A 57,671-nucleotide genomic window follows, 5' to 3' on the forward strand; every position below is an offset into this window, starting at 1 on the left:
CGCCGCGCCGACCGCTTCCTGCTGCTGGTGGCGCTTGGCCGTCGTGCCGATCGGGACGACGGCAGTTTTTCCGGCCAAGCTCATGCGCTGCGCGTGAGCTTCGCCGGAGCGAACTGACCGTTTGCCCGCTCACCGAAACCGCCACAAGCCGGATGACAACATGAACAGCCCCTGCACCCAACGCGAAACCGAGATCCGCGCACGCATCGAAGCCTTGCGCGCCGCCCTGCGCCGCCATGGCGTGGATGCCTGCCTTGTGCCATCCGCCGACCCGCATCTGTCGGAATACCTGCCCGAGTACTGGCAGGCGCGGCAGTGGTTGTCGGGCTTCACCGGCTCGATGGGTACGCTGATTGTCACCACCGAGTTTGCCGGCGTGTGGGCGGACAGTCGTTACTGGGTGCAGGCGGAAGCCGAGCTGGCAGGGACCGGCATCTCGCTGATGCGCATTCCAACCGGCAACAGCAGCCAGCATGTCGACTGGCTCGCGGCCAATCTGCCGGAAGGCGGATCGCTGGCGGTGGATGGCAGCTCGCTCGGCCTTGCGGCCGCACAGCAACTGCGTGCTGCATTTGGCCCGCGCGCGATCACGCTGCGCGCGGATCTGGATCTGGTCGCCGAGGTCTGGGCCGATCGCGCGGCGCTGCCGGCCGCCGCGGTCTACGAGCATCTGCCGCCGCATGCGGCCACTTCGCGCGCCGACAAGCTGGCTGGCGTACGCAGCGTGATGCGCACGCACGGCGCGAACTGGCATTTCCTTTCCACGCTGGACGACATCGCGTGGCTGTTCAATCTGCGCGGTTCCGACGTCAGCTACAACCCGGTGTTCATCGCCCATGCGCTGATTGGCGCGGATGCCGCAACACTGTTTGTTGGCGCCGGCAAGGTACCTGCCGCGCTGGCTGAGCGGCTTGCCGTCGACGGCGTGCGCGTGGCCGATTACAACGCCGCACCGGCCGCCCTGGCCGCCCTGCCTGCCGACGCACAACTGCTGCTTGACCCGCGTCGTGTGACGCTGGGCCTGCGCGAGAAGGTGGCGGCCGGCGTGCGGGTGATCGAGGCGATCAACCCGAGCACGCTCGCCAAGTCGCGCAAGACGGCCGCCGAAGCGGCGCATGTGCGCGAGGCGATGGCGCAGGACGGCGCAGCACTGGCCGAGTTCTTCGCGTGGTTTGAGTCGGCGATCGGGCGCGAGACGATCACCGAACTGACGGTGGATGAAAAGCTCACCGCCGCACGTGCGCGTCGCCCCGGTTTCGTCAGTGCCAGCTTTGGCACCATCGCGGCCTGGAACGCCAACGGCGCGATGCCGCACTACCATGCCACTGAGGCGTCGCATGCCACGATCGCCGGCGACGGCCTGCTGCTGATTGATTCGGGCGGCCAATACCTCGGCGGCACGACCGACATCACCCGCGTCGTTGCGGTGGGCACACCGTCGGCAGCGCAGAAGCGGGACTTCACGCTGGTGCTCAAAGGCATGATCAACCTGTCGCGCGTGAAGTACCCGCGTGGCACCTTGTCGCCCGCGCTGGACGCACTGGCGCGCGCGCCGATCTGGGCTGAGGGCATCGAGTATGGCCACGGCACGGGCCATGGCGTCGGCTACTTCATGAATGTGCATGAGGGCCCGCAGTCGATTTCCAAGGCGATTCCGAATGCCGACATGGCGATGGAGCCGGGCATGATCACGTCCAACGAGCCGGGCATTTATCGCCCCGGGCAGTGGGGGGTGCGGATCGAGAATCTGCTGCTCAACGTCGAAGCCGGCACGACCGAGTTCGGTGAGTTCCTGGCGTTCGAGACGCTCACGCTGTGCCCGATCGATGCCCGCTGTATCGACCGCAGCCTGCTGCGCGACGACGAAGTGGCGTGGCTCAACGACTATCACGCCACGGTGCGCGAGCGCGTTGCGCCGCTGCTCGCCGGCGATGCGCTCGCCTGGCTTGAGGCAAATACGCGGCCGATCTGATCCGCATGAGCAGACGCGCGAGATGGGCGGGGCTGGCGGTGGTCGTTACGGCTGCCGCATTGCTGTGCGGGCTGTCGGCGTGTTCGGTATCGCCGGGTTACTACTTGCAGGCGGCTGGCGGGCAGATCGCGCTGCTCAGCCACAGCCGCCCGATCGACGACGTGGTGGCGGAAAGCGAAACGCCGCAGTCCTTGCGCGCGAATCTCGAACGTGCGCGCCAGATCCGCCGCTTTGCTTCCGATTCGCTGGGCCTGCCGGATAACGACAGCTACGCGCGCTATACGGCGCTGGATCGCCCCTATGTGTCGTGGAATGTCTTCGCCGCCGACCCGCTGTCAGTGCGGCTGAAGGAATGGTGCGTGCCGGTGGCCGGCTGCATCGGCTATCTCGGCTACTTCAACAAGGCGGATGCCGATGCGCGAGCCGCCGAACTGCGCGCGCAGGGCTACGACGTGTATGTGGGCGGCGTGCCGGCCTACTCGACGCTCGGCTGGTTTTCCGACCCTCTGCTGTCGACCTTCATCGCATGGCCGGAAACGGAATTCGCGCGCCTGCTGTTCCACGAGCTGACGCATCAGATCGCCTACGTGAAGGACGACACCGAGTTCAACGAATCCTTCGCCACCGCGGTGGAAGAGGCCGGCGTCGAGCGCTGGATGGCGCAGCCGGGGAAGGCGCCGCTGCGTGAGGGCTTCGCCCGTGCACAGATGATGCGCGAAGACTTTCGCGCACTGGTGCTGGATTTCCGCAGCCAGTTGCAGGCGCTCTATGCGAGCGATCTGCCTGCTTCGGACAAGCTCGCGCGCAAGTCGGCCCTGATCGCCGCAATGGGCGAACGTTACCGCCAGATCAAGGCTGAGCGTTGGGGCGGATACGCGGGTTACGACCGCTGGTTCGCGCAGCCGATCAACAACGCGCTGCTGGCTTCGGTGGGCGTCTACACCGGCAAGGTGCCGGCTTTTCGCCAGATGCTGGCAGCCTGCGGCGACGCGCTGCCGCGCTTCTACAAGGGCGTCAAGCAGATCGCCTCGCAGTCGCGTGATGCACGCGACCGCGCACTTGCCAGCGGGGTCTGCCCGGACTGACGGCGGTCGTCAGCTCGGGCACAATCGCGCCTCGCTTTTTCTTTGCCGGACGCTGCACCGATGAACACCCCGTTTGATGCCCTCGAAACCACGGTGGCCCGCGACGCCCAGGAACAGGCTGCCCGCCTGGTCCAGGATGCCTTCGTTCAGATCTTTCGCCACACACTCGAATCGGCGCAGCAGGAGCGGGCCGCTGCGGTCGTGACGATCTGCGCTCAGCTCACGGAGTGGGCGGCTATGGCCGACGCCGAGGGCGCCGCTGCGCGCAAGGCGCTGCTGCTCGCCGGGCTGGATCAGTGGGGCTTGGCATGGAGCCAGGCCTTCGGGCCCGCCTGCATGCTCGGCATTACCGCGCTGGTCGGCGCACTGCGCGACACGATGGATGTGGCGCAGGAAGGCCGTTGCCAGCACTGGTTTGCGCGCCTTAACGACGAGGAAGGCTGCGGCTTCGCGTTCAAGGTTGCATTGCGGCGCGGCATCCACCTCGCGCTGTGGCACGCGATGATCGCCTCGGGCGAGCGCGACGAAGCTTTTGCAGTGCTGCGCACGTTGGGTGGCCTGATGGTTGCGCTGACGCGGCAGATGCCCGCCGACGGCTGGCGCCTGGTGGCGGATGCGCTCGCGCACATCCAGTTGCGCTGCCTCTCGCACGGGCTTGCGACGGAAGGCATCGCGCAGGAAACAACGCAGGCGCTGTTCTCGGCCCTGTCGCAGGAACTGCCGAAAGATGAGCGCGATCGCATCATGGCGCATGCGACACAGGCCGTGATTGCCTGGCAACGCGCTGCGCGCAATCCGCAGTAGTCGTCGCGGCGCTACGCGCCAACACTTCGCCAAAGCCTACGGAAAGCGCGCAAGCTGCCGTAATTGCCAGAAGCGGCAAGGATCGGGCACAGCGCATGCGGGATACCTGGCAACGACTATTCGGGGGGGAATCGACCGGGCCGGCGTTCGGGCTGAGCGATCAGCTCGTGCCGGTGCTGCGCGATCTGCTGGTGGTCGTCGGCCTGCTGGTGTTCGCATTCGCCAGTTTCATGCTGCTGACTGGCTGGCATTCCAGTCATGCCGCGATGTATTCCCTGCTCGGCGCGCTGCTGTTCTGGCCGCTCTTCTTTGTGCTGATCCGGCGCCGCGTGGTGCGGCCGGTGGTCGTGATCCTGATGTTGCTGTGTTGCGCGATCGCGGTGTCGATCGCGCTGCGGCTCGGCACGATCCGCACGCTGCAGATGTCCGGCGTGTTCGTTGCGGTGGTGGTTGGCACACTCGTGCTGGGCCGCCGTGCGGGTGGCATTGCGTTGCTGATGGTGCTCGCGCTTGTGTGGGGCGGTGGCCTGCTGCAGCTCGCGCACGGGAGTGCCAGCGATTCGCGCGCACTGGTCTTCAATCAGGCCGCGACCTTCAGTTTCTTCGCGATCATGCTCTACGCGATCCTCGTGATCGTGCGGCAGCACTACATCGAGGCGCTCAGCGAGCGCGACCGAAGTGCCGAAGCGCAGCAACTGGCGAGCGAGGCGCTGGCCGAATCCGAAGACAAGTTCGCCACGCTGTTCCGCGAGGGGCCGCTCGCGACCTTGATCCTGTCACCGGACGATGGACTGATCCGCGAGGTGAACGAGGCCTTCGTGCGCCTCACCGGCATGAACGCAGCGGACGCCCAGGGCGCCCGGCTCGATGCGCTGGGCCTGCTGCCTGAGGGCGAGCTGCAGGTGCCGGCGTGCCAGGCGCTGGCCGCAGGTGCGCCCCCGATCGAGGGGCGGCCGCTGATACTGAACACACGGGATCAGCGTCGCTTGGTGTGCGAACTCAGCGCCCGCGCAGTGAGCGTGCGTGGTCGGCCGGTCGTGATCGCACAGTTCGTCGACGTCACTGCGCGTCAGGAAGCCGAGCAGCGCGTGCGCGAAAGTGAGAGCCGCATGGCGGCGGCGTTTGAGGTGTCGCCCGACGCCTGGACGCTTAACGATCTGGCGACGGGCCGCTACCTGGCCGTGAACCGCATCTGGGAGACCTGGTCCGGCTACGCGCGCGCCGAGGCAATTGGGCATACCGCGCTGGAGCTAGGTATCGTGCGCAGCGAGCAGGATATCCTGCGCATTCGCGCTGCGCTGCAGGCCGGCGGGGGCGCGGTCGATCAGCTCGATATCGTGCTGCAACGGCGCAACGGCGAGACCCGGCGCTGTTCGATGTCGGCGCGGGTCTTCGCGGTGGGCGAAATGCGCTACCTGATCACCAGCTCGCGCGACACCACCGACGAGTGGGCCACGCGCGAGGCGCTTGCCGAACTCAACCACAGCCTGGAGGAGAAGGTTGCCGAGCGCACCGCAGAGCTGGAGCAGGTGAACCGCGAGTTGATCCGAACGGTCGCCGAGCTGGGCAGTGCGCAGGATGAGCTCGTGCGGCAGGAGAAGCTTGCCTCGCTCGGCGCGATGGTCGCCGGCGTGGCTCACGAACTGAACACGCCGATCGGCAACAGTGTGACGCTGGCGACCACCGTTTCGCATGAAGCTGCCGTGATCCTGCGTGCGGCGCAGAGTGGCGGGCTGCGTCGCAGTGAACTGCTCAACGCACTGCGCACCTGCGACGAAGCGGCTTACCTGCTGACACGTAACCTTGCCGCCGCGCATGAGCTGATCTCCAGCTTCAAGCAGGTGGCCGTGGACCAGACGAGTGAAGCACGCCGCGTGTTTGGCTTTGCGCACTCGCTCGAAGAGATCGTCGCGACGCTGCGGCCGTCCTTGCGCGCCACCGCGATTGCCCTGGAGCTGGAGCTCGATGGCGATCTGCGGCTCGACTCCTACCCCGGTGCGCTGGCGCGGGTGGTGACCAACCTGGTCGACAACGCGCGCGTGCACGCCTTCGTGCCGGGCGCGGGCGGTCGCATCGTTGTGAGCGGCCGCGTCATCAGCGACGACACCGTGGAGCTGATGGTGGCCGACAACGGCTGCGGCATCCCGCCCGAGAACCAGCGCAAGGTGTTCGATCCCTTCTTCACGACGCGGCTGGGGCAGGGTGGCAGCGGGCTCGGCCTGCATATCGTATTCACGCTGGTGACAAGAGTGTTGGGCGGGCGGATCGTGCTCGAGAGTGCCGGGGCGGAGGGCACCCGGGTGCGCATTAGCCTGCCTCGCGTGGCCCCCAATGGTGGTGAATCGGTCGAGCAGCCGCTTCACGCGGCGGCGCAATGAGGAAGAGGGTGCGGCAATGAGAGTCCTGTTCAAGCTGTCGGCGATCGCCGCGGCCCTGGTCTACGTAGCGGCAGCCCACGCGGCCGACCCGCCACGTCGGCTCGATGTGATGGGCGTGTCGGTGTCTTCCCTCGCCAACCCTTACTTCAGCGCCTTGGCCAGGGCTGCACAGGCGCGCGCCGAAGAGATCAATCCGCGTGTTCGCGTGATGGTGACCTCATCCGAATACGATGTGCCGGCGCAGGTCCGCGAGATCGAGCGCTTCATTACCGAGCACGCCGACCTGATTCTGGTGGCCGCGTCACATTCAAGCGCGCTTGCGCCGGTGTTGCGCCGTGCGCGTGAAGCGGGCATCCCCGTTGTCGCTGTGGACGTGGATACCGAGGGCGCAGAGGTGATGATCCAGTCCGATAACCGCGGCGCGGGCGAGTCGGTGTGTCGTTACCTCGCGGCGCGCCTGAACGGCAAGGGCAACTTCATCATCCAGAATGGGCCGCAGGTCTCATCGGTTACGGATCGTGTTGCGGGCTGCCATGCGGCGCTGAAAGACTACCCGGGCATTCGCCTGCTGACCGACAAAGGCGATGGCCTTGCTTCGCCCTGGGGCGGCAGCCAGTTGATGGAAGAGCATGTGCAGCGCTATCCGCAGATCGATGCGATCTTCGCGATCAACGACCGCCAGGCGCTCGGTGCTGAGACGATCGCGTTGCGGCGCGGCATGCGCAAGCTGTTGATTGGCGGCGTCGATGGTTCGCCGGAGGTGGAGGTCGCGCTCAAGCGGCCGGGGCTGATCGTGGCCAGTGCCGCGCAGTCGCCCGCCGAGATTGGCCGCCGTGGTGTCGACACCGGCTTGGCGCTGCGCGAGGGACGCACGTCCGAGCGTGGCCGCGTGCTGTTGCAGACGGCGCTGGTGACCCGCGACAGCGTCGCGAAGTATCAGGGCTGGAACGCGCGCTGAGGGCGGCGATCCGCCCGATCATTCAGACGAAGCGTGCGATGAAGGCGCCTTCGCAGCCGGCGGGCAGCTTCACGCGGACATGGTGGCCGCTGCCCGGCGCAACCGCGGTCGGCGTGCCATCGGCCTTGAACATCGCCTCGATCGCGACTTCGCGATTGCCGGCCGGGTGGATCACTTCGACGCGGTCGCCAACCGAGAACTTGTTCTTCACCACCACTTCCGCCAGCCCGTCGATGCCGTAGCCGGTAAGGTCGCCCACATACTGGCTGCGGTCCGATTCCGAGTGCCCGCGCAGGTAGTTCTGATATTCCTGGGTGTGGTGGCGTTCGTAGAAACCGTCGGTGTAGCCGCGGCTTGCGAGGCCATCGAGTTCGGCGAGCAGGCGCATGTCCAGCGGGCGGCCGGCCAGCGCATCGTCGATCGCGCGGCTGTAGCTCTGGCAGGTGCGCGCGACGTAGTAGGGCGACTTGGTGCGGCCTTCGATCTTGAGCGAATGCACGCCAATCTCGACCAGCTTGGCCACATGCTCGATCGCGCGCAGATCCTTCGAATTCATCACGTAGGTGCCGTGCTCGTCTTCCTCGATCGGCATCAGCTGGCCGGGGCGTGTCTCCTCTTCGATCAGGTAGACCTTCGAGGCCGGGTTTTCGGCAGCCGGCGTCGGCGTGTTGCAGCAGGCGTCGCTGCGGGTGGCGTCGCCGGTCGCGTCGATCTCCGCCGGCTTCACATCGTATTTCCAGCGGCAGGAGTTGGTGCAGGTGCCTTGGTTCGGGTCGCGGTGGTTGAAATAGCCCGACAGCAGGCAGCGGCCGGAGTAGGCAATGCACAACGCGCCATGCACGAAGACCTCGATCTCCATTTCCGGGCAGGCTTCGCGGATCTCGCGGATCTCGTCGAGAGAGAGCTCGCGCGACAGGATGATGCGGCGCACGCCCATCTTTCCCCAGAAGCGCACGGTGGCGTAGTTCACCGTATTGGCCTGCACCGAGAGGTGCACCGGCATCTCGGGCCACGCCTCGCGCACCATGTCGATCAGGCCGGGGTCGGCCATGATCAGCGCGTCCGGCTTCAATGCCACCACCGGCGCCATGTCGGCCAGGTAGGTGCGCACCTTGGCGTTGTGGGGGAAAACGTTGCTGACGAGGTAGAACTGCTTGCCCAGCGCATGCGCGCGGTCGATACCCAGTTGCAGGTTCTCAAGGCTGCCGAACTCGTTGTTGCGCGCGCGCAGGCTGTAGCGCGGCTGGCCGGCATACACCGCGTCGGCGCCGTAGGCGAAGGCGGTGTCGAGCATGGCCAGCGAACCGGCGGGGGCGAGGAGTTCAGGGCGTTGCATGGGGACCACCTGGGCGCTGCGTGTTGCGAAGGGCGCAGATGGTACCGCAGTGGCCGCCCGCCAACGGGCGCTGTGTGCCCTGCGGGTGGCAGGCGGTTGTGTACAGCCGGATCAGCGCGCGAGCGCTACCATGGTTAAAGAAGGAAAACTGAGAAGTTATCCCTGTCACGTCAACAAAATAGTTAAGTCGGACGATTATCATGCACCGCACAATTTCCCCCCGGCCTACCGGAGGGGCTGCTGACCACAAGCGGAGCTCCCCCATGCGTACGTATTTTGTTGCGCCGACGCGACCCAATGTCGGCCTTACCTCGGTTTCCCTTGGCCTGGTGCGGGCCTTGCAGCGTCGCGGCCTGAAGGTCGCGTTCGTCAAACCTGTTACCAAGCGCACACCCGACACCGAACCTTCGGTGTTGTTCGCCCGCAGCATCTGTCACGTCGAGAACACGCCCGACCCGCTGCCGATGAGCCTGGTCACCCAGCGCATCACCAGCGGCAAGACCGATGACCTGCTGGAAGACATCGTCAGCCTCTCGATGTCGGCGACCGAAGGCGCTGATGTGCTGGTGGTCGAGGGCATCCACGCCGATCCGAGCCGTGCCTTCATTCCGCGCCTGTCGGGCGACATCGCGCGCAGCCTGCAGGCCGACGTGGTGCTGGTCGCCAGTGCGGCCGACGCCGAAGGCATCGCCGAAACGAATTACCTGATTGCGCAGGTGCGCAATGCCGGGCGCCGCGTGGTCGGGGTGATCTTCAACCGCGCGGTGGAAGGCTTCGACGAAGCTGCCGCGGCGGCGCAATTGGGCGGTGTGCCGGTGTGGGGCGTGATCAAGAGCGATCCGGCGCTGTCGGCACCGCGCACCATCGATGTGGCGCATCACCTCGGCGCCGAAATCATGATTGAAGGCGATATCCGTTCCCGCCGCGTGCTCGAAACCGTGGTTGCCGCGCGTTCGGTGTCGGAAGTGATTCCGCGTCTGAAGCCGGGCGCGCTGGTGGTCAGCGCGGGCGACCGCGACGACGTGATGCTGGCCACCGCGCTGGCTGCCAGCAACGGCATCCAGCTCGCAGGCCTGCTGCTGACGCATCACAGCTTCATCAGCCCGCGCATTGAAAAGTTCGGCACGCTGGCGTTCCACGGCGGCCTGCCGGTGCTGCGCACCGATGGCGACAGCTACGAAACCGCCGCGCGCATCAGCCGCCTGCCCAACGCCGTGCCGCAGGACGACGGCGATCGCATGAACACCGTGATCGAGAGCGTCGCCGAACAGATCGACGGCGAAGCGATCTGCGCCGGGCTGGAGCTTGCCGTGTCCACCCGTATGTCGCCGCCGGCCTTCCGCTACCAGCTGATCCAGAAGGCGCGTGCCGCGAACAAACGCATCGTGCTGCCGGAAGGCGACGAGCCGCGCACCGTGCGCGCTGCAGTGATCTGTACCGAGAAGGGCATCGCGCGCTGCGTGCTGCTGGGCAAGCGGGCAGCGATCCAGGCCGTGGCGGATGCGCAGGGCATCGTGCTGCCGCCGGAACTCGAAATCCTGGAGCCGGATGCGATTGCCGAGCGCTACGTTGCGCCGATGGTTGAACTGCGCAAGAGCAAGGGCCTCACGCCGGGGCAGGCGCGCGCCGGGCTGGAAGATACCGTCGTGCTCGGCACGATGATGCTGGCGGTGGATGAAGTCGATGGTCTGGTCAGCGGCGCGGTGCACACCACCGCCAACACCGTGCGGCCGGCGCTGCAGCTGATCAAGACGGCGCCCGGTTCGTCGATCGTGTCGTCCTGCTTCTTCATGCTGATGCCGGAACAGGTGTTGGTCTACGCCGACTGCGCGATCAACCCCGACCCCACCGCGGAAGAGCTGGCCGATATCGCGAAGCAGAGTGCCGACAGCGCAGCCGCCTTCGGCATCGACCCGAAGGTGGCGATGATCAGCTACAGCACGGGCGCCTCGGGCAGCGGTGACGATGTCGAGAAAGTGCGCAAGGCGACCGAGCTGGCCAAGGCGAGCTTCCCGGAACTGGTGCTCGATGGCCCGATGCAGTACGACGCCGCTACGGTGAAGGACGTTGCCGCCCAGAAGGCGCCGGGCAGCCCGGTTGCCGGCCAGGCGACGGTGTTCGTGTTCCCCGATCTGAACACCGGCAACACCACCTACAAGGCGGTGCAGCGTTCCGCCAACGTGGTGTCGGTGGGCCCGATGCTGCAAGGCCTGCGCAAGCCGGTGAACGACTTGTCGCGCGGCGCGCTGGTGGACGACATCGTGTTCACGATCGCGCTGACTGCGATCCAGGCCGACGCGAAGCCGGCCGCCTGATCGTCCGCGCGAAAGCATGACGGCACACCCCCGGGTGTGCCGTTTTCATTTGTGGCAGCGGGTGAGCGCTGATCTACGATGCAGGAAGCGGGTATCGCCCGCCCCAACCCCGGAGATTATCGATGCAAACAAGAAACATCGCCCTGCTTGGCGCTGCCGCACTGCTTGCGGCATGCGCCAGCACGCCACCGGCGCCGCTACGCGCCGTTGCCCAGATCCGCCCGACCGCTTCCGCAGAAGCCGCGGGGCTCAGCCCGAGCGGCGCCGTGTCCTTCGTCGAACTGCCCAACGGCAAGGTGCAGGTCGATGCGCGGGTGTCGGGCCTGAAGCCCAATGCGGAGCACGGCTTCCATGTGCATGACGTTGCCGACTGCTCCGGCGACGGCACCAAGACGGCCGGCCACCTGAATCCGGACCAGCATGCGCACGGACACCCGGGCACGCCGGCACGCCACGCTGGCGCGATGTTCAACCTGAAGACCGACGCGAGCGGGGTCGGCGTGCTGTCGCAGGATGTGGACACGATCACGCTGACGCCGGGCAAGTACGGCATCGTCGGCAAACCCTTGATCATCCACCGCGATGCCGACGACTACACCTCACAACCGCTCGGCAACGCCGGCCCGCGGGTCGGCTGCGGCATTATCACAGCGGGTTGATACCGAAAGCGGGGTCCTGCACTGATGCGGCCCCGCCTTGCATCGGACCGGATCTTCCTCGGGGAACTCTGACTGCGCCGGGCTCACAAGCGGGCGCCGGCGTGTGACGGATTGCGCGCCGCAACAAGAATCAACAAATACGACAGCTCTATTGGAAATATCATTCGGGTGTCGATGGTCAGCATAAGAGGGCAAACAACTGCCTCACGCAGCCCTCGCCATATGACCCGAACATTTCCCCTGGGAGCACCCATGACGAAGTCCCCCCTGCGTCTCGCGTTTGCCGCGCTGGCCGCCTGCGCATCGATCGGTTCTGCGAACGCGGCGACCAACCTGATCACCAACGGCAGCTTCGAAAGTGTGAGCCAGCGTGCAGGTACCTGGTCCATTTACAGCAGCCTTGCGGGCTGGCAAGTGGACACCAACGGTGTCGAGGTGCGCAACAACGTTTATGGCGAGGCTTTTGACGGCGCCAACTTCGTCGAGCTGGATACCAAGAAGAACTCCGCCATCTCGCAGACTTTCGCGACCGTGGCTGGGCAGAGCTACAGCGTGTCGTTCTACTACTCGCCGCGCATGCAGGTGCCGCTGAACTCGAACGACATCATCGTGTCGCTCAACGGAGCGACTCAGTTGACGGCAACCGGCAGCGGCCAGCACCAGAGCGGCAACGTGTGGAAGGAATACAGCTTTGACTTCATCGCCACCGGCGCGTCGTCCACGCTCAAGTTCGCCGCTGGCGGCGTCAGCAACAGCTTCGGCGGCTCGCTCGACAAGGTCAGCGTGAGTGCAGTGCCCGAGCCCGCTTCGTGGGCGACGATGCTGGTCGGCCTCGTGGGGCTGGGGGCGATCACCCGCCGCCGTCTGCGCTGAGATCGGTCCGCGCGCATCAACGAAAGCGCTCCTGCGGGGGCGTTTGTTGTTTGTCGCGCGCCCTGTAAGCGCTGGCCGCTCGTACGCGGTGTCACGCGCGTGACAGATTGCGCGGCGCAGCAGGAATCAACAAATACATATTGTTTGAAGGAAATATCATTGCCATGCCCGCGATCTGTAAAAGACGGCGTGAAGCTGCTGCGGCAGATTGCAGGCAATCCGACCCGAACCGAACCAAAACCCCTGGGAGTACCAATGACGCTAACCCCCATGCAAGTTGTCCGCGGCGTGCTCGCCGGCGTGGCGGCCTCTGCCCTGATCGGCTCGGCCGCTGCAGCGCCGATCAACCTGATCGAGAACGGCAGTTTCGAGGACGTCACGCAAGCCAACGGCACCTGGAACATCTACACGAAGAACTTCGCCGGCTGGCAGGTCAACAAGACCTACGGCGTTGAGCTGCGCAACAACGTGGCCGGCGCAGCGTTCGACGGCGTGAACTTCGTCGAACTCGATACCACCGGTAACTCGTGGATTTCGCAGACCTTCGACACCACGATCGGCCAGACCTACAAAGTGTCGTTCTACTTCTCGCCGCGCGCTGGTGTTGCGGCGGATTCGAACGACATCACTGCGCTGATCAACGGCGCCACCGCGCTGACTGCGTCCGGCAGCGGCGTTGGCGCGTCCGGCAATGTGTGGAAGGAATACAGCTTCAACTTCGTCGCAGCCGGTGACTTGTCCACGCTGGGCTTCAAGGCGGGTGGCCTGAGCAACAGCTACGGCGGTTCGCTCGACAACGTCAGCGTCAGCGCGGTGCCGGAACCCTCGTCCTGGGCGACGCTGCTGGTGGGCCTCGTCGGCCTTGGCACCATCACCCGCCGCCGCATGCGCTGAAACGCACAAATCGGCACGCAAAGGGCGCTCCTGACCGGGCGCCCTTTTTCTTTGTGCGCTGGATTTGTGCAGGCGCTGCGCCGGCAGACACGAACCGGATACGTGAGGCCCTTAGAATGATGGCCTCAGCCGCCGCGCTCACACGGCGCGACTGGCCCCTTCCTGCCCCCGGACACCCCGATGAGCCTCGCAGCCCTCGTAGCCGCCTTCGTGCGCCGCCACTGGCGTGCCTATTCCGCTTCCGCCGTGATGCTTGCGGGCATCGCGATCCTGACCGTGTCGGTACCGCGTCGCGTTGCGGCGATCATCGATCGCCTGGTGCATGGTCAGGTCACCCCCAGCGCCTTGTTCGGCGAATTCGCGATCCTCGTCGCGATGGGGCTGACGATCTACGTGCTGCGCGTGGGCTGGCGGTTGGCGCTGTTCTCGGCGGCCTACCAGCTCGGCTTGGAGCTGCGTACGCGGCTTTACCGCCAGTTCACGCTGCAGGGCGCGCGCTTCTTCCAGGGCAGCCGCACCGGCGACCTGATGGCACGGGCGACCAACGACATCGACGCGGTGGAGCTCACGGTTGGCGAGGCGCTGCTCGCCGGTTTCGACGGCACGATGACGCTGGTCCTGGTCGTTGCAATGATGACGCTGGGCATCGACTGGCGGCTTGGCCTTGCCGCGCTATTGCCATTCCCCTTCATGGCCTTCGCGTTCTGGCGCATCTCGCGCCATGTGCACCATGCATGGCGCGATTCGCTCGCCCGTTTCGGCAAGCTCAACGACCATGTGCAGGAAACGCTGGCCGGGGTGCGCACGGTGCGCGCGCTGGGTCTGGAGGCGCGCAGCAGCGCGCATTTCGCGGAACTCACCGCCGCTGCCGCAAAGGCCGGCGACACCGCGCAGCGCTGGGAAGCGGCTTATGAGCCGGCGGTCGGCCTCGCCTTGTCAGCCGCCAGCGCGCTGACGCTGTCGCTGGGCGGCTGGCTGGTGTGGCAGGGCGAGCTGACGATCGGCCTGCTGACCGGGTTTTCGATGTATCTCGGGCAACTGATCTGGCCGATGTTCGCGGCGGGCCATGTGCTGTCGTTGATCGAGCGTGGCCGTGCCGCCTGGGAGCGCCTGCAGCCGGTGCTCGAAGCCGCGCCGGAGATGCCGGACCACGGCACGCTGGCAGCGCCCGCCGGTGATGCGGCGCTGGAACTGGCCGCGGTGACCTACCGCTTCCCGGGGCAGGCGGCGCCTGCGCTCGATGCGGTGGATCTGCGGCTCGAAGCCGGCCATACGCTCGGTCTCGTAGGCGCCACTGGCGCCGGCAAATCCACGCTGATCCGCTTGCTGCTGCGACAGGACGTGGCCGAATCGGGCGAGTTGCGCTGGGGCGGCCGGCCGCTCGCCGACTATTCGCTCGATGCGCTGCGTGCCGCGATGGCCTGGGTGCCGCAGGAGCCCTTCCTGTTCTCGGCGTCGATTGCTGACAACATCGCACTCGCCAAACCGGATGCGAGTCGCACCGAGATCGAGCAGGCCGCGCGGCTGGCGGCGATCCACGACGATATCCTGCGCCTGCCCAAGGGCTACGAAACACCGGTCGGCGAGCGTGGCGTGTCGCTCTCCGGCGGGCAGCGCCAGCGGGTGGCGATTGCGCGCGCGCTGCTGTCGGACGCGCCGATCCTGCTGCTCGATGACGCGCTCTCGGCGGTCGACACCGAAACCGAGACGCGCATCCTGAGCCATCTGCGCGATGCGCGCCGCGGCCGCACGGTGATCATCGTCAGCCACCGGCTCTCGGCCGTGATGGATGCCGAGCACACGCTGGTGCTGCGCCAGGGGCGCGTCATCGAAGCCGGCACGCATGCCGAACTGCTCGAACGCAACGGCTGGTACGCCAGCCAGTGGCGCTACCAGCAACTGGAGGCCAGCCTCGATGCAGCCTGAGCACAACAAGCGTGGCGATCTTTCCCGCGCGGCCGCGCTGTTGGCCCATGCTGCGCGCCCGGAATCACGCAGGCTGCTGATTGCGCTGATCGGGCTCGCCTGCGCCGCCGGGCTGGAAGTGCTGGGGCCGATGCTGGGCAAGGCCTTCATCGATGGCTACCTGATTCCACGCCGCGCCGATATCGGCGGCATCGCGCTGCTGATCGGCGGCAGTCTGCTCGCCGTGTGGTGCGCCAACGGCCTGCGCTACCTGCAGCTATTGAGCCTATCCGGCGTCGCGGCGCGCTCTGTGCAGCGGCTGCGCGAGCGGGTCTATGGTCATGTGCTGCGCCTGCCGGTCGCCTACTTCGACCGCGCGATCACCGGCCAGCTTGTCAGCCGGGTGACGAATGACACCGAGGCGGTGAAGGCGCTGTATGTGCAGGTGCTGTTCGTGATGCTCGACAGCGTGATCGTGCTGTGCGGATCGCTCGCCGCGATGGCCTGGCTGGATCTGCGCCTGATGGGCGTGGTGACGCTGCTGATTCCCGCCGTCATCGCAATCGTGTGGTTCTACAAGCGCCTCTCGGCGCCGGCGGTTGCGCGCGCGCGCGAACTGCGCAGCGAGATCAACGCGCAGATCGCCGAATCGATCGCCGGCATGCCGGTGCTGCAGGCGACCGGCGCTGCCGGGCGCTTTGCCGCGCGCTTTGAGCAGGCCAACCGCGCGCACTACGACGCCCGCCGCGCCGAGTTGCGTGCCAACGCCTGGCTGCTGCGCCCCGCACTCGATCTGCTCAATGTGCTGTTGCTGGTCGGTGTACTGGCGAGCTTCGCCGGTCGCGGCAGCGTGGCTGAGGTCGGCGTGCTGTATGCCTTCGTCGGCCTGATGGCGCGCGTGATCGAACCGCTGATCCAGATCACGCTGCAGTTCTCGCAACTGCAGCAATCGCTGATCGCCGCGTCGCGCGTCGGTACCTTGCTCGCTGAACCGCTGGCCGCGCCGGCGGGCGAAAGCGGCCGCATCGGCGCCGGCGAAGTCGCGCTGCGTGAGCTCGCGTTCGGCTACGACCCGGCACACCCGGTGATCCACGATCTGTCGCTGACGATCGCCGCCGGCAGTTTCCACGGCATCGTTGGCCATACCGGCAGCGGCAAGAGCACGCTGCTCGCGCTGCTGCTGCGTTTCTACGCGCCGCAGAGCGGAGCGATCGAGATCGACGGCACGCCGATCAGCGAACTGGGTGACGCCACCTTCCGCAGCGCCGTCGGGCTGGTGCCGCAGGAGCCCTTCCTGCTCGCCGCCAATGCGCGCGAGAACATCGACATGGGCCGCGGCTTGAGCGATGCCGAGGTCGAAGCCGCCGCCCGCGCTGCCCGTGCGCACGACTTCATCCTCGCGCTGCCCGAGGGCTACGCCACGCTGCTGGGCGAGGGGGGCGCGCGCCTGTCGGTGGGGCAGAAACAGCTGATCGCGATCGCGCGCGCGCTGGCAGGGCAACCGAAGATCCTGCTGCTCGACGAAGCCACCTCGCACATCGACAGCGAAACCGAACAGGTGGTGCAGGCCGCGCTGGCGGAACTTCGCGGCCGGGTCACGATCATTGCCATCGCGCACCGGCTGTCGACGATCCGCGATGCCGACGCGATCACCGTGCTGAACCATGGCCGCATCGCCGAACGCGGCCACCATGACGATCTGATGGCCATCGAAGGTGGCATCTATCGGCGCCTGTATGAACTTCAGCAGATTGAAGAGTAGGAGCAGCCAGCATGGAATACCGTCAACTCGGCCGTAGCGGCATCAAGGTCAGCGCCATCTGCCTGGGCACCATGACCTGGGGCGAGCAGAACAGCGAAGCCGAAGCGCACGCGCAGATTGACTGCGCGCTCGATGCCGGCGTGAACTTCATCGACACGGCAGAGATGTATCCGGTGCCGCCGCGCGCCGAAACGCAGGGCCTGACCGAGACCTACATCGGCACCTGGCTGGCGAAGTCGGGTCGCCGCAAGGACGTGGTGCTCGCGACCAAGGCATCCGGACCGGTGCGCAAGCCGCACAACCCGCGCCATATCCGCGGCGGCAACACCTTCTTCGACCGCGCCAACCTCGAAGCAGCCTTGCACGACAGCCTGCGCCGGCTTCAGACCGACCATGTCGATCTCTATCAGCTGCATTGGCCCGACCGCAGCGTGAATTGCTTCGGGCAGCTGGGCTACCAGCACTTTGCGGATGAGGTGACGACGCCGATCGTCGAGACGCTGGGCGTGCTGGCGGATTTCGTCAAGGCGGGCAAGGTGCGCCACATCGGCGTGTCGAACGAGACGCCGTGGGGGCTGATGCGCTTCCTCACGCTGGCCGATGTCGCCGGGCTGCCGCGCGTGGCGAGCATCCAGAACCCCTACAGCCTGGTGAATCGCAGCTTCGAAATCGGGCTTTCCGAAATCGCGATCCGCGAACAGGCCGGCCTGCTGGCCTACTCGCCGCTCGCCTTCGGCGTGCTCAGCGGCAAGTATCTCGACGGCGCAAAGCCGGCCGGCGCACGGCTCACGCTGTTCGAGCGCTTCCAGCGCTACACCAATCCCAACACCGCGCGTGCGGCCGCTGCCTACGTGGCACTGGCGCGCGAGCATGGGCTCGACCCCGCCCAGATGGCGCTGGCCTTCGTGACCTCGCGCGACTTCGTGACCAGCAACATCATCGGCGCGACGACGCTGGAGCAACTGCACAGCAACCTTGAAAGTGCAGCACTGAGCTTGTCGCCAGAAGTGCTGGCAGGCATCGAGGCGATCCACCAGCAGATTCCCAACCCGGCGCCCTGAGCGGGGCGCCCGTGGCGCGGTTGACCGGGTAGCGTGACAAGCTTCCCGGGTGGCTTGGCGTGTTCAGTGAAAATGCCAAGTGCGTATGCAAAACTGCTAACTTTGCGCACCCCGCAAGCCAGCAGGAATCCGCATGCTTTCGCTCGATACGCTCATCGCCGCTCTGCCGGGGCTGGATGCCTTCTACCGCGCGCTGTCGCAGCACGCCCGTCTTCTCGAACTCAAGACACCGCTTGCTGCCGACACGCTGCTGCTGGAGCGCTTCGCCGGTCGCGAAGCGCTGTCGGAGACGTTCTGTTTCGATCTGGACTGCCTGTCCCCCTCCGCGCACCTTGATCTGAAGCCGCTGATCGGCGAGTGTGTCACGCTGAGTTTGCGGCAAGCGGATGGCAGCCTGCGCCGCTGGCATGCCCATGTCACCCAAGCAGCGCAGTTGGGCGCAGACGGTGGACTGGCGCGCTACCGCCTGGTGCTCGAACCCTGGCTCGCATTCCTGCGCCACCGCCGCACCAGCCGCATCTTTCAGGATCAGAGCGCGCTCGACGTCGTGCAAGCCGTGTTCGGTGACTATCCCGTCGCACGTTTCGATGTGCGGGTCGCGAACGCCAGCGCCATCGAGGCGCGAGCGCTGATCACGCAGTGCCGCGAGACCGACTTCGAGTTCGTCCAACGCCTGCTTGCCGAAGCGGGGCTGTCGTACTGGTTCGAGCACGCCGACAGCGGCGAAGAACACCGTCTCGTGATCGCCGATGCGGCCGCCGATTGGCCGGCCTGCCCGCAGGCCAGCGTTCGCTTCACGCGCCTTTCCGCGACCGACAGCGCCGACGCGATCCACAGCTTTGGTGCCTGGCGCGAGGTGCGCAGCACTGCCGTGAGCGTCTCCGCCTGGGACGACACTGCGCTGGTCGCCACTGCCGCGCAACAAACCAGCGCCTGGCCGGCTGGCGAGTTGCCGGCGCTCGAACAGTATTTCGGAGAGGGCGAGCGCCGCTACGCCGATTCTGCGGCTGCCGAACGCATGGCCGGCTTGCGCATGCAGGCGCAGGAACGCGCGGTGAAGACCTGGGCAGGGGAATCGTCCGTGCGGGTGTTTGCGCCGGCGCAGCGCTTCACGTTGGTCGATCACGACGCCTTTGGTGGCCTGTCGGAACGTGACCCGAAACTCACGGTGCTGTGGGTGGAACACGAAGCGGCCAACAACCTCGATTCCGACGCACGCGAATTGCTGACAGCGGTGGGCGTTGAACGTGGCACCTACCGTAACCGCTTCGCAGCCTTGCCGGCCGCCGTACCGATCGTGCCGGACATGCCCGCCCGTCCGCGCGCCCCCGGCAGTCACAGCGCTCGCGTCGTCGGTGTCGAAGGCGAGGCGGTCAGCACCACGCGCGACCACCGCATCAAGATCCAGTTTCCGTGGCAGCGTGGCGCCGCGCCGACGCCGGGCGGCCTCTCGCACGAAACCGAACGCGCGCCCGGCAACGAATCCTCGGGCATCTGGGTGCGCATTGCCGAATGGGCTGCTGGCCCTAACTGGGGTAGCCAGTTCACCCCGCCGATCGGCAGCGAAGTGCTGGTCGGCTTCATCGACGAAGACCCCGATCGCCCGCAAGTCATCGGCAGCACCTTCAACGGCAGCCACACCCCGCCGTTCGAAGGCGGCGTGGATGCGGCCAGCGGCCAGCCCGGCGTGGTGAGCGGCATCCACCAACCGACGCTCGATGGCGCCGGCCACGCGCAGTGGCTGATCGACGACACGCCAGGGCAGCAGCGCGCACGGCTCGCGACGAATCTTGCCGCTGCGCGGCTAGAGCTCGGCTGGATCACCGCCCAGCGCGGCGCCAGCGGTACCCGCGGCGCCTGGCGCGGCGAAGGCTTCGAACTTGCTGCTGACGCGTGGACCACCGTGCGTGCTGGCGAGGGGCTGCTCTTCACCACGCAGGCGCGGCCGCAGGGCACATCGACCCAACTCGACGCCGCCGAGGCCCTCGCGCGCGTGAAGGGCGCCAAGCAGCTCGTAGAAACCCTCGCGCAACACGCCAGCACTCACACCGCCGGCACCCTGCAAGCCGCGCAAGACAAACAGCCGCTGCCCGAACTGATCAAGACGCTCGAAGCGCGCCACAGCGGCCCGCAAGGCGGCCAGAGCGAAAAGATCCACGCCCCCGGCAGCCGCAGCGAAGCGGAATCCGCCCACAAACTCGGGCAACCCATCATCGCCTTCGACAGCGCCGCAAGCCTCACCACCACCACCCCGGCCAGCCTCAGCTGGATGAGCGGCCAGAGCACCAGCCTCACCGCCCACGGCGATACCCACCTCGCCGCCGGCCACAGCGCCAGCCTCACCGCTGCGCGCGACGTCAGCCTCTTCACCGCAACTGAGGACCTGGCCGCCGTCGCCGCAGCCGGTCCCCTATCGTTGCGCGCCCACACCGACGCCCTCGAACTCGCTGCCGACAAATCCGTAACCGTCACCAGCAGCGGCGAAGGCATCGACATCCTCGCCCAGCAGAAGATCGTGCTCAGCGCCGGCCAAAGCCAGATCGAACTCAACGGCGCCAACATCACCTTCAAATGCCCCGGTAAATTCGAGGTGAAGGGCGCCAGCCATGCGTTTGAGGGGGGCGGGAGTTCACCTGCCCCAATTTCAGTGTTGCCTGGCGGGAGACTTTCGCCCGCCGAGCTTCCTGAGCTCGATTGGTTTGATGAACAGTTCCGAGTGGTTGCACATGATGGCGAAACACCGCTCGCGTTTCGCTCCTACTCTGTCTATGCCGACAACGGGCAGATCTGGCGTGGAGTGACGGACGCCGATGGTTTGACGGAGCGCATCTACACTCGCACGCCACTTGGTCTTCGCCTAGTGGTGGACGACGCGACCCTTCGTGAGGTAATCGAATGACGAAGAAGAAAGCGGCGCAGGCCCCGAAGCAAACGACCAATAAGACGAAGGACTCGTTAGTGAAGGTTGTCGTCGATGAAGATAAGGGTGAGTGGTTATCGCCCAAGAAGGACGCTGCCTTTGAAATTTCTGCGGAGCCTGGATTTCCTGAAATCGTGTTTAAGTTCAAAACGAACCAGCCTCCTCCGTTTGATTGGAAATGGGAGATCAAGTGGGATGCCAAAGTAAGTGGGCTGAAGGAGTCCGCAAAAAGGGGAGCGCTGCTCAAGACATTCGAAGAAAAGGGCTCATTCAGTGGTGACAAGCCGGAGTGGCGCGCTGACGTTGGAAAGATAGTAGGCGGCCGCCTAACGGTCGAAGTTCGGGCAGGAGAAGAGGTTTTTCGCCGTTCAGTTGAGGTAAAGGCAAAGAACCCCTCGGCTGACGACATCAAGGCATTCCTAGCGAAACAGCCAGACGCCGCCGGTTTTGACCGACTGCTGGAGCAGGAGAGCGGGTTCAAACACCTAATCAATGCGGATGGTCAACCCGTTGTCGCGTTTGATAAAGGCTATGGCCTTACTCAAATGACGAATCCGGCGCCGTCATTCGAGCAGGTTTGGAATTGGAAGGAGAACCTGCTTGCTGGTGTGAAGCTCTATCAGCAGAAGCAGAAGTTGGCCAAGGCATTTCTGTCTCAGTCAAAACGAACCTACACCGACGAACAGCTTAAGCTTGAGACTTGGTCTCGCTGGAACGGAGGTGGGTATCACACTTGGGATGCGGAAACCAAGTCGTGGGTTCGGAGCTCAACGACGCTTTGCGATACCGCGACCGGCAACATCGGATGGGATACGACGGAGAAAGACAATAAGGGGAAGACGGAGTCGGAGTTGCATGAGCGTGACAAGGGAACTTATGCGAACCCAAAGAAGGACAAGACGGAGGCGAACAAATGGCGTTATACGGGAGTCTGCTATGCGGACCACGTCAATACTGAATAGAATTCTCTGGTGGTTGGTATCTGGCTGTGCTTCTTCGATGGCGCTGGTGGCGGCTGTTGGAGCTTCTGACTCCGCATTGCTAGTGCCTTACAGTCGTTTGGACCCTGTTCTTGGCCCGGGAGGACGGTGGTCTCTTCGGATTACTACCGTCGACGCATCAGGTGTTGAGCGAGCCATTAATCCCGTCCTCGATCATCCGTTGCGCGGCCGGATTAGGCCCGTGCGTGAAGTGAAAGAGGTAGGTAATGGTTTCAGTGATGGCGGCCGTGTCTACTATGTGCTCGCGACTTCGACTGATTCAAAGACAGAAGACTCCCACGGGGCGGGTTATTGTGGTGCGGGGACCGAGCAGTCCCTTTGGATACTAGAACTGACCGCTAGACGAGACGTGCTCAAATTCGTCGATTCACTCCTCGTTCAGAGTTGTTTGAAGTCGTTGGCGCTTGTAGGAGATTCCGATCTCAAGCTGAAGGAGTGGAGCGCAACTATTGCTGATCCACGTTCGTTCGAACTTCAATGGCTAGATCACCCAAATTTCGGAGGTACTAGACGGCACGTTCTAGTTCAAGGAGGGCGTTGGCTAATCCGGTGATTCGGTTTGAGTGTAGGTTGATGCCGAACGGCTGGAGCCACGGTGGTATGGGTGCGAATCGATTTGGTCGGTGTCCCGACGCTGATCGACAAACGGGACCCAAGAAATAAATAATGACTGCTTCTCTTCTTCTTGGAAGAGCAACTGCTATGGGTGTTTCCTCGTTCGCTAGCGTTCTAATTCTTGTATTGCTCACGGCACTCTGTTCTTCATGTGGTGCAGGAGGTTGCCCAGGGGACTTCGACGGTGAACTTCTGGTCTCTGACTGGTCTGGAGACCCGCCAAAGTCCGCGCTGCTTGAACAGTACAGAGCAAAGAGCAACTTTGAAAAACCAGAGAATACGTTTTCGGAAGGGTTCTTTGGTTCGATTGACGTTAATGAAAGCGGTCGTCGATACCTTCGGGTTCGGTTCGTCGGTCATGAGCGTTTTCCGGTCGATCGTGACTACAGATTGGTCTTGGATAGAAAGATAGAGTTCAGAATTACGGACATCGTCCCAACAAACAAAAGGGCTTGGGGTTGTCCGCTGGAGACGGCAAAAGTCAATGGCCGTGAAGTTATGATTGGCCACGCAGTATCGTTCAGCCGAGAGTACGGAGTGCCGGTTCAGCCGTGACGAGATATGGCGCCTTAACAGGGTGAAGCAAAACCCAGTGAACGAACCTGCCGTGCATTTGTCCTAGCCGTACCCGTCCAACCTCAGGTACAGCAACGATGCGCGGCGAAGTCGATCCCCAGTCCTCGATGTTTCACTACTTCTCAGTCGAATCTCGGATTCCCGCCGATCACCCGCTGCGGCCAGTGAAGAAGTTGGCCGACTCGATGCTGTCGGCCATTTCGGCGGATCGTGTCAGGAGCGAAAAGGTTGGTCCCGCGCGACATCAAGGACTTGAAGCCCCACGGGTTTATGAGTGAGCCGATTCGCTGTTGGTTTCGTCGCGGGGTGCCTTGCGAGCCTGTTCGCTGGAGCCTCGGCGGTTGCTGTGTGGTATTGCTTTCGCGTGACGAAGGTTCACCGCCTGGAAGAACCCCTGCTCTTGGCTGGTGCCTCGGATGGTGGCGGCCAGTACGCGTTGCCGAAGGGGACGGTCCTGTATTTCGATAAAGCTTATCCCGAAGGATTTTCTCGGTTCCGGGTGTATATCAATGCCGACAGGATGCCGCTGCGATTGGAACGTCTGGACGATGGGACGCAGATCGATCCGCTCGATGCAGTAGCGCCCAGCAAGAATGACATTGAGCGGATTCGGCGCGGTTGCTCACTTGATCAATAGGCTTCGGCTGAGCGCCCTTGTTGCGCCTGTCGCGCTTGCGGCCGGCGCTGCCGCATTGCTGTCAGCTGTTCTAGCTGACAGCTCCGATACGCCAGACACGGTCCCGAGCCGCGATGCCGTTGCGCTGAGGCGCTATTTCGCTCCCGACATTGCCTTGAAGAACGTGCAGTGGGAGTTGTTTGCTACGCCCGAAGCGCCGATTGGGTTGGAAGTGGCGGGGCCGACGGATTTCTTAACGCTCATCGTTGTTGGGCGGGCTGTAGATCCGACTGCCGCACAGCGTCTTGTTCCCACGTTGGCAAGCGTCCCCGCATTTGCCGTACCCAACGCACAAAGGAGCTGGCTCCCGCAGTGGTCGCAACGGCTGATCAAACGCGTCGTGGATGAGGCGGCTCTGCCGGTCGATGCGCGCTGCCAGCGGCACGCAGTTCCGGGCGTGGCGTCCGGCACGCGGCATGACGGATTCGTGTGTACAGAGAATGGCGTTGTCATGTATCTCGTTACGCTGGCGACGCCGTCGGATTGATTCAGGTATTGCCCGTCGCAAGCGCGCGGCGCCTTCCAATCCTGCCTTCTTGTGCCGAAATGACTGCGACTGACTATTACAAGCCCTCCGGCCGTATTGCTTGGTATACCCCGTTCAGACCCTTGCTGACCGGTTTGCCGTGGGTTGTCGTTCAAGCCTCCGTGTATGCGGTGGTGATTCACTACAACCCGTTCGTCTATTTCTCCTTTCTCGCGACGCTGGCGCTCGGCGCGGCGGTAGGGGCCGTGGCGGTGATGACGGCGCAGTCGGCGCGGTCGCGGTCTCACAAGTTCAACGCAGCGCTTGGTTTGTTCTTTGGCTGTGCGGCGGTGTGGGCGCAGTGGCTGGTGTGGTTATCGCTGAATTCGGGGGAGAGCTGGGCCCGTCTGTTGCACCTTGGGTTCAGCGCGCCGAGCGTATGGCTCGATACCTTGCGCGAATTCTCCGAGCATTGGCATGTGACGTTCTCCCGGCGCGGGCGGGGCGCTGAACTGACGCCGGGTAACCTGCACTGGATCTGGGGGCTGGAGGCCGCGGTGATCGCGCTGCTGAGCATGCTGGTGGCGGCGCTGGGCGGGGATGGCAGTGCGTACAGCGAACGCAGCGGCTGCTGGACGACGGATGAGGTGGAAGCCTCGCTTGCTGCCGATGACAGCAGCGTTGAAGTGTTGCGCGCAAGACTCGAAGCCGAGGGCGCATCCCCCTTGCTGGCCTTGCCAGTCGTGCCAGACGGTGCAGCGCCCAACTATTCACCGTGGTACACGCTCAAGGTGAGTTGTGTTGCAGATCCGGGTGATGCCGAGTTCTGCCTTATCCGAGTCGACCGTGTCACCCACACGCGCAAGGACAACGGCAAGATAAGCACGAGCAGCGCGACCGTGTCGAAGCTTCGCTTTCTCGCACCGGACGACTATCGCGCCTTGGTTACGCACCTGAGGGGACAGACGCACGAGGCGACTGCGCAGCCCAATGTAGAAGGCGATGCGCCCGCCGATCCGCCTGAACTGGAGCCGGCCATCGCGGCGCTCCAGGCGGAACGGTTCGACGAGGCGCTTGAGCTGGCTGAGCCACATATCGATGCGATGGCGGTCGCGCTGAAAGCCGATGCACTGCGCGTTTGCGGGCTGGCAGCGTCGCGACTCGAACGCTGGGCTGAAGCGCATGCGCGCTTCGCCGCACTGTTCGCGCTTGAAGCCTCTGCGCACAACGCATTGCAAGTGGCGACGACGGCGGTGATGAGCGGGCGCATCGACGAGGGCAAGGCTTGGTTCGACCGCGCCTGGGCGCTCAACCTCGAATCGCATGAAATTCCCCCGCCGACCATGCACACGAGCTATGCCACGGCGCTTGCCAATGCCGGCCACCCGGGCGAAGCACTTGCGAGCGTCGAGTGGCTACGGGACGTTTATCAGAGCCTGCCGAGCACGGATTCGACCTTTCTTCACCTGCGCCACTTGCCGTTCTTCAGCGCTTTTCTTGAGAAGAGCCTGCCGATTCTGCGTGCACGCTTGAGCGACGCCGACGTGGTGGCGTGGTACCAGGCGATGCGGGCGCATCTGGACGAGGATGGCCGCCATGCGCTCGATGCGCATGTGGCTTCTGTCGCAGCCTGAGACGCAGATGTGGCCACGGCATTCAGGCGGTTGAGGCCGCCTGAATGCCGCGAGGTCGAGGCGCTGCGGCTGGGCTCAGCGCACCGCTGGTATTGCCGCCACCACCGCCGTCAGTAGCTTCCAGCACTTCGCCACCGATTCGATGTTGACCCGTTCGCCCGGGGCGTGGGCGCCGCGGATGTCGGGGCCGAAGGAGATGATGTCGAGGTTCGGGTATTTGGATTTGAGGATGCCGCATTCCAGGCCGGCGTGGATCACTTTCACTGCGGCGGGGCCGGCGGCGAATTCGCGTTGATAGACCTGCTGGAACAGCTTGAGCAGATCCGAATCGGGGTTGGGTGCCCAGCCCGGATAGCCGCCTTCGGTCTGCACGGCGGCGCCGGCCAGCACGAAGAGGCTTTCGATCTCGGCCGCGAGCGCTTGCACGCCGGAATCGAGCAGCGAGCGCACCATCAGGTTGGCGAAACCCTGGCCGTCCGCGATCCTGACGACGCCGAGGTTGTTCGAGGTTTCCACGACGCCGGTGACGCGCTGGCTCATGCGGCGCACACCGTGCGGTGCGGCGTGCAGCGCGGCGAGCATGCGCTGCTGGTCCGCAGGGCTGATGGCCTGCTTGGCGGTGCCGTCTTCCGGGCCGAAGCGCACGCTCACACCGTCGTCTACGCCGGCGAGTTCGCTGCGCACCATCAGGTCGAAATCCTCGACCCGGCTGGCAACGCGTTCCGCCTGATCGGCAGGCAGCGCGATGCGCGCGCGGGCTTCGCGCGCCAGCGCATTGCGTGCGCTGCCGCCTTCGAGTTCGATCAAGCGGACGTCCTTGCCGAAGCGGCCTTCCAGCCCGCGCAGCAAGCGCACCAACAACTTGATCGCGTTGCCGCGCTCGAGATGGATATCGACGCCGGAATGCCCGCCACGCAGGCCGCCGACTTCGATCTCGTAGCAGGCGAAGCCTTCGGGTAGCGCTTCGAAGGCGTAGGTGAAACTCACGTTCACATCGATACCGCCGGCGCAGCCGAGGTAGAACTCGCCCCAGTCTTCGGTGTCGATGTTGATCATCAGGCTGCCCTGCAGCAGGCCCGGCTCAAGACCTAGCGCGCCGCCCATGCCGGCTTCCTCGTCCACCGTCAGCAGCACCTCGAGCGGTGGGTGCGGCAGATCGGTGGATTCGAGCAGGGCCAGCGCGAGCGATACGCCGATGCCGTTGTCGGCGCCCAGCGTGGTGTTCGGCGCGACCAGCCAGCCGTCCTGCAGTTCGGCGCGGATCGGGTCGCGGTGAAAGTCGTGTGCGGTGGCGTGGTTCTTCTGGCACACCATGTCGAGGTGGCCTTGCAGCACCACGCCGGGCCGCTCTTCCATGCCGGGCGTGGCCGGCTTGCGGATGATCAGGTTGCCGGCGGCGTCCACCTGCGTTGCAAGACCGCGCGCTTCGGCCCAACTGCGGATCACCTCGCGCAGCGGCCCCTCATGCTTGGAGGGGCGCGGCGTGTTCAGCAGGGTCGAGAAATGGCGCCAGACGGCGGCGGGTTCGAATTGGTCGAGTGCGGGCATTGCGGGTCCTGGGTTCGGTCGGTGTGCCGGTGACGACTTGAGGCGGGTAGCCGCAGGCCGCGCGACGGGTGCTGGCTGCTGCGGTTGCAGGCGCGCCGGCGGCCAGCCCCTTCGGGCAGGCGCTGCATGGTAGCCCGGCCTCGCGCGGCGGGCGACAGTCGGTGCGACGGCTGACCGGTAGAATTGCGACATTCGGATTGGGCGATGGGGGACAGGATGGCTTTCGTAACTGCGCAGGGGCAGGGCGTGTTCGCGATCGATTCCGGCTATGTGCGGCCGATGTTCGACGCGATTCACCTCGTCGTGTCGGACGACGGCCGTGCCGCGCTGGTCGATACCGGCACGGTCCATGCGGTGCCGCGGGTGCTCGAAGCCCTGGCCGCGCAGGGGCTTGCACCCGAGTCGGTCGACTGGATCTGCCTCACGCATGTGCATCTGGACCATGCGGGCGGCGCCGGTGCGCTGGCGCGCGTGCTGCCCAACGCCAAAGTGGCGGTCCATGCGCGCGGCTCGCGCCACATGGCTGACCCCTCCAAATTGTGGGAAGGCACCCTCGCGGTCTACGGTCAGGCCAATGCCGAAGCCCTGTATGGCGAGCTGATCGCGGTGCCCGCTGCGCGCATCGTCGAAGTGGGCGAGGGCGACACGGTGCGCTTTGGTTCGCGCGTGTTCCATGTGCTCGATACGCCGGGTCACGCGAAGCATCACGTGTGCTACCACGACCCTGCCAGCCAAGGCGTCTTCACCGGTGACACCTTCGGCCTCACCTATCGCGAGATGGATGGCGCCGATGGCCGCGCCAACATCTTCGCCACCACCACGCCGGTGCATTTCGACCCGGCCGCGCTGCATGCATCGATCGACCGCCTGCTGGCGCTGAAGCCCGCCTGCATTTACCCCACGCATTACAGCCGCAGCGCCGACGTGCCACGCCTCGGCGCCACGCTGCACCGACTGATCGATGCGCATGTGCAGGCCTGCGATGGCATCGACCCGGCTGCCACCGATGCGCACCCGACGCTGGTAAAACGGCTCGAAGCGATCGCGCTCGCCGAAGCCGAGTCGGCCGCGTGGGGCGTGCAGGGCGACGCGGCGCTGCAATTGCTCGAAGGCGATCTCGATCTCAACGCGCAGGGGCTGCTGGTATGGCTGCAGACACGCACTCAATGAGCGACACCGTGACACTGCCACAAACCGAGGCGCCTGATCTCGACCGCCGCTTTGGCGGTGTTGCACGCCTGTACGGGGATGACGGCCGTGCGCGGCTCGCCGCGGCCCATGTGTGTGTGATCGGCGTCGGCGGTGTCGGCACTTGGGCGGTCGAGGCGTTGGCGCGCAGCGCGGTCGGCGCGATCACGCTGATCGATCTGGACGTCATCGCCGAATCCAACACCAACCGCCAGCTGCATGCGCTCGACCCGGACTGGGGCATGGCCAAGGTCGAGGCGATGGCGCGCCGCATCCGCGCGATCAACCCGGCCTGCCGCGTGACGACCGTGGATGACTTCGTCAGCGAAGAAAACCTTGCCCAACTGGTGAGCGGCTTCGACTTCGTGGTCGACGCGATCGACAGCGTGCGGGTGAAAACCGCGCTTGCCGCGCATTGCGTGGCGCAGGGGCTGCCGCTGGTGATCTGCGGCGCCGCCGGTGGCCAGATCGACCCGACCCGCGTTGCGGTGGATGATTTGTCGCGCACCGTGCAGGACCCGCTGCTCGCCAAGGTGCGCGCCAACTTGCGCAAGCAGCATGGTTTCACGCGCGATCCGAAGAAGAAGTTCGGCATCCGCGCGGTGTATTCGACTGAGCCGCTGCGCTACCCCGAAGCGGCCTGCGCGCCCGATGCGGCGGGGCCGCAAGGCCTCAATTGTGCGGGCTTCGGCTCCAGCGTGTGCGTGACCGCGAGCTTCGGCTTCTTTGCCGCCGCTGAAGTGCTGAACGCCCTCACGGCGGCCAAACCCTGAACCCTTCCCCCGGAGCAAAGCCCATGAGCACCGCCATTCTGCTGTTCGCCCACGGCGCCCGTGACCCCGAGTGGGCGCGGCCGCTCGAAAAGCTGGCTCACGCAGTGCGCGCGTTGCGCCCCAATGTCACCGTGCAGCCCTGCTTCCTGGAGTTCATGGCGCCGGATCTGGCCACGGCGATTGACGATGCCGCCGCCGCGGGCGCTCAGCGCATCGAGGTGGTGCCGGTGTTTCTCGCCGCGGGTGGCCACGTCAAACGCGATCTGCCCGCAATGCTCGGTGCCGCGCGCGCGCGGCACCCGGGGGTGACGATCGTGCTCTCCGGCGTGCTGGGCGAGGCCGAGGCCGTGATCGCCGCGATGGCGGCGCACGTGGTTGGGCTCGCCGGCTAGCGCACCTCGGAGTCCTCAGCCGGGCCACGCGTCGGGCACGGCGTTTCCCTCCCGTTCTTCTTCAGGGCTTGCCGAATTCAAGCCCCGACCAAGCCTGCCGTTGACGCGCAAGGGGGGAGGCGCGTCGCACCGCTTGGCGGCGCCCTGACGAGGCGGCCGAGTGATCGCACAGCACAACAACGATGGCGGGGATCTTGCCGAAGCCGGCACGCGGCGCTCGCTGCTGCCGGCGCTGCTGATTGCGCTTGCGGCATTGGTGGCCGGGCTCGCGCTGACGGGCTGGATCTGGCGCGAGCGTGTGGATGCCGAGCGCTATGCCTTCGAGCAGAACTTCCATGCCACGGCGCAGGAAGTGATTACCCGCATGAACACCGATATTGGCAGCACGCTCGCGATTGCGCGGGCGATGGCGGCATCGATCCGCCTGTTGCCTGAACTTGGCGCGGAGGATTGGCGCAGCCTGCTGCGCGACGTGCGCGTCGATCGCATCGAACCGCCCCTTGCCGCGCTGATGCTGGTCGACATGGCAAGCCCCGAGGCGGCCGACATGCGGGTGCGCTTCGACTATCTGGTTGCGCCCGACGATGCCACGATCTCCGCCACGGCACCGTGGCTGCTGCGCCTTGCCCAGGGCGCCAGCGCGCGGGCGCTGCTCGCCAACGAGGCGGCCGTGGCGGTGGGCGGCGACGCACGCCCCGGCGGGGTGTCGCTCGCGGTGATGGCGGTGCCGGTGTCGCGCAACGCGGTGCTTTTGCTGTTCATCGACGCGCAGCGCTGGCTGACCACGCGGGGTGCGATCCTCACGCAGGATGCGGCCGTGCGCGCGGTCGAGATTCTCGGCCCTGCGCAGGATCGCCTGATCGCCGAGACGGCGCACTATCCGATGGATGCCGAGATGACCGAGGTGGGCGTCTTCACGCTCGGCGATCAGCGCTGGGCCTTCGAGGTCGCTGCCTTGTCCGCCCCGCCCGATTATCTGCAGCGCGCAAACTTGTTGCTGCCAGGGGTTGTGGCGAGCCTGCTGCTCGCTGCAGTGCTGTTCACGCTGGCGGCGCGCAAAGGTCTGGCTGATCGGGTGGTGGCGCGGGTGCGGCGAGACCTTGCGGATACCGAACGTCGCTTCGAGCGCGCCGTTGCGGCGAGCGAGGATGGCATTTGGGAATACCTGCCCGAGGCGGGGCGCTGCCTGCTCTCGCCGCAGGCCTGCACGATGCTTGGGCTGGCGCCGCGGCGCGAGGGTTTTCGGCTGGCCGAGCTGATTCGCAGGGTGCAGCGCGAAGACCGTGCGACGCTGGTAAAGGCGCTGCGGGCGGCGGTGGCCGTGAGCGGGCCGATCGATGTGGAATGCCGCGTCGCCTCGCTCGATGCAGCGATGCGCTGGATTCGCGTGCGCGGGCAGACGGCGGCTGCGCAGGCGGTGATCGGCGCGCTGTCGGATGTCAGCCTCCATCGTCGTCTCGCGGAGCGCTTGTCCCAGCAGCAGGCCTTCTTGTGGCGTGTGCTCGATGTGGTGCCGGTACCGATTGCAGTGAAGCTGCGCGACGGCGAGATCCTGCTGGTGAACAAAGCGTTCGAGCGCACCATTGGTGTCGATCGACTGACCGCGGTCGGCCGTACGACGGCTGAAGTCGCCACGCCTCAGATTGCGTCACGCATTGCGGCGCTCGAAGCCCGCCTGCATCAGCTTGGCGATAGCGTCGAGGCGCGCATGTGGCTCGATCTGCCCGGTGGGCATCGCCACCTTCGCGTGGCGCGCACGCTGTGCGAGGGGGCGGATGGCCGCGATCTGGTTGTCGCGAGCTACGTCGACATCACCGACGAAACTCAGGCCGAGGCGCGTGAGGCGGGCTTCCGCGCGTATCTGCAGGGGCTCATCGATGCGATGCCGCATGCCTTCTTCGTCAAGGATGCCGACTCGCGTTTCCTGATGGTCAACCCGGCCTTCTGCCGCATGTATGAACTGGATGCCGACGCGGTCATCGGCAAGACCTCGTTTGAGGTGTATGGCGACGCTGCACTCGCCAAGGCGCAGTATGAGGACGATCAACTGGTCCTCGGTGGTGGCGAGGTCACAGGCCACCTGCTGCGCTTTCAGACGGCGAGCGGCAAGCCGCGCGTGGTACGGGTGCACAAGGCGATCTGCGCCGATCCTGACGGGCGCCCGCTGATCACCGGCGTTGCGACCGATATCGGTGACCTCGTCGCCGCGCAGGAGGGCCAGCGCGATGTGATCGAGCGGCTCGATGCGCTGTATCGCAACGCGCCCTTTGGCCTGGCGCTGGTTGATGCTGCCGGGCGCTTCGTGCAGGCGAACCCCGCCTTTTGCGACATGCTTGGCTGCGATGAAGCGGCCCTGCGCGAGCGCACGCTGGACAGTTTCAGCCCGCCGGAGCTGCGCCGCGATCACCGCGGCAGGCTTGCCGCCTTGCTTGCTAGTGGCCGGCTGGCGCCGTTCGAGACACGCTACCGCAGCGATGTGCGCGAACTGGCCGTGCGCGTTGCCGGCGCCGGGGTTGGCCATACGCGTACCGGTTTTCAGTACGCGTGGACCATTGTCGAGGACATCAGCGAGCGGGTTGCGGCGGCGGCGGCGCTGGCAGCGTCCGAGCATCGCTGGCAGTTTGCGCTTGAGGGGGCGGGCGATGGCGTGTGGGACTGGGATCTGAGTTCGAGTCGCGTGTACTTCTCGCCGCGCTGGAAGCAGATGCTCGGCTACGCCGACAACGAGATCGGTGACAGTCTTTCCGAGTGGGAAACGCGTGTGCACCCGGACGAACTGTCCGGCGCCATGGCGCAGATCGACGCCCACCTGCGCGGCGAGAGCGCGGTCTATTCGACCGAATACCGCATGCGCTGCCGCGATGGCGGCTGGACCTGGATTCTCGATCGCGGCCAGGTAGTCGAACGCGACATGGACGGGCGCGCCCTGCGCATGATCGGCACCCATACCGATATTTCCGCGCGCAAGGCGGCCGAAGCAGCGCTGCGCCGCAGCACCGCGATGCTGACAGCGATCAGTGCCACGCAGGAGGCCTTCATCCGCGAGCCGGATGCGCGGCGTGCCTTCGATGGCGTGCTCGCCGAAGTGCTCGCACTCACCCGCAGCGACATGGGTTTCATCGGTGAGGTGCAGCAACAGGGCGATGCGCCTTACGTCGTGATGCACGCGATCAAGCTGGACGAACGCAACGAGGCGGCAAAGGCCTTCTACGCCGGGCCTGCAAACCACGCGCTGGAGTTCCACAACCTCGACACCCTGATCGGTGCAGTGCTGCGCGATGGGGCGCCGGTGATCTCGAACGATCCGGCGCGAGATGCCCGCGCGGGGGGGCTGCCGCCGGGGCATCCGCCGTTGACGAGCTATCTCGGTCTGCCTGTGCGCTACGGCAAGCAGCTGGTGGGCCTGATGGGCGTGGCCAACCGCCCCGGCGGGTACGGGTTGGAGGATTGTGCCGAGCTCGAACCGCTGTTGCGTTCCTTCGGCGAGATCATCAACGCGCGCCGTACCGAACTGGCGCGTCGCGCAGCCGAAGCAGAACTGGCGCAACACCGCGACCGCCTCGCCGAGCTGGTGCGCGAGCAGACGGCCGACCTGGTCGCCGCGAAGGAGGCAGCCGAGGCGGCCAACGAGGCGAAGAGCGTGTTCCTCGCCAACATGAGCCATGAGCTGCGCACACCGCTGCACGCGATCCTCTCCTTCGCTCGCCTGGGGGATCAGAAGGTCGGCCGCGCAGCGGAAGATCGTCTGCGCGAATACTTCCTGCGCATCTCCACCAGCGGTGAGCGTCTGCTCAACCTGCTCAACGATCTGCTCGATCTGGCCAAGCTCGAATCCGGCCACATGCGCATCGAGACGCGGCCGATTGCGCTCGACGGCCTTGTCCGCGAATCGCTGGCGGAATACGAGGCGTGGTTCGCCGCCAAGCGCCTGCATGTGGATCTGCACGCCGCGCCCGGACAGCTGACGGCGTGGGCGGACCCGGTGCGCTTCGGTCAGGTGCTGCGCAACCTGCTCTCGAATGCAGTGAAGTTCACGCCCGAGGGCCACGGGATCACCTTGCACCTTGCTCCTGCAAGCCTGCATGGCCCCGGTGGTGCTGAGGTCACGGCGGTGGAGTTGTCCGTCAGTGATGAAGGGGTCGGCATTCCGGAGGCCGAGCTCGAAAGCGTGTTCGACAAGTTCGTCCAGAGCAGCACCACCCATACCGGTGCTGGGGGTACAGGCCTCGGTCTGGCGATTTCACGCGAGATCGTCGCCGCACACGGCGGCGTGATCTTCGCCCGCAACAACCCGGCCGGCGGCGCCACCTTCGTCGTGCGCCTGCCCGCCGTGGAAGACCTGCAGAAGGAGTAAGCATGGCCCGCGCCCGAATCCTGGTTGTCGATGACGAGCCCTTCAATCTGGAGATCATCTGCGACTACCTTGAAGATTGCGACTACGAGCTGGTGACTACGCAGGAGGGGGCCGATGCGCTCGCGCGCCTCGAAGACCCGGAACAGCATTTCGATGTGCTGGTGCTCGATCGCATGATGCCCGGCATCAGCGGCATGGAAGTGCTGCGGCGGGTCAAGCAGCACGAGCGGCTCAAGGCGATCCCGGTGATCATGCAGACCGCCGCCGCCACGCCAGACCAGGTACGCGAGGGCTTGGCGGCGGGTGCGCACTACTACCTGACCAAACCCTTCGAATGCGATTCACTGCGCGCGGTGATCCGCACTGCGCTCGATGATCAACGGCGCCGCGCCGAACTGGCCGATCGCATCCATGAGCATGTGGTCGCGATGCAGATGATCGATCGCGCCGAGTTTTCCGTCCGCACGCTGGAAGAGGCGGCCGCCGTGGCGACGACCGCCGCCCTGGTCTGCGCGCGGCCTGAGGCGGTGGCGATGGGCTTGGCGGAACTGCTCGTCAATGGTGTCGAGCACGGCAACCTCGGTATCGACTTCGAGACCAAGGGGGCATTGAAGGAATCCGGCACCTGGGCGGACGAAGTGCGCAAGCGACTCAGCGCGCCGCAGAACCTCGCCAAGCGCGTGCGGCTCACGGTGCAGCGCGACGGCGCCCGCTGGCACTTCCATGTACGCGATGACGGGCCGGGCTTCGACTGGCAGCGTTTCATCGAGCTGGACCCCTCGCGGGCCTTCGCACCGAACGGCCGCGGCATTGTGCTGGCGCGCCAGATCGCCTTCGATGAGGTGCGCTACGAGGGCAGCGGCAACGAAGTGCATGCATGGTGCGGCAACGGAAACGGAGGCCAGCAATGATCGCGCCGACCCCCGCCGACTGCCGGGTGCTGGTGGCCGACGATACCGCCGCCAACCGCACCCTGGTGCGTGCCTACCTGACGCGGCTCGGCTTCGCCGTGCTGCTCGCAGAGAATGGCGAACAGGCCGTCGAGACCTTCGAACGTGAACGCCCGGACATCGTGTTGATGGACGTGATGATGCCGGTGATGGATGGGCTGGAAGCTACGCGCCGGATTCGCGCTGGCGGTGCCACGGTGCCCATCGTCATGCTGTCGGCGCTCGGAGCGGAGAGCGACGTGGTCGGCGGGCTCGATGCCGGCGCCGACGATTACCTCGTCAAGCCGCTCTCCTACCCGATCTTCGCCGCCAAGATGCGCACCGTGTTCCGCGCACTCAGCATGCTGCGGCAACGCGATGCGGCGGCCGAGGAGGTGCGGGCGATTTCGCGCGCGATGAGCGACGGCCTCGTGGTGTTCGACCCTGCCGGCGAGATCCGCACGGTGAATCCGGCGCTCAGCACGATGCTCGGGCGCAGTGAGGCCAGCCTGATCGGCGCGCCGGTGTTCGCGCTGTTCGTGCCGCCGGGCGACCGTCAGCTTCAGGGCGTGATCGAAGAGTGCCAGCGCGGCGAACAGCGCTCGACCTGCGAGGTCAGCGCACGGGCCGCCGATGGCAGCGTGGTGCCGCTGGAACTCGCGCTGTCGACGATGGCTGCGGCGCAGGGGCTGACGTATCTGGCGGTGCTGCGCAACATCTCGGAGCGCAAACGGGCCGAGCGCGAACTCGCCGCCTATACGATGGAGCTCAAGCACTATCACGACGAAGTCGAACGCGAGAACGAACTGGCGCTGGAGATCCTCGAACGCCAGATCCGCCGCGGCGGCCTGCAAGAACCCGGTATCGCGCATCGCGTGTTGCCGGCGCAGCGCTTCTCCGGCGACATCGTGCTCGCACAGCGCGCGCCCGATGGCCGCCTGTTCGCGCTGCTTGCCGATGCCACCGGTCATGGTTTGGGCGCCGCCGTCAGCGTGCTGCCAGCGGTTGCGGAGTTCTACCGCGCCGTCGCAACGTCGCCGACCCCGGGCGAGCTCGTCGCGCAGCTCAACAACGTGCTGCAGGAATCGCTGCCGATCGGGCGTTTCGTAGCGGCTGCGCTGGTGTGCGTCGATTGCGCCGCGGGGCTCGCGCATGTATGGGTCGGTGGCACGCCCGATGTGCTGCGTCTGGATGCGCACGGTGAAGTGTTGCAGCGCTTTGCATCGAATGCGCTGCCGCTCGGCATCGATACGTTGACGCCGGAGGCCGCCGCGTGCGCCAGCAGCCCGCTGGCCGCTGGCGACCAGGTGCTGATCTTCTCCGACGGCCTGCTCGAAGCGATGGGCGAGGGCGGCGCTCAGTTCGGTTACGCAGGCGTTGAGGCGGCGCTGCGCGGCGGTGCCGCGGGCGAGCGCCTCGATCAGCTTGAACGCGAGGTGGCGCGCCACTGCGGCAGTGCCGCGCCGCACGACGATGTATCGCTGCTGCTGATCAGCGCCTGAAGCAATGCAGCGGGTCGCGTGGCGGGTGCCGCCCGCCGCGCGGCGCTTTTCACTATCATCGCGGCATGGCTCCCCCCCAGCTCCCATGTCCGGCCTGATCGAACCCCTGTCGCGGCGTATCGACCGCTGGACCTCGACACGCGTCGAGGCGCTTGTCGGCCTTGGCGGCCTCGCCGTCGTCGTGGTCGCGCTGTTCGCGGCGCTGTCGCCGTTCCAGGAAGCACGCGAGGCACGAGAGCGCGAAGCGCTGGCCCTGACCGGCCGCGCTGCCACCGATGTGCAGCGCGATCTGCTGCGCATGCTCGATGTGACCGACTTCGTGCTCGATCGTGCCGCTCGGCGCGTGTCGAACGGCGTGCGTGGGCCGAAGGCAGTGCAGGACGATCTCGCGACTGACCTGCGCGATCTGCTTGGCGGCCTGGTGGTGTTCGACCAGCGCTTCCGCCTGATGGATGCCGCCCGCGGCGGCCCGCGCGATGCGGCATTGCTGGCCGAGCTCTCGCGCAACGCAGCGCCCGACGTACTCGATCTGATGCCCGCCACCGACGACCGCCTCTACGCGGTGCGCGTCTGGAGCGGCGATGCGATGGTGGACGAGACGGCGCCGGGCGGCGTTGTTGCCGAGATATCCAAAGCCGCGCTGCGCGAAATCCTGAGCGTACATACCCTGCGAGGCGGCGGCGAGGCTTTCCTGCTGCGCCGCAATGGTGACTTGCTTGCGCACAGCAGCGTGAATGGGCCGGGCGTGCCGGTGCGCTTGCCCGATGCGCTACGCAAGGCGATCGAGCAGGGACAGGAGGCCGAGTTCGCAGACGCCGATGACAGCCGCCTTTTCGCGCTGCGAAGGCTTGCCGAATATCCGTTGGTGGTGGTGGTGGCGCTCGACGCGGCAACGGTGCGTTCAGCGGTGGGTACGCCGGGCCGTATCCAGGGCTGGGGCTTTCTGCTGCTGGCCGGGTTTGCGCTGGGTACGACGCTGATGTTGATGGGCGCCACGCGTTCGATGCGACGCGCGCGTTTGCGCGGCGAACAGGAGTCTGCACTGTTCGAGGCTTCGCCCGACCCGATGCTGCTGGTGCGCCGCGATACCGACGGCGATTTCCAGTGCGAACGGATCAACCCGGTCGCGCGCCGATTGTTCCGGGCACAGGGGCGCAGCGGCGACGTGCCGATCGGCGAGCTCTCGGCGGGCGAAACGTTGCGCCGTGCGCTCGAACACATCGCCAACCAGACGCGTCACAGCATCGGCGCCTTCGATCTGAGCGTACCGCTGGAGGGCGATAGCGCCCAGGTTGAAATCTCGGTCGTGACGCTGCCGGCGTCGGAAGACCGCCTGCCGCGCTTCGCGATCATCGGCCGTGAGCTGACCGCACAACGCCAGGCCGAACGGGCGCTGCGCGAGCGCTCGCTGCAACTCGAAGCCATCATCGATTCCGCGATGGATGCTGTGCTGATCACCGACGCGTCGCGTCGCATCGTCATGTACAACAAGGCGGCCGAGAACATGTTCGGTTACCGCGCCGAGGATACGATCGGCGAGGATGTGCTGATGCTGTTGCCGGAGCGCTATCGCAGCCTGCCGGCCGAGAAAATCCTGCTGCAGGCGCGGCGCCGCGCCAGCTGGCGGTTGCGCGGCGGCGCGCGGCCCTTGCTCGGGCGGCGTCGAAATGGCGAGGAGTTCCCGCTCGAACTCGCGCTGTCGCGCGTCGAACTGGGTGATGCCACGCTGTTCACGCTGATCCTTCGCGACATCACCGAACAGGTTGGTGCCGAGCTGGAGATCAGCGTACTCAACGATTCGCTCGAACAGCGCGTGATCGAGCGCACCGCGGAGCTGCAACGCGCCTACAAGGAAATGGAAGCCTTCTCGTATTCGGTGTCGCACGATTTGCGTGCACCACTGCGCGCGATCCACGGCTACACGTTCCTGCTGATTGATAGTGAGGGTGAGCGGCTCACGGACGAAGGGCGCGGCTTACTCGATCGGGTGATGAAAGCCTCGGTGCGGATGGGCGAGCTGATCGACGACTTCCTCGATTTCTCCCGCGTCGGCCGCGCCGAGTTGACGAGGCAGAAGGTGGACATGGGGCGCCTGGCGGCCGAGGTGGTCGCCGACCTGCGCGGGCCGTATCCGGATACCCGCATTTCGGTCGGCCTGCTGCCGCCGGCCTACGGCGACCCGCGGCTGCTGCGGCAGGTGTGGGTGAACCTGATCGGCAATGCGCTGAAGTTCTCGTCCCACGGCAACGAGCCACGGGTCGATATCGGCGTTACGCAGGCGGGTGGCCAGCTTCGCTACTACGTGTCGGACAACGGCATCGGCTTCGACATGAATTACGCCGACAAGCTGTTCGGCGTGTTCCAGCGACTGCATGCGTCGCGCGAATTCGAGGGCACCGGTATCGGGCTGGCGATCGTCAAGCGGATTGTCGAGCGGCACATGGGCGAGGTGGCTGCCGAAGGGGCGCCGGGGCAGGGCGCGACGATCTCGTTCACGATTCCCTGACCAGACAGGCTGGCACGCCGATTGCATTGTTTTGCGGCCAAACCCCCTGAGCCCAATCAATGCTGAGAGTCCTGATCGTCGACGAGTCCAAAGAGCGCGCACTGGATCTATGCCAGGGTGTCGCTGCTGCCGGCCACCTTGTGGCGGCAGTGCTGGCCGACGCGGCCGAGCTGGCAAAGCGGGTGCAGGAGATTCAGCCGGATGCGGTATTGATCAGCACCGAATCGCCGAGCCGCGACACACTCGAACACCTTGCTACGCTCGATCGCGATTACCCGCGACCGGTGATCGTGTTCTCGGGTGACGACGACGAATCCATCATCCGCCGCGCGATGCGCGCGGGTGTTGCGGCCTATGTGGTGGATGGATTGGTGCCGGAGCGCGTCGAGTCGCTGATGAAAGTGGCGGTGGCGCGCTTCGAGGAATTCCAGGCCCTGCGCCGCGAGCGCGACGACGCCGAGCGCAAGCTATCGGACCGTATCGCGGTTGACCGGGCGAAGGGCATCCTGATGCAGGCGCGTGGTTTGTCAGAGGACGACGCCTACCATGCGCTGCGCAAGCTCGCGATGGAGCGCGGGCGGCGCATCGGCGAAGTCGCGCAGGATGTGATTGAGTCGGCCAAGCTGCTGATCGGCTGAGCCTCTTCCTTCGGCCGGCACATCACGCGGCGGCCGCATCGCGTTTTCATTTCCCCCGAGGTCTGGCCGCAGGCCAGCGCGGCGCCTGCGCGCGCCAATGTGCTGGCTGGCGCACCGAATCGGGGCGTCGGCGGCCCTGTTCTGGGTCTCACGGCACTGTTGCGGTGCCGCATTCAATCGGTGCGAGCAGCTGCGTATCCGCACTGCAGAAGTGCCCAATCGCTGTGCTGTTTCTGCTTGAAGCCGCAAGAATGCCGGCCACGTTTTCGGGTGCGGTGAAAAAGTCCAATTAAAACAGCCTTCTAGAGAATCTGGCACGCGCATTGCCAAGGGGTTGGCAAAGCAGGCGCCAATGGCGGCGGCTGCAGCGGTCCGAGGCCTGCCAATGGCGGCAGCCCGGGCGGCAACGGACAAGGGCGTCCTCCGAGCGTGGTGACCACGCACGGCGGGCGCCTTTTTGTTTTGCGGATTCCCTGACCCTTGCTGCGGAGAGACACCATGATCGATCGCCCCTCGGACAATGAACTGACCCGTCGCGGCTTCCTGCGCCAGACCCTCGCGCTGGGCGGCGCAGCGGCCGCTTCCAGCGTGATGCCTTTCTCGGGCGCCTGGGCTGCAGGCTCGGATGCGCCGGAAAAGAAGGAAGTCCGCATCGGCTTCATTCCGCTCACCGACTGTGCGTCGGTGGTGATGGCCGCAGTGCAGAAGTTCGACGAGAAGTACGGCATCAAGATCATCGCCACCAAGGAGGCCTCCTGGGCCTCGATCCGCGACAAGCTGGTCAACGGCGAGCTGGACGCGGCGCATGTGCTGTACGGCCTGGTGTACGGCGTGCACATGGGTATCGGCGGCCCGAAGAAGGACATGGCGGTGCTCGCCACGCTGAACAACAACGGTCAGGCGATCACGCTGGGCAACAAGTTCCGCGACATGGGCGTGACCGACGGCGCGGCGCTGCAGAAGGCGGTTGCCGCGAAGCCGGGCGAATACACCTTCGCGCAGACCTTCCCGACCGGTACGCACGCGATGTGGCTGTACTACTGGCTGGCCGCAAACGGCATCGACCCGATGAAGGATGTGAAGGTCATCACCGTGCCGCCGCCGCAGATGGTGGCCAACATGCGTGTCGGCAACATGGACGGTTTCTGTGTCGGTGAGCCGTGGAACAACCGCGCGATCATGGACAAGATCGGCTTCACCGCGGTCACCACGCAGGACATCTGGACCGACCACCCCGAGAAGGTGTTGGGCACCACCGCGGAGTTCGCACAGAAGAACCCGAACACCGCGCGCGCAATGACCGCCGCGATCCTCGAAGCCGGCCGCTGGATCGATGCCTCGCTGGCGAATCGCCGCAAGACGGCCGAGACGATCGCACAGAAGTCCTACGTCAACACCGACATGGACGTGATCCTCGAACGCATGCTGGGCCGCTACCAGAACGGGCTGGGTAAGAGCTGGGACGACAGGAACCACATGAAGTTCTTCAATGACGGCGCGGTGAATTTCCCCTACCTGTCCGATGGCATGTGGTTCCTCACGCAGCACAAGCGCTGGGGTTTGCTCAAGGGCGAGGTGGACTACGCGGCTGTGGCCAAGTCGATCAACCGCATCGATATCTACAAACAGGCGGCCGCCGCCGCAGGGGTGTCGCTGCCCAAGTCGGATATGCGCAGCAGCAAGCTGATCGACGGCGTGGTGTGGGACGGCAAGGACGCGAAGAAGTACGCCGGCAGCTTCAAGATCAAAGTTGCCTGAGATCGCCATCGATGCGGGCCGCAGCTTCCTGCGGTCCTGGGACCCCCTTATCGGCGTGGCCGCTGTGAGCCGCGCGGAGGAGTACGACATGAGCGCTGTTTCGATGACTGCTTCCGACCTTGCTGCCAATGCTGGCGCCACCGAGCCCCGCTCCCACGCTGCCGCGGCGGCCACCCCTGGCACCGCAGCGCAAGCCGCGGCAAAACCCGCTGCCGAGCCGCGTTACCGTGTGCCGCTGGGCCAACGCGTGAATGCCATCCTCAAACGGGTGTTGCCGCCTTTGTTCGGCATCGGCCTGTTGCTGGGTGTATGGGCGATCGTGGCGATGAAGACGCAGGGCTTCCCTGGCCCCTTGCAGACCTGGGCTGCGGCCGTCGAGATCTTCGCCGACCCGTTCTATCGCAACGGCCCGAACGACCAGGGTATCGGCTGGAACATCCTGTCGTCCCTGCAGCGTGTCGGCATCGGCTTCGGCGTGGCGGCGCTGGTTGGCATTCCGATGGGTTTCCTGATCGGGCGCTTCAACTTCCTCAACAGCATGCTCGATCCGCTGATCTCGCTGTTGCGCCCGGTCAGCCCGCTGGCGTGGCTTCCGATCGGCCTGCTGGTGTTCAAGAAGGCCGACCCGGCCGCGACCTGGACGATCTTCATCTGCTCGATCTGGCCGATGATCCTGAACACCGCGCAGGGGGTGCAGCGCGTACCGCAGGACTACATGAACGTCGCACGGGTGCTGAACCTGTCGGAGTTCAAGATCATCACCAAGATCCTGTTCCCGGCTGTGCTGCCCTACATGCTCACCGGCATCCGGCTCTCGATCGGCACCGCGTGGCTGGTGATCGTTGCGGCCGAAATGCTCACCGGCGGTGTCGGTATCGGCTTCTGGGTGTGGGACGAGTGGAACAACCTGAAGGTCGAGCACATCGTGATCGCGATCTTCGTCATCGGCATCGTCGGCCTGATGCTGGAACAGGCGCTGCTGCTGATCGCCAAGCGTTTCTCCTACGGCAACAACTGATTCGCACCGGAGCCCCGTCATGAGCAAACCCATGGTGAAAGTCGAAAACGTCGGCATGGCCTTCGACACCAAGAGCGGGCGCTTTACCGCGCTGCGCGATATTGATCTGGCGATCGACGAAGGCGAGTTCGTCTCGCTGATCGGCCACTCCGGCTGCGGCAAGAGCACGCTGCTGAACCTGATCGCCGGGCTCACGCTACCGACCTCGGGCAACGTGATCTGCGCCGGGCGCGAGGTGGCCGGGCCGGGGCCGGAGCGCGCGGTGGTGTTCCAGAACCATTCGCTGCTGCCCTGGCTGACCTGTTTCGAGAACGTCTACCTCGCCGTCGAGCGCGTGTTCGGCACCCGCGAGCGCAAGATCAAACTCAAGCTGCGTGCCGAGGCCGCGCTGGAGATGGTGCATATGGAGCACGCGATGCATAAGTACCCGCACGAAATCTCCGGCGGCATGAAGCAGCGTGTCGGCATTGCACGCGCCTTCGCGATGGAGCCCAAGGTGCTGCTGATGGACGAGCCCTTCGGCGCGCTCGACGCGCTGACCCGCGCCAGCCTGCAGGACGAGCTGATCGGCGTGATGGCGAAGACCGGCGCCACGGTGGTGATGGTGACCCACGATGTCGACGAGGCCGTGCTGCTGTCGGATCGCGTGGTGATGATGACCAACGGCCCGGCCGCAACGATCGGCGAGATCCTCGACGTGAGCATCGCCAAACCGCGCAACCGGCTCGAACTCGCGCACGATCCGCAATACGTCGGCTGCCGTGCCGCGATCCTGGAGTTCCTGTATCAGAAGCAGATGAAGAAGGCCGCCTGATCCTTGGCTTGGTTCAACCACAACGGCCCGCCCCGCGCGGGCCGTTTTCATTGCAAGGGATCAGCCCCCGCGCAGCGCTGATGCTTCGGGTAACCTAGCGGCACAACAAATGCTGCGGGCCACCAGCCGGCGGCAACAGTCCAGGGAGCAGACCCGCAATGAATAACGGACACGGGGATCGCGAGCGCCGCACCGCGGTGCGCATCCCGCTTGGCACGGAAGCCTTCATCCAGCCGGCCGCCTCGCAACACCCGCCGCGCAAGGCGCGCTGCGTGGATCTGAGCGTCGACGGCATGACGCTGCACACCGTGTATGTGCCGCGCCCCGACGAAATCTTCGAAGTGATCGTGCGCCCGCACGAAGGCCCGCTCGCCGGCCCGCCGATGCATGTGCGCGCACAGGTCAAGCGCTGCCACCCGGTGAACGGCTCAGCGGTCTACGAAGTGGGCGTGAAGATCATCGAAGTGCTGAAGTAAGGCCGGATCGCGCGCCGGCACCGTGCAGTCGGAAGCTGCTACGGGAAGGTGAACAGCACGCGCGCACCGGCTGGCACGTTGGCCGCGTTCACGTAACCCAGCGTGCCTGGCTGCTCCATCACGCGTCGGCCTACCTCGGTGGGCGAGAGTTCGGGCGGCGGCCTGCCCTGCGCCGAGAACACGACCCGCGCCCAGTAGGCGCGCACGCGCGTGCCGCTCATGCCGGCTACGCCGCTGTAGAACAGATCGCGCGCCTGCTTGTCGGCGTTATCCACCGGCTGCAGCGCAATGTCTCCGGCCTGCACCTGCTTGCGCCCGAGGAACAGTTCGCGCACATCGGCGGCGCTCAGTTGGTGGATCGCAACCGATGCGCTGACGATCACCGCGACCCTGTCTTCGCCCGCCGCCGCAAGCGCGGCCGGCTGCAGCAAGGCAGACAGCCATAGCGCCGAGAGCAGGGAGCCGAGTGCGGCGCGCATCAGAAGACGAAGTCCAGGTTAAGGGTGAGCAGGCGCTCGGACTTCGGCGCCTCGCGCGAGTAGCCTGGCCCGATGTTGCCCTGCAGGCCGGTTCCCCCCGAATCGGGCTTGACCCACTCCAGCGCGCTTTTGAGCATCAGGCGCTCGCGCAGTTCGAGGTTCATGCCCAGCGTCAGCGAGCGTTGATCGCTGTGCTGGTTGCGGTAGAGCACGCGCAGCAGAGATTCGGCGGCGGGGTTGGCGGAATGGATTTTCTGGCCGTGGGTCCAGCGTTCGGCGAGCATCAGGTAGGGCAGGGCAGGGCCGAATCGGTGGCCGGCTTGCAGGTAGGCGCCGCTGCGATCGATCAGGATGCTGTCGTTCCAGGCCCGCGCCCATTCGGCCTGCACGACCCAGGTGTCGCTGTCGTAGGCCAGCCCCAGCGCGAGCGCGGTGTTCGGTTTGTCTTCCACAATCGCCGCCTCGCCAGCGGCTGGATCGAGCTTCGCCAGCAATTGGAGCGCCTGCCCGACCACGCCGCCGGGGGCGAAGCTGACACGGTTATGCGTGAACGACGCGGACGCCAGCCACGCGCCGGATTCCCACTGGCAGCGCAGGAAGCCGCCGCGATAGACGATTTCGTCCGTCTTCTGGCCCGCGCTCGATGCGACGGCGCCACTGCTTACCTCCCCGCCGCCCGCGCGCAGTTGCAGCCGCCCGCCCTGGAGCGGCATGTGCCAGCTCAGGTCTGCGCCGTCGAGCCGGGTGGTCGGCTGCACGCCATACACCTCGCGTGGCGGACGTGGCCACGGGTTGGCGAAGCGCACATAGCGGTAGTCGGTGGCGAGGAAGGTGGAGGACTGAAAGCGCCCGATGCGCAGTGCGAGCTGATCGGTGGCCTCCCAGCGCAGGCTCCCGACGCTCAGGCGCGGCGTCCAGGTGCCTTCCGGCAGATACTCGGACAGCACTTGCAGCGTCGCGCCGAGACTGCCGGTTATCCGCGCATCGAGCTGTAGCCCCAGGTTTGAATCGAGACTTCCGCTGGACTGGCCGGTGCGGCCCGGGCCGTCCGGCTGTTGCGTACCGACGTAGTCGGCGTCGGTTGAGCTGTACCACGAGTAACCGGCGGTACCGAAACCTGACAAGCGCAGGCGATCCTGCAGCCAGTCGCTGGTGGGCGCAGCTTCGTCTGCCGCACGCGCAGAGACGCCGGCCAACATTGCCACGATGCAAAAGAGGCGGATCAGCGCTGCTGAGACCATCAAGCCATGTCGCTTTGGTGCTGCGGATTGTTTGTCCGATAACGGCAGCGCGGAGCGCCGGGTTGAGCGCGGAACGTCACGTCGGCCCCAGGATTCTTGCCTCCCACGCGGCCAGCGTGTCGGCTGCCGGATTGTGGTGGTTTGTCAGCAGGCAGGGCAGCTCCGCAAGTGCCGGGGGGAGCGGCTGAGTGGTGTCGGAGAAATTCAGCGCGACGACGCAGCGCCCCATTTCACTCGTGCGCTCATAGAGCCAAAGCGCGGGGTGCTCGGCGTCGAGCAGGCGGTAGCGGCCGCTGTGCAGCGCCGGCGTGCCTTGGCGCAGCGCGATCAGCCTGCGGGTGTAGTGCAGCACCGAATCCGGGTCGGCCTCGGCCGCGGCGACGTTGTGCCCGGTGTAGTCCGGGTTCGGCCCGATCCAAGGCGCTGCCGCACTGAAGCCGGCGTTCGGCGCTGCCGACCACTGCATCGGCGTGCGCGCGTTATCGCGGCTTTTCTTGCGGATCATCGCCAGGGCGCTTGCCGTATCAAGCCCGCGTGTGTCGGTCAGCCAGCGCCAGGCGTTGAGCGTTTCGATGTCGCGGTAGTCGGCGATCGAATCGAAGGCGACATTGGCCATGCCGATTTCGTCGCCCTGATAGATGAACGGCGTTCCCTTCAGCGTCAGCAGCAGGGTCATCAGCAGCGTGGCGGATTCGCGCCGGTAGCGGCCGTCGTCGCCATAGCGCGATACCGCGCGCGGCTGGTCGTGGTTACCCAGGTACAGGCTGTTCCAGCCGTGCGGCTCCATCCCGTCCTGCCAGCGCGAAAGTGTGGCGCGCAGTGCGGGCATCGCCATTGGGGTGCTGTCCCACTTGCTGACACCGGGGGCGTGGTCGAGATCGACATGCTCGAAGTGGAACTGCATGTCGAGCAGCGGGGCGCGTTCGTCCGTGACCTCGCGTGCGAGTTCGAGTGGCATACCGGGCGTTTCGCCGATGGTGACGAGGTCCGTGCCGGCGAAGACTTCGCGTCGCATCTCGGCGAGGTAGTCGCGCATCCGTGGGCCGTTGAGGGCGCGATCCATGCTGCCCTCGTTACCGCCCGCCCCAAGGCCATCGGGCTTTGAGATCAGGTTGATCACGTCCATGCGGAAGCCGTCGATGCCCAGCGCCACCCAGCGCCGCATCATCGCGAACAGTTCGGTGCGGAAGGCGGTGCTCTCCCAGTTGAGATCCGGCTGCTTCTTCGAGAACAGGTGCAGGTAGTACTCGCTGGTGGCTGCGTCGTATTCCCAGGCCGGGCCGCCGAAGACCGATTGCCAGTCGTTGGGCGGGCCGCCGTCCGCTGCCGGCGGGCGCCAGATATACCAGTCGCGCTTGCCGGAATCCTTGGCCGTGCGAGATTCGACGAACCATGCGTGTTCGTCCGAACTGTGGTTGGCGACCAGATCCATCACCAGCCGGATGCCCCGCGCGTGCAGCCCGTCGCGCAGCGCGATCCAGTCCTCCTGCGTGCCGAAATCCGGCTGGATCGCCTCGTAGTCCGAAATGTCGTAGCCGTTGTCGTCGTTCGGCGAGGCGTACACCGGGCACAGCCAGACCATGCCGATGCCGAGGCTGGCGAGGTAGTCGAGCTTCGAGATGATGCCGCGCAGGTCGCCCACGCCGTCGCCATTGCTGTCGCAAAAGCTGCGCGAGTAGATCTGATAGGCGACGCAGGTCTTCCACCACGGCGGATTCATGGCTCAGCCCTGCTGGCGCTTCATCAGCGCGACGAGCTGATCGAGCGCCTTGCCCCAGCCTTCCTCAAAGCCCATCGCGGCGTGGGCCTGGCAGGCCGCCTCGGTGGCGTGGCGGGCGAGGGCGTGATACCGGGTGCCATTGCCCTCCGCCGTCAGCGTGATCTCGGCGGTGATCACTGGGCCGCCGGCCGAGGTATCCGCGGGGCGGTAGTCGGGCCCCAGCGCATTGGTCCACACCAAGCGCGTGTTCGGCTCCACCACGAGGTAGCAGCCCTCATGCGGGAAGGTCTGCCCTTCTGGCGAGCGCATCACGGTGTAGAAGCGGCCGCCGGGCCGGAGATCGATCTCGCTGGTGATGGTTTCCCACGGCGCGGGGGTAAACCACTGCGTGATCAGCGCGGGCGTCGTCCAGGCTCGCCAGATTGCATCGGGCGGCAGGTCGACGAGGCGTTCGAACACCAGATCAAGCTTGCGGGGGGCGGGCGTGGGGGGGGCGGCGGTCATCGCGGGCTCCTCGATGTGCGGGTGGGGTAGCCGTCACTCTCAGCGCCGGCCCCGGCGCAGTCAAGGTTTTTGGCGCCCGCGCCGGGCGAGGTACGGCGTGCTGAGCCATACTGCATCACCACATTTGCGATTGCCCGATCCTTCCGTGACCCGCGCTCGCCGAATACTGCTGCTTGCGTTGTCTGCCTTGTTGCTCATGGCGAGGCCGGGGTTTGCCACGGCAAACGCCGAACAACTCTGCACACGGCCATTGCACCTCGCGTATTCGATGCTCCCGCCCTTGTTCTACCGCGGGCCGAATGGTGAAGGCCGCGGTATCGAGGTGGGCCTGGCGCAGGAAATCTCGCGCCGCACCGGTTGCATGCTGCAGCCGGTGTACGAATCGCGGGTCCGCCTGTGGGCCGCGCTTGAAGCATCGCAAGTGGATATTTCGATGTCCGGCGTGGCCACCGAGGAACGCGAGCGCTTTGCTGTCTTCCTGCCCTACATGCACTTCCGCAATGTGCTGCTGGTGCGCAACGACACACGTGCAACGGCGGTGAGTGCCAATCCGATGAACGACCCCGACACGACGCTCGCCCTCACCAGCGGTTTTCGCTACGGCCCCTCGTGGGATACCTGGATCAGCCAGTTGCAGGCACGCGATCAGGTCAGCCTGGTTGCGGAGGAAGGCGACGCCGTGCGCCTGGTGGCGATCGGCCGCGCCGATGCGACGATCGTGCGCGAGATCGCCTGGCCCTACTACGCGGGCCAATACAGCGACCGGCCCTTGCGCAAGGTCGACGTGGGTGCGAGCGCTGGCGCGATGTCGGTGGTGTTGTCGCGCAAGACGCTCGATCCGGCTGTCCACAAGGCCTTCGCCAAGGCCCTGTCCGACATGCGGGCGGATGGCAGCCTGCGGCGCATTTTGCAGAAGCATTTGCCGGCGGATCTGACGGACAGGGTGATTGAGAGCGGGCGTTGAGTTTGTTGAAGGCCGACGGTTTGCCCGTTTTCGCCTTGCGATTCGCCGTGTCGCGTTGCGATTGTGTGTCCGCTGAAGCCGGGTCCCGCCCCGGCGGGCGGGTTCCTTTCTTGTGCCGACAAGAAAGGAACCAAAGAAGCGGCCCCCGCTTCAACGCCCCGCCTGCGGCAGGGTGCCCTGCGCTGCTCGAATCATCGGGTGGCTGCGCAACTCGCCCTCGCTACGCTCGGAGCTCAAACAGTGCTCGCCACCGCCGCGCTACACGCGTCGGAACCCGATGCTTCTGCGCTGCTCGGCGTTTCAGAGGGGGAAGGAAAAGCGTCGACGCTTCGCCGCGTTCGGATTTCCGTGGCCTGGAGGCAGGCCGAAGACCGGAATTCGGGAAGTGCTCTTGAACTTTCCCCAGCGGCAGCCAGGGATTTCGCTTCGCTCCATTCAGGCTTTGAATGTGCAAGGCGCGGCGAACCCACGACGGTTTTGACCTTGGGCCCCGTCGAGAGCGCCGAGCAGCGCAGCGGGGTCGGGGGATCGGCGCAGAGCGCCGACGGCGAGGACTGTTTGAGGCCCGCAGGGCCGAGTTCCGCAGCCGCACGACTTCGCGAGCAGCGCAGGGGAGTCAGGTGCGCAGCACCTGACCGCGAACGCCGGGTCGTCTTTTCTTGGTTACTTCTTTTGACGAAGCATAAGAAGTAACACGCCCGCTGGGGGCGGGACTCCAGCCAACGCGCCGTCGGTAGGTGTCTATCTCACCTCCTAGACGTTGGGCCTCGCCGGGCTCCGCCCTGCCTACGAGAGCATCCCCGTTCACTTGCCGCGGAGTTCATATTTTGTCGTCGCCACTTCAAAAGGGTTCTGTGACTTCCAACTATCGCAGGTTGGGCTGTAATTCCAGACTTTGTAGCTTCCACTGGCGAACGAACTGCCGGTTTGATAGTCGACGTGCGATGCGAGTATCGCGCGTGTTCGGAGGTCAACAATCTGAGTCTCCAGCCTTTGGATTACGATTGGCCGACCTACATGCTGGATTCGGTGTCGGCGCATGACCGCCTTGTTTGGATACCATCCCTCCCACCCATCTTGGGTTGTGAAGTATTCGAATTCCTGCGGCTTGTTTAGCGGATCAATTCTTAACTCGGCGATCTCGTCCGAGTGCTGATTAATCCACTGCTCGGGGTCCGTGCCTATGATTGTTCCGGCATCTTTCGCGCAGTAGTAGCGGTGCGCGACGATCGTCGGAATGAAGTCCCAGAAAACCGGCAAGTAGAGGCTTAGAAACGCGAGCGTCGCACACGCGATGGCGACGCTGCGGTTCAGTTTCCGCCCCTGCCGCCAAGCCCACCCGACAAGGCAGGCCATGGCGACTACATAGATTGCCCCAAGGACGAGGTAGGCCAAGCCAATCACGTAAAGATCCTTCGCTAGGTGGGGTCGTTGCCGCGATGCGTGCGTATCCGCGGCGTTCGAGCTAAGCGCGTGCTATCGACGCATCGGAACTCGTGAATTGCCGCAATCTGAATGCGGCAATTCACGGTCGGCGAACACCGAAACGCTTCTGGTGGATATTGTCGCCATTTCCCTCGCTACCTATGTGAGGGCATGTCACGCTGCACGGCAAATTCACTGGTGGTCGCCGCGCGCGGAGAACCTAATCGCCCACGAGCGGCACAAACAGCCCACTCCATCCCCGCGTAGCGATCCGTAAGTGCTTACTCCCGCGGCGCAGCGTGATCGCGCAGCCGTCGGCCAGCGCCAAGCGGGTGAGCCAGTTGGCGGCGGGGCCGAGGCGGAGTTGGTCTTTGCTCAGGCGGGCTTCGAGGTCTGCGCCGCGGCGGCAGATCACGCCGGCGCCTTCGGCCCACAAGTTCTCTCCGCTTTTCACCAACGTCAGCATCAGCGCGCCGTTGCGCTCGGTGATCGATACGACCATCGGGTGACCATCGTCCATCGTGGTTTCTTCCCAGCGCAGCGGGAAGGTTGGCTCGCCGGCGAGTTGGCGCAGCGCGTGCAGGCTCGCGGCGCATTGCGCGGAATCGTCGCTCTGCGCGTTGGGGGCGAGCAGCAACGCGATTGCGGCAGTCAGGAATCGGAGCGGGCGCCTCATTCCATCGAGTGTGCCGGGCTGATGTGGCCAGGCTGCGACAGCAAGATCGGTTGATAGGGGCAGCCTATTTAAGTGATCGACACGATCAATTGGATTGATGTTGGCCAAATCCCTAATCTGCATCCCGTCGCACAACACTTTGTCCTTACCCCGAACAGCACAGGAGAAACACCATGAGCGCTTCCCTTATCAACACCGAAATCAAGCCCTTCAAGGCCACCGCCTTCCACAACGGCAAGTTCGTCGAGGTGTCGGATGCCGATACCAAGGGCAAGTGGTCGGTGTTCTTCTTCTACCCGGCCGACTTCACCTTCGTGTGCCCGACCGAGCTGGGCGACCTGGCCGACAACTACGCCGAGTTCCAGAAGCTGGGTGTGGAGATCTACGGCGTGTCGACCGACACGCACTTCACGCACAAGGCCTGGCACGACACCTCGGAGACCATCGGCAAGATCAAGTACCCGCTGATCGGTGACCCGACCCACCTGCTGTCGCGCAACTTCGGCGTGCTGATCGAAGAAGCCGGCCTCGCCGAGCGTGGCACCTTCGTGGTCGACCCGGCCGGCAAGATCCAGATCATCGAAGTGAACGCCGGTGGTATCGGCCGCAACGCCGAAGAGCTGCTGCGCAAGGTCAAGGCTGCGCAGTACGTTGCCAGCCACCCGGGTGAAGTGTGCCCGGCGAAGTGGAAGGAAGGCGAAGCCACTTTGGCGCCGTCGCTCGACCTCGTCGGCAAGATTTAAACCGCGGTTCTTTCTGCTGCGCGGTCAGATCTCGAGGCTGCGATGCTCGCCGTACCGCATGTACGGCTGCGCTTCTCCCCTCGACCTCTGACCGCTCGCGACCAAAGCACCACGGTTTAAGCCGAAAGAGCCGCCCCGGCGGCTCGCAGTGCAAAGCGGGTTGGCGAGCGCGCTTTGCACTGCGATCCACAGAACCCCCCGGCCCTTGCCCGACGCAAGGGCTCGCAAAAAGGAGTGCCTCCATGCTTGAAGCGAACATCAAGGCCCAGTTGAAGGCTTACCTCGAACGACTCGTGCAGCCGATAGAGCTGGTCGCCTCGCTCGACGATGGCGCAAAGTCGCGCGAACTGCACGGCTTGCTCGAAGAAGTCGCCACCTTGTCGGACAAAGTCACCCTGCGGGTGGATGGCAGCAACGCGCGCCGCCCCTCGTTTGGCGTCAGCCTCAAGGGCGAAACGCCGCGCGTGCATTTCGCCGGCATCCCGATGGGCCACGAGTTCACGTCGCTGGTGCTCGCATTGCTGCAAGTGAGCGGCTATGCGCCGAAGCTGGAAGAGGGCGTGATCGCGCAGATCAAGGCGATCGAAGGCAAGTTCAGCTTCGAGACCTTCATCTCGCTGTCGTGCCACAACTGCCCGGACGTGGTGCAGGCGCTCAACACGATGGCGGTGCTGAACCCCAACTTTGAAGCGGTGATGATCGATGGCGCGCTGTTCCAGGCCGAGGTCGATGCGCGCCAGATCATGGGCGTACCGTCGATCTACCTGAACGGCGAGCTGTTCGGCCAGGGCCGCATGGGCGTCGAGGAGATCCTCGCCAAGGTTGATACCGGCGCCGCGGCGCGCGAAGCCGAGAAGCTTAACCAGAAGGGCGTGTTCGATGTGCTGGTGGTGGGCGGTGGCCCGGCCGGCGCATCGGCGGCGATCTACGCTGCCCGCAAGGGCATCCGCACCGGTGTGGTGGCCGAACGTTTCGGCGGCCAGGTGATGGACACGATGGCGATCGAGAACTTCATCTCGGTCAAAGCCACCGACGGCCCCAAGCTCGCCGCAGGGCTGGAGCAGCATGTGCGCGACTACGACGTCGATGTGATGAACCTGCAGCGTGCCGTCGGGCTGGAGCCGGCCGCCACGCCGGGCGGCCTGCACACGGTGAAGCTCGCCTCCGGCGCCACCTTGCAGAGCCGCAGCGTGATCCTCTCGACCGGTGCGCGGTGGCGCGAGATGGGCGTGCCGGGCGAGCAGCAGTACAAGACCAAGGGTGTGGCCTTCTGCCCGCACTGCGACGGCCCGCTCTTCAAGGGCAAGCGCGTCGCGGTGATCGGCGGCGGCAACTCCGGCGTGGAGGCTGCGATTGACCTCGCAGGCATCGTCGCCCATGTCACCCTGCTCGAATTCGCCGACACCCTGCGTGCCGACGCGGTGCTGCAGAAGAAGCTGCACAGCCTGCCGAACGTGAAGGTCATCACCTCTGCACAGACCACCGAAGTGACCGGCGACGGCAGCAAGGTAAACGGCCTCTCGTACAAGGACCGCGTCAGCGGCGCAGCACACCACATCGAACTCGAAGGCATCTTCGTGCAGATCGGCCTGCTGCCGAACACCGACTTCCTCAAGGACGTCGTCAAGCTCTCGCCGCGCGGCGAGATCGAAGTCGACGCCCGCGGCGAGACCTCGGTGCCAGGCGTGTTCGCAGCCGGCGATGCGACGACGGTGCCGTACAAGCAGATCATCATCGCGATGGGTGAGGGGGCCAAGGCAAGTCTGGGGGCTTTCGACCACCTGATCAGGACTTCGGCGCCGGCCTGATTGGCGGCGGAGGTTGAATGGCACAGCCCGCCCGGCGTGAGCCGGGGCGGGCTGTTTGGTTTTCTGCGTTATTTCGACCTTTCTTGTGTGGCTTGCGGTTGGGCGCGACGCGCTGCGACGCCGTGTCCGCTCAAGCCGGGTCTCGCCCCGGCGGGCGGGGTACTTTCTTTGTGCGAACAAAGAAAGTACCCAAAGAAAGTCGCCCCGCTTCAATGCTCCACGGCAGGCTTTGCACAGCCTGCCGGCTCCGGCGGCGCGAAGCGTGCTTCGCGCAACCCCGCCTGCGCCCCTTTGCTGCTCGAAGCATCGGGTGGCTGCGGAACTCGGCCCTGCGGGCCTCAGACAGTCCTCGCCACCGCCGCTACGCGTCGGAACCCGATGCTTCTGCGCTGCTCGGCGTTTCAGAGGGGGTTGGAAAAGCGTCGACTTTTGACCGCAGCCGGACTCTCTCAGCCCGGATGCGCGACGCACGGTGAAAGATCGACGGTTTTGACCTTGGGCCCCGTCGAGAGCGCCGAGCGGAGGTGTCGGCCGGCGGGGTAGTCCGGGCTCGCTGTTTGAGGCGCGCAGCGCCGAGTTCGCGAGGCCGGCCGACGGGCGATGCCGCAGTGAGGGGAGCCCGTAGGGCCGCGAAGGCCGGGCGGCACTCTTTGCTTACTTTCTGGTGCTGTTGCCAGAAAGTAAGACGCCCGCCGGGGCGGGACCCGGCTTCAGCGGGAATGCCGCTTCGATTCATCGCGGTCGATCGAAGAATGCCCTCCGCGAAATGTGTGGTGGGTTGTGCAATGCACCTCGATCCCCTCTCCCTTGATCTGCATGAAAGCAAGTCATGCTGCATTGCAGCATCCTTGCGGTCCGCCGCGAAGCGGCACCAAAAAACAAGGAGCAGTTTGATGAAGGACCATGCAGCAGCCCATGACCACACCGCCAACCCAGCCCCGCTCGGGCTGCTGGGGTTCGGTATGACGACGGTCTTGCTCAACCTCCACAACGCTGGCGTGTTCGAGCTGGGCTCGATGATCCTGGCGATGGGCATCTTCTACGGCGGCATCTGTCAGGTGTGCGCCGGGCTGATGGAGTGGAAGAAGGGCAATACCTTCGGCACGGTGGCATTCACCTCCTACGGGTTCTTCTGGCTGTCGCTGGTAGCGCTGGTCGTGCTGCCGAAGACCGGCCTTGCCGCGGCGACTTCGTCGGGTGGCATGGCGGCTTACCTTGCCATGTGGGGTGTTTTGACCCTGATGTTATTCATCGGCACGCTGCGCCTGAACCGTGTAACGCAGCTGGTGTTTGCTTCGCTCACCGTGCTCTTCGCGCTGCTCGCGGTGGCGGACGCCACCGGCAACGAGACCTTGAAGCTGGTCGCCGGTTGGGAAGGCATCCTGTGCGGTGCGTCGGCAATCTACGCGGCGGCGGCGCAGGTGCTTAACGAAGTGTATGGCCGCACGGTTCTGCCCTTGGGCGAGGTGGCTCAGCACAAGGTCGTGCCGCTGCATTGCAAGGCTGCCTGATCGCCGGTGCACAGCCGACGCCGGACGTGGCCGTGAGGCCGCGTCCGGCTGGTTGTGCCGCCCGGCGGACTCGGCGCGTGTCGCCGCCGGGCGCTTAGTCCGTCAGCGTTAAAATGGCGGCCCGCCGTTAAGCAGTCACTCATGTCTAAAATCGAAACCCTCACCCGCAAGCAGGCCGTCCGCGATTACGAGGGCTATGCCTGCATCGGCCTTGCGAATCCGAAGAATCCGTCGAACGTTGGCGAGGTGATGCGCGCGGCCGGCTGTTATGGCGTGCATTCGGTGTTTTACACCGGCAAGCGCTACGAACATGCGCGCGAATTCCGTACCGATACCAAGCAGGTGCATCTGCAGATTCCGCTGATCGGAGTGGAGGATCTGCAGGGCGTGATCCCGCTCGGCTGCGTGCCGGTGGCGATCGAAATCCATCCCAACGCGCAGCCGCTGACGCAGTACAAGCACCCGGAGCGCGCGTTCTACATCTTCGGGCCCGAGGACGGCAGCCTGAAAGACAACGTCACCGCCTGGTGCCGCGACATCGTCTACGTACCCACCATCGGTTGCATGAACCTCGCCGCGACGGTGAACGTGGTGCTCTACGACCGCATGCTCAAGCGCGCGATGTCGGAAGCTTGAGCGCGACAACAACTTGATGCAATTCATGGCGTCCTGACACCTTGCGCAGGGGGTGAGCGCGGCAGACTGGGTGTCGTCGATCCCTCCGACGCACCGAAAGGACACCATGAAAAACTGGCTGAAGCAGAACCGCGGTTTTGTGATCTTCCTTGTCTGCCTTGGGCTGTTCCGTAGCGCGATGGCGGACTGGAATCCGGTGCCGACCGGCTCGATGCGCCCGACCATTCTGGAAGGCGATGTGGTGCTGGTTAACCGGCTTGCCTACGACGCGAAACTGCCCCTGACCAACATCACGCTGAGCCACCTGGGCGACCCGCAGCGTGGTGACATCGTCACCTTCAACTCGCCGAAAGACGGCACGCGCCTGATCAAGCGGCTGGTTGCCGTGCCCGGCGATGTCGTTGAAATGCGCGACGACGTGCTGATCCTCAACGGGCAGCCGGCTCGCTATGCCGATGTAAAGCCGGCGGTCGAAAGCGTCGGCCCCGGCATCGCGGTGCCTGCGCTGCGTGCCACCGAAAGCATCGCGGGCCAGCAGCGAACAGTGCAGTTCCTTGATCGCGTCGCGGCAAAACTCAGCTTCGGGCCGGTGGTGGTGCCGCCCGATCACTACTTCATGCTCGGCGATAACCGCGACAACAGCGAGGACTCCCGCTACATCGGCTTTGTGCCGCACAGCGACATCATCGGCCGCGCGAAGCACATCCTGGTGTCGGCCGATATCACCGATCACTGGCAACCGCGTCTGGGGCGTTTCGCCAGCGCGCTCAACTGACCCCGCGTTGGCGGAACCATCCTGGTGGTCGATGCGTCTATCTGATCGTTAGCCGGGTACGCCCGCCGCAGCCATGCGGCCGGGCGCAGCCCGCTCCGCGACCGCGATACCTGTGGCGGAGCATGGCTTGAGGCGGGCTCACGAGGCCGGCCTCGCGATTTCCCCATCAGGAGTGCATCACCATGATTGCCCCAGAGCCAGCCGTTACGCACCGAACCCCCGCGGGCCTGCAGGACCGCATTGCGTACGGCATCTGCAAGTTCCTGCGCTTCTTCGCCGATCTGTTCTTCGCCAACCGCTATGGCCATCGCGCGGTGGTGCTCGAAACCGTGGCCGCAGTGCCGGGCATGGTGGGCGGCACCTTGCAGCACCTGCGCGCGCTGCGACATATGTCCGATGACCACGGCTGGATCCGCACGTTGCTCGACGAGGCCGAAAACGAGCGCATGCACCTGATGACCTTCATCCAGATCGCCAAGCCTTCGGGCTTCGAGCGCTTCCTGATCCTGCTGGCGCAGGGCGCGTTCTACAACTTCTTCTTCGTGCTGTATCTCGTGTCGCCGAAGACCGCGCACCGCATGGTCGGCTACTTCGAGGAAGAGGCGGTGTATAGCTACACCGAGTATCTGGCGGGCGTGGATAACGGCCGCTACGAGAACGTGCCGGCGCCGCAGATCGCGATCGACTACTGGAACCTGCCGGCCAATGCGCGCTTGCGCGATGTGATTCTTGCGGTGCGCCAGGATGAAGCCGGGCATCGCGATGTGAACCATGACTTTGCCGACGCGCTGCGCTCGCCGCAGGCGCAGGCCGTGGGCTGAGTAGGGCAGTCCGCGTCCGCCACGTAGAGGCAGCAAAGCGAGGGGCTAGCTGCGCTCCTTGCGCAGCGCTGTGGCCTGGTCAGTGGCGCAGCAATAAGGCGAGCATCACGACGTTGGCCAGTAGCGACGCGGCCGCCAGCAGCTTCAGCGCCAGTTGCGGGTCGCGCTGCGCCAGCGGGCGACGGCGCGGCACCTGCAGCGGGCGGTGGGCGCCGCGTTCCAGCGCGAGCAGGAATTCCTCCGCCGTTTCAAAACGCTGCGCAGGCTCGCGCGCGCAGGCTTTCAGCAGCACCGATTCGAGCCACTCAGGCGTATCCGGTCGGTAGCGCGTGCAGGGCACCGGGTCGCCGAAGCGCGGGCGCTGGAAGGGTTCGACTTCCCCGTAGGGGTACTTGCGTGTAAGCAACTCGTACAGCGTGACACCGGCAGCGTAGAGATCCGATGCTTCGTTCGCGCGGCCGTCGGCGAACAGCTCCGGCGCCATGTAGGAAGGTGTGCCCGGGTTGTTGATCTCGTTGAACAGCTCGTCGTGGCCGTCGGCGGCGGCAACGCCAAGGTCGAGCAGGCGCAGGCGCCCATCGT

The 57,671-nt window shown here is 65.5% G+C and carries 46 protein-coding genes and 1 pseudogene (1 of these 47 running past the window's edge); 38 read left to right on the top strand and 9 right to left on the bottom strand.

Going from position 1 to position 57,671, the window contains the following annotated elements; all coding sequences use genetic code 11:
• The first annotated feature begins 160 nt into the window (after nucleotides 1–160).
• The 5 genes from ACE3P0_RS15400 (at nucleotide 161) to ACE3P0_RS15420 (ending at nucleotide 7,197) form a co-directional block, all read left to right on the top strand.
• Nucleotides 161–1,972, top strand: a complete 1,812-nt coding sequence (locus ACE3P0_RS15400; RefSeq protein WP_374403602.1) for a M24 family metallopeptidase — start codon at nucleotides 161–163, stop codon at nucleotides 1,970–1,972.
• A gap of 5 nt (nucleotides 1,973–1,977) precedes the next feature.
• Nucleotides 1,978–3,057, top strand: a complete 1,080-nt coding sequence (locus ACE3P0_RS15405; protein ID WP_374403603.1) for an aminopeptidase — start codon at nucleotides 1,978–1,980, stop codon at nucleotides 3,055–3,057.
• A 60-nt stretch (nucleotides 3,058–3,117) separates the two neighbouring features.
• Nucleotides 3,118–3,861: a hypothetical protein gene (locus ACE3P0_RS15410; protein WP_374403605.1), complete on the top strand. Its 744-nt coding sequence runs from the start codon at nucleotides 3,118–3,120 to the stop codon at nucleotides 3,859–3,861.
• Between the two features lie 95 nt (nucleotides 3,862–3,956).
• Entirely contained in the window at nucleotides 3,957–6,239 is a 2,283-nt protein-coding gene (locus ACE3P0_RS15415) for a PAS domain S-box protein (protein ID WP_374403606.1), read from the top strand.
• 16 nt (nucleotides 6,240–6,255) lie between these two features.
• Nucleotides 6,256–7,197 (top strand): substrate-binding domain-containing protein, encoded by a 942-nt coding sequence (locus ACE3P0_RS15420; protein ID WP_374403608.1) that lies wholly within the window; start codon nucleotides 6,256–6,258, stop codon nucleotides 7,195–7,197.
• 22 nt (nucleotides 7,198–7,219) lie between these two features.
• Here the strand turns inward: ACE3P0_RS15420 and yegQ are convergent, their stop codons facing one another.
• Entirely contained in the window at nucleotides 7,220–8,533 is a 1,314-nt protein-coding gene (gene yegQ / locus ACE3P0_RS15425) for a tRNA 5-hydroxyuridine modification protein YegQ (protein WP_374403609.1), read from the bottom strand.
• Nucleotides 8,534–8,796: 263 nt separating this feature from the next.
• Between yegQ and pta the strand changes: the two genes are divergently transcribed.
• The 14 genes and pseudogenes from pta to ACE3P0_RS15495 all read left to right on the top strand — a co-directional run bounded on the left by pta (nucleotide 8,797) and on the right by ACE3P0_RS15495 (nucleotide 25,890).
• On the top strand, nucleotides 8,797–10,848 hold the full coding sequence (pta, locus tag ACE3P0_RS15430; RefSeq protein WP_374403610.1) for a phosphate acetyltransferase: 2,052 nt from the start codon (nucleotides 8,797–8,799) through the stop codon (nucleotides 10,846–10,848).
• A 122-nt stretch (nucleotides 10,849–10,970) separates the two neighbouring features.
• Nucleotides 10,971–11,507 carry a superoxide dismutase family protein gene (locus ACE3P0_RS15435; RefSeq protein WP_374403611.1) on the top strand — a complete coding sequence of 179 codons (537 nt, stop codon included), beginning with the start codon at nucleotides 10,971–10,973 and terminating at the stop codon, nucleotides 11,505–11,507.
• 252 nt (nucleotides 11,508–11,759) lie between these two features.
• A complete protein-coding gene (locus ACE3P0_RS15440; RefSeq protein ID WP_374403612.1) occupies nucleotides 11,760–12,380 on the top strand; it encodes a DUF642 domain-containing protein in 621 nt (206 codons plus the stop codon).
• Nucleotides 12,381–12,635: 255 nt separating this feature from the next.
• Nucleotides 12,636–13,274: a DUF642 domain-containing protein gene (locus ACE3P0_RS15445; RefSeq protein WP_374403613.1), complete on the top strand. Its 639-nt coding sequence runs from the start codon at nucleotides 12,636–12,638 to the stop codon at nucleotides 13,272–13,274.
• A 180-nt stretch (nucleotides 13,275–13,454) separates the two neighbouring features.
• The gene (locus ACE3P0_RS15450) at nucleotides 13,455–15,200 is read left to right on the top strand and encodes an ABC transporter ATP-binding protein (protein WP_374403614.1); all 1,746 of its coding nucleotides are present in this window, start codon (nucleotides 13,455–13,457) and stop codon (nucleotides 15,198–15,200) included.
• A complete protein-coding gene (locus ACE3P0_RS15455; protein WP_374403615.1) occupies nucleotides 15,190–16,941 on the top strand; it encodes an ABC transporter ATP-binding protein in 1,752 nt (583 codons plus the stop codon). The genes ACE3P0_RS15450 and ACE3P0_RS15455 overlap by 11 nt, the downstream gene beginning before the upstream one ends.
• A gap of 11 nt (nucleotides 16,942–16,952) precedes the next feature.
• Nucleotides 16,953–18,002, top strand: coding sequence for an NADP(H)-dependent aldo-keto reductase (locus ACE3P0_RS15460; protein ID WP_374403616.1), 1,050 nt, complete (start codon nucleotides 16,953–16,955; stop codon nucleotides 18,000–18,002).
• Between the two features lie 133 nt (nucleotides 18,003–18,135).
• Nucleotides 18,136–20,901 (top strand): type VI secretion system Vgr family protein, encoded by a 2,766-nt coding sequence (locus ACE3P0_RS15465; protein ID WP_374403617.1) that lies wholly within the window; start codon nucleotides 18,136–18,138, stop codon nucleotides 20,899–20,901.
• Nucleotides 20,898–21,884 carry a hypothetical protein gene (locus ACE3P0_RS15470; RefSeq protein ID WP_374403618.1) on the top strand — a complete coding sequence of 329 codons (987 nt, stop codon included), beginning with the start codon at nucleotides 20,898–20,900 and terminating at the stop codon, nucleotides 21,882–21,884. The genes ACE3P0_RS15465 and ACE3P0_RS15470 overlap by 4 nt, the downstream gene beginning before the upstream one ends.
• A gap of 705 nt (nucleotides 21,885–22,589) precedes the next feature.
• Complete coding sequence (locus ACE3P0_RS15475; RefSeq protein ID WP_374403620.1) at nucleotides 22,590–23,093, top strand: hypothetical protein; 504 nt, start codon at nucleotides 22,590–22,592, stop codon at nucleotides 23,091–23,093.
• A 98-nt stretch (nucleotides 23,094–23,191) separates the two neighbouring features.
• Nucleotides 23,192–23,323 (top strand): annotated as a pseudogene (locus ACE3P0_RS15480) (IS5/IS1182 family transposase); the annotation flags it as partial.
• A gap of 65 nt (nucleotides 23,324–23,388) precedes the next feature.
• Complete coding sequence (locus tag ACE3P0_RS15485) at nucleotides 23,389–23,751, top strand: hypothetical protein (RefSeq protein WP_374403621.1); 363 nt, start codon at nucleotides 23,389–23,391, stop codon at nucleotides 23,749–23,751.
• Nucleotides 23,741–24,277 (top strand): hypothetical protein, encoded by a 537-nt coding sequence (locus ACE3P0_RS15490; protein WP_374403622.1) that lies wholly within the window; start codon nucleotides 23,741–23,743, stop codon nucleotides 24,275–24,277. The genes ACE3P0_RS15485 and ACE3P0_RS15490 overlap by 11 nt, the downstream gene beginning before the upstream one ends.
• Nucleotides 24,278–24,336: 59 nt before the next feature.
• A complete protein-coding gene (locus ACE3P0_RS15495; protein ID WP_374403623.1) occupies nucleotides 24,337–25,890 on the top strand; it encodes a hypothetical protein in 1,554 nt (517 codons plus the stop codon).
• A 75-nt stretch (nucleotides 25,891–25,965) separates the two neighbouring features.
• Here ACE3P0_RS15495 and ACE3P0_RS15500 read toward each other — a convergent pair whose 3' ends face one another.
• The gene (locus tag ACE3P0_RS15500) at nucleotides 25,966–27,438 is read right to left on the bottom strand and encodes an aminoacyl-histidine dipeptidase (RefSeq protein ID WP_374403624.1); all 1,473 of its coding nucleotides are present in this window, start codon (nucleotides 27,436–27,438) and stop codon (nucleotides 25,966–25,968) included.
• A gap of 216 nt (nucleotides 27,439–27,654) precedes the next feature.
• Between ACE3P0_RS15500 and ACE3P0_RS15505 the strand changes: the two genes are divergently transcribed.
• The 12 genes from ACE3P0_RS15505 (at nucleotide 27,655) to ACE3P0_RS15560 (ending at nucleotide 43,786) form a co-directional block, all read left to right on the top strand.
• The gene (locus ACE3P0_RS15505) at nucleotides 27,655–28,608 is read left to right on the top strand and encodes an MBL fold metallo-hydrolase (protein ID WP_374403625.1); all 954 of its coding nucleotides are present in this window, start codon (nucleotides 27,655–27,657) and stop codon (nucleotides 28,606–28,608) included.
• Nucleotides 28,605–29,399 (top strand): ThiF family adenylyltransferase, encoded by a 795-nt coding sequence (locus tag ACE3P0_RS15510; RefSeq protein WP_374403626.1) that lies wholly within the window; start codon nucleotides 28,605–28,607, stop codon nucleotides 29,397–29,399. The genes ACE3P0_RS15505 and ACE3P0_RS15510 overlap by 4 nt, the downstream gene beginning before the upstream one ends.
• A gap of 23 nt (nucleotides 29,400–29,422) precedes the next feature.
• On the top strand, nucleotides 29,423–29,791 hold the full coding sequence (locus tag ACE3P0_RS15515) for a sirohydrochlorin chelatase (RefSeq protein WP_374403627.1): 369 nt from the start codon (nucleotides 29,423–29,425) through the stop codon (nucleotides 29,789–29,791).
• A gap of 160 nt (nucleotides 29,792–29,951) precedes the next feature.
• Nucleotides 29,952–34,145 carry a PAS domain S-box protein gene (locus tag ACE3P0_RS15520; RefSeq protein WP_374403628.1) on the top strand — a complete coding sequence of 1,398 codons (4,194 nt, stop codon included), beginning with the start codon at nucleotides 29,952–29,954 and terminating at the stop codon, nucleotides 34,143–34,145.
• A gap of 2 nt (nucleotides 34,146–34,147) precedes the next feature.
• Nucleotides 34,148–35,056, top strand: coding sequence for a response regulator (locus ACE3P0_RS15525; RefSeq protein WP_374403629.1), 909 nt, complete (start codon nucleotides 34,148–34,150; stop codon nucleotides 35,054–35,056).
• Nucleotides 35,053–36,576 carry a SpoIIE family protein phosphatase gene (locus ACE3P0_RS15530; RefSeq protein WP_374403630.1) on the top strand — a complete coding sequence of 508 codons (1,524 nt, stop codon included), beginning with the start codon at nucleotides 35,053–35,055 and terminating at the stop codon, nucleotides 36,574–36,576. The genes ACE3P0_RS15525 and ACE3P0_RS15530 overlap by 4 nt, the downstream gene beginning before the upstream one ends.
• Nucleotides 36,577–36,661: 85 nt before the next feature.
• On the top strand, nucleotides 36,662–39,082 hold the full coding sequence (locus tag ACE3P0_RS15535) for an ATP-binding protein (protein WP_374403631.1): 2,421 nt from the start codon (nucleotides 36,662–36,664) through the stop codon (nucleotides 39,080–39,082).
• Nucleotides 39,083–39,141: 59 nt separating this feature from the next.
• Nucleotides 39,142–39,720, top strand: a complete 579-nt coding sequence (locus ACE3P0_RS15540) for an ANTAR domain-containing response regulator (protein WP_172196964.1) — start codon at nucleotides 39,142–39,144, stop codon at nucleotides 39,718–39,720.
• Nucleotides 39,721–40,218: 498 nt separating this feature from the next.
• A complete protein-coding gene (locus ACE3P0_RS15545) occupies nucleotides 40,219–41,478 on the top strand; it encodes a CmpA/NrtA family ABC transporter substrate-binding protein (RefSeq protein WP_374403632.1) in 1,260 nt (419 codons plus the stop codon).
• An 88-nt stretch (nucleotides 41,479–41,566) separates the two neighbouring features.
• The gene (ntrB, locus tag ACE3P0_RS15550; protein ID WP_374403633.1) at nucleotides 41,567–42,496 is read left to right on the top strand and encodes a nitrate ABC transporter permease; all 930 of its coding nucleotides are present in this window, start codon (nucleotides 41,567–41,569) and stop codon (nucleotides 42,494–42,496) included.
• A 19-nt stretch (nucleotides 42,497–42,515) separates the two neighbouring features.
• Nucleotides 42,516–43,310, top strand: a complete 795-nt coding sequence (locus ACE3P0_RS15555) for an ABC transporter ATP-binding protein (protein WP_374403634.1) — start codon at nucleotides 42,516–42,518, stop codon at nucleotides 43,308–43,310.
• 158 nt (nucleotides 43,311–43,468) lie between these two features.
• Complete coding sequence (locus tag ACE3P0_RS15560) at nucleotides 43,469–43,786, top strand: PilZ domain-containing protein (protein WP_374403635.1); 318 nt, start codon at nucleotides 43,469–43,471, stop codon at nucleotides 43,784–43,786.
• Nucleotides 43,787–43,824: 38 nt separating this feature from the next.
• Here the strand turns inward: ACE3P0_RS15560 and ACE3P0_RS15565 are convergent, their stop codons facing one another.
• From ACE3P0_RS15565 to ACE3P0_RS15580, 4 genes are all read right to left on the bottom strand, one after another.
• Nucleotides 43,825–44,265 (bottom strand): hypothetical protein, encoded by a 441-nt coding sequence (locus ACE3P0_RS15565; RefSeq protein WP_374403637.1) that lies wholly within the window; start codon nucleotides 44,263–44,265, stop codon nucleotides 43,825–43,827.
• Nucleotides 44,265–45,506, bottom strand: a complete 1,242-nt coding sequence (locus ACE3P0_RS15570; protein WP_374403638.1) for a hypothetical protein — start codon at nucleotides 45,504–45,506, stop codon at nucleotides 44,265–44,267. The genes ACE3P0_RS15565 and ACE3P0_RS15570 overlap by 1 nt, the downstream gene beginning before the upstream one ends.
• A 76-nt stretch (nucleotides 45,507–45,582) precedes the next feature.
• Nucleotides 45,583–47,226 carry an alpha-glucosidase gene (locus ACE3P0_RS15575; protein ID WP_374403639.1) on the bottom strand — a complete coding sequence of 548 codons (1,644 nt, stop codon included), beginning with the start codon at nucleotides 47,224–47,226 and terminating at the stop codon, nucleotides 45,583–45,585.
• 3 nt (nucleotides 47,227–47,229) lie between these two features.
• Nucleotides 47,230–47,730 carry an SRPBCC family protein gene (locus tag ACE3P0_RS15580; protein WP_374403640.1) on the bottom strand — a complete coding sequence of 167 codons (501 nt, stop codon included), beginning with the start codon at nucleotides 47,728–47,730 and terminating at the stop codon, nucleotides 47,230–47,232.
• Between the two features lie 268 nt (nucleotides 47,731–47,998).
• Between ACE3P0_RS15580 and ACE3P0_RS15585 the strand changes: the two genes are divergently transcribed.
• On the top strand, nucleotides 47,999–48,694 hold the full coding sequence (locus ACE3P0_RS15585; RefSeq protein WP_374403641.1) for a substrate-binding periplasmic protein: 696 nt from the start codon (nucleotides 47,999–48,001) through the stop codon (nucleotides 48,692–48,694).
• An 804-nt stretch (nucleotides 48,695–49,498) separates the two neighbouring features.
• On the opposite strand, the gene ACE3P0_RS15590 is transcribed toward ACE3P0_RS15585, so the two are convergent.
• Nucleotides 49,499–50,098, bottom strand: coding sequence for a hypothetical protein (locus ACE3P0_RS15590; protein ID WP_206253838.1), 600 nt, complete (start codon nucleotides 50,096–50,098; stop codon nucleotides 49,499–49,501).
• A gap of 241 nt (nucleotides 50,099–50,339) precedes the next feature.
• Entirely contained in the window at nucleotides 50,340–50,795 is a 456-nt protein-coding gene (locus ACE3P0_RS15595; RefSeq protein ID WP_374403642.1) for a hypothetical protein, read from the bottom strand.
• A gap of 173 nt (nucleotides 50,796–50,968) precedes the next feature.
• Here ACE3P0_RS15595 and ahpC point away from each other — a divergent pair, with 173 nt between their 5' ends.
• The 6 genes from ahpC (at nucleotide 50,969) to ACE3P0_RS15625 (ending at nucleotide 57,089) form a co-directional block, all read left to right on the top strand.
• The gene (gene ahpC / locus ACE3P0_RS15600) at nucleotides 50,969–51,538 is read left to right on the top strand and encodes an alkyl hydroperoxide reductase subunit C (protein WP_172196986.1); all 570 of its coding nucleotides are present in this window, start codon (nucleotides 50,969–50,971) and stop codon (nucleotides 51,536–51,538) included.
• A 242-nt stretch (nucleotides 51,539–51,780) separates the two neighbouring features.
• Nucleotides 51,781–53,346: an alkyl hydroperoxide reductase subunit F gene (gene ahpF, locus ACE3P0_RS15605; RefSeq protein ID WP_374403643.1), complete on the top strand. Its 1,566-nt coding sequence runs from the start codon at nucleotides 51,781–51,783 to the stop codon at nucleotides 53,344–53,346.
• Nucleotides 53,347–54,239: 893 nt separating this feature from the next.
• Complete coding sequence (locus tag ACE3P0_RS15610) at nucleotides 54,240–54,857, top strand: acetate uptake transporter (RefSeq protein ID WP_374403644.1); 618 nt, start codon at nucleotides 54,240–54,242, stop codon at nucleotides 54,855–54,857.
• A 141-nt stretch (nucleotides 54,858–54,998) separates the two neighbouring features.
• Nucleotides 54,999–55,493, top strand: coding sequence for an RNA methyltransferase (locus ACE3P0_RS15615; protein WP_374403645.1), 495 nt, complete (start codon nucleotides 54,999–55,001; stop codon nucleotides 55,491–55,493).
• 106 nt (nucleotides 55,494–55,599) lie between these two features.
• Nucleotides 55,600–56,268, top strand: coding sequence for a signal peptidase I (gene lepB / locus ACE3P0_RS15620; RefSeq protein ID WP_374403646.1), 669 nt, complete (start codon nucleotides 55,600–55,602; stop codon nucleotides 56,266–56,268).
• A 182-nt stretch (nucleotides 56,269–56,450) separates the two neighbouring features.
• Nucleotides 56,451–57,089, top strand: a complete 639-nt coding sequence (locus ACE3P0_RS15625; protein WP_374403647.1) for an alternative oxidase — start codon at nucleotides 56,451–56,453, stop codon at nucleotides 57,087–57,089.
• Between the two features lie 79 nt (nucleotides 57,090–57,168).
• On the opposite strand, the gene ACE3P0_RS15630 is transcribed toward ACE3P0_RS15625, so the two are convergent.
• Nucleotides 57,169–57,671: the 3' portion of a protein kinase gene (locus ACE3P0_RS15630; RefSeq protein WP_374403648.1), read on the bottom strand. The gene runs 1,180 nt beyond the window's last position; only the last 503 of its 1,683 coding nucleotides appear in the window; its start codon lies beyond the right edge, outside the window; the stop codon is at nucleotides 57,169–57,171.

This window comes from Niveibacterium sp., from assembly GCF_041909475.1.
Lineage (GTDB): Bacteria > Pseudomonadota > Gammaproteobacteria > Burkholderiales > Rhodocyclaceae > Niveibacterium.

Bases quoted from the DNA above. Each gene is read 5' to 3' on its own strand.
- ACE3P0_RS15585 (WP_374403641.1), top strand. From the start codon at position 47,999: ATGCTCCCGCCCTTGTTCTACCGCGGGCCGAATGGTGAAGGCCGCGGT.
- ACE3P0_RS15505 (WP_374403625.1), top strand. From the start codon at position 27,655: ATGGCTTTCGTAACTGCGCAGGGGCAGGGCGTGTTCGCGATCGATTCC.
- ACE3P0_RS15615 (WP_374403645.1), top strand. From the start codon at position 54,999: ATGTCTAAAATCGAAACCCTCACCCGCAAGCAGGCCGTCCGCGATTAC.
- ACE3P0_RS15415 (WP_374403606.1), top strand. From the start codon at position 3,957: ATGCGGGATACCTGGCAACGACTATTCGGGGGGGAATCGACCGGGCCG.
- ACE3P0_RS15580 (WP_374403640.1), bottom strand. From the start codon at position 47,730: ATGACCGCCGCCCCCCCCACGCCCGCCCCCCGCAAGCTTGATCTGGTG.
- ACE3P0_RS15565 (WP_374403637.1), bottom strand. From the start codon at position 44,265: ATGCGCGCCGCACTCGGCTCCCTGCTCTCGGCGCTATGGCTGTCTGCC.
- ACE3P0_RS15595 (WP_374403642.1), bottom strand. From the start codon at position 50,795: ATGAGGCGCCCGCTCCGATTCCTGACTGCCGCAATCGCGTTGCTGCTC.
- ACE3P0_RS15405 (WP_374403603.1), top strand. From the start codon at position 1,978: ATGAGCAGACGCGCGAGATGGGCGGGGCTGGCGGTGGTCGTTACGGCT.
- ACE3P0_RS15470 (WP_374403618.1), top strand. From the start codon at position 20,898: ATGACGAAGAAGAAAGCGGCGCAGGCCCCGAAGCAAACGACCAATAAG.
- ACE3P0_RS15400 (WP_374403602.1), top strand. From the start codon at position 161: ATGAACAGCCCCTGCACCCAACGCGAAACCGAGATCCGCGCACGCATC.
- pta (WP_374403610.1), top strand. From the start codon at position 8,797: ATGCGTACGTATTTTGTTGCGCCGACGCGACCCAATGTCGGCCTTACC.
- ACE3P0_RS15555 (WP_374403634.1), top strand. From the start codon at position 42,516: ATGAGCAAACCCATGGTGAAAGTCGAAAACGTCGGCATGGCCTTCGAC.
- ACE3P0_RS15610 (WP_374403644.1), top strand. From the start codon at position 54,240: ATGAAGGACCATGCAGCAGCCCATGACCACACCGCCAACCCAGCCCCG.
- ACE3P0_RS15560 (WP_374403635.1), top strand. From the start codon at position 43,469: ATGAATAACGGACACGGGGATCGCGAGCGCCGCACCGCGGTGCGCATC.
- ACE3P0_RS15525 (WP_374403629.1), top strand. From the start codon at position 34,148: ATGGCCCGCGCCCGAATCCTGGTTGTCGATGACGAGCCCTTCAATCTG.
- ahpC (WP_172196986.1), top strand. From the start codon at position 50,969: ATGAGCGCTTCCCTTATCAACACCGAAATCAAGCCCTTCAAGGCCACC.
- ACE3P0_RS15500 (WP_374403624.1), bottom strand. From the start codon at position 27,438: ATGCCCGCACTCGACCAATTCGAACCCGCCGCCGTCTGGCGCCATTTC.
- ACE3P0_RS15410 (WP_374403605.1), top strand. From the start codon at position 3,118: ATGAACACCCCGTTTGATGCCCTCGAAACCACGGTGGCCCGCGACGCC.
- lepB (WP_374403646.1), top strand. From the start codon at position 55,600: ATGAAAAACTGGCTGAAGCAGAACCGCGGTTTTGTGATCTTCCTTGTC.
- ahpF (WP_374403643.1), top strand. From the start codon at position 51,781: ATGCTTGAAGCGAACATCAAGGCCCAGTTGAAGGCTTACCTCGAACGA.
- yegQ (WP_374403609.1), bottom strand. From the start codon at position 8,533: ATGCAACGCCCTGAACTCCTCGCCCCCGCCGGTTCGCTGGCCATGCTC.
- ACE3P0_RS15535 (WP_374403631.1), top strand. From the start codon at position 36,662: ATGTCCGGCCTGATCGAACCCCTGTCGCGGCGTATCGACCGCTGGACC.
- ACE3P0_RS15450 (WP_374403614.1), top strand. From the start codon at position 13,455: ATGAGCCTCGCAGCCCTCGTAGCCGCCTTCGTGCGCCGCCACTGGCGT.
- ACE3P0_RS15625 (WP_374403647.1), top strand. From the start codon at position 56,451: ATGATTGCCCCAGAGCCAGCCGTTACGCACCGAACCCCCGCGGGCCTG.
- ACE3P0_RS15420 (WP_374403608.1), top strand. From the start codon at position 6,256: ATGAGAGTCCTGTTCAAGCTGTCGGCGATCGCCGCGGCCCTGGTCTAC.
- ACE3P0_RS15440 (WP_374403612.1), top strand. From the start codon at position 11,760: ATGACGAAGTCCCCCCTGCGTCTCGCGTTTGCCGCGCTGGCCGCCTGC.
- ACE3P0_RS15460 (WP_374403616.1), top strand. From the start codon at position 16,953: ATGGAATACCGTCAACTCGGCCGTAGCGGCATCAAGGTCAGCGCCATC.
- ACE3P0_RS15530 (WP_374403630.1), top strand. From the start codon at position 35,053: ATGATCGCGCCGACCCCCGCCGACTGCCGGGTGCTGGTGGCCGACGAT.
- ACE3P0_RS15540 (WP_172196964.1), top strand. From the start codon at position 39,142: ATGCTGAGAGTCCTGATCGTCGACGAGTCCAAAGAGCGCGCACTGGAT.
- ACE3P0_RS15465 (WP_374403617.1), top strand. From the start codon at position 18,136: ATGCTTTCGCTCGATACGCTCATCGCCGCTCTGCCGGGGCTGGATGCC.
- ACE3P0_RS15435 (WP_374403611.1), top strand. From the start codon at position 10,971: ATGCAAACAAGAAACATCGCCCTGCTTGGCGCTGCCGCACTGCTTGCG.
- ACE3P0_RS15515 (WP_374403627.1), top strand. From the start codon at position 29,423: ATGAGCACCGCCATTCTGCTGTTCGCCCACGGCGCCCGTGACCCCGAG.
- ACE3P0_RS15445 (WP_374403613.1), top strand. From the start codon at position 12,636: ATGACGCTAACCCCCATGCAAGTTGTCCGCGGCGTGCTCGCCGGCGTG.
- ACE3P0_RS15575 (WP_374403639.1), bottom strand. From the start codon at position 47,226: ATGAATCCGCCGTGGTGGAAGACCTGCGTCGCCTATCAGATCTACTCG.
- ACE3P0_RS15570 (WP_374403638.1), bottom strand. From the start codon at position 45,506: ATGGTCTCAGCAGCGCTGATCCGCCTCTTTTGCATCGTGGCAATGTTG.
- ACE3P0_RS15510 (WP_374403626.1), top strand. From the start codon at position 28,605: ATGAGCGACACCGTGACACTGCCACAAACCGAGGCGCCTGATCTCGAC.
- ACE3P0_RS15455 (WP_374403615.1), top strand. From the start codon at position 15,190: ATGCAGCCTGAGCACAACAAGCGTGGCGATCTTTCCCGCGCGGCCGCG.
- ACE3P0_RS15495 (WP_374403623.1), top strand. From the start codon at position 24,337: ATGACTGCGACTGACTATTACAAGCCCTCCGGCCGTATTGCTTGGTAT.
- ntrB (WP_374403633.1), top strand. From the start codon at position 41,567: ATGAGCGCTGTTTCGATGACTGCTTCCGACCTTGCTGCCAATGCTGGC.
- ACE3P0_RS15475 (WP_374403620.1), top strand. From the start codon at position 22,590: ATGACTGCTTCTCTTCTTCTTGGAAGAGCAACTGCTATGGGTGTTTCC.
- ACE3P0_RS15545 (WP_374403632.1), top strand. From the start codon at position 40,219: ATGATCGATCGCCCCTCGGACAATGAACTGACCCGTCGCGGCTTCCTG.